The sequence below is a fragment of the Camelimonas lactis genome (assembly GCF_004342915.1).
GTDB lineage: Bacteria > Pseudomonadota > Alphaproteobacteria > Rhizobiales > Beijerinckiaceae > Camelimonas > Camelimonas lactis.
On sequence record NZ_SLWL01000016.1, the window covers coordinates 1 to 57,061 of the forward strand.

The following is a 57,061-nucleotide window of genomic DNA, read 5'->3' on the forward strand; positions in this document are numbered from 1 at the left end:
GATCGGTCCGTTCCGCCTGACTTTCGGGAAGTCTCCGGGAAGCTTCAGGGCCGCGCCCCGTCGCTGATGAGCGGCTTATAGGACCCTCCCAGCCCACATGTCAACGCCACAAATCCCAAAATGCGGAAATTCGGCGCGGTGCTGTCAGCCTGCCTTCGGGGATCCGCGATACGCGACGCCGGCTAACATTATCGCGAGACAGTATTTTTCCGCGAAAAAACGCCGGGGTCTCCCTGTGGAAAGCCCCGGCGCTGATATTCGTCATGCTGCGCCGGAGGCGCTGCGATCAGGCCGCCTTGTCGCCGGCGCTTTCGCTGTCCGGCTTGCGACCGAGCCCCATGGACTTGGCCAGCGCGGAGCGCGAGGCTGCATAGTTCGGGGCGACCATGGGATAATCTGGCGGCAGCCCCCAGCGCGCCCGATATGCTTCCGGCGTCATGTCATAGGCCGTGCGCAGATGACGCTTGAGTGATTTGAAGCGCTTTCCGTCCTCAAGGCAGATGATGTAATCCGGCGTCACCGACCGCTTGACGGGTACGGCCGGCTGCGGGGCTTCCCCAGCGTCTGGCGCGCCGCCCTGCCCGAGTTTTTGCAGGGACGCGTGGACGGAGGCGATCAGTGCTGGCAACTGATCCAGCTCAACCCGGTTATTGGCGACAAATGAAGCGACGATATCGGCGGTAATCGCCACCATCTGCCCGCTTCCCTCAGCTTTCTCCATAACGCACTCTCCTTCGGGAAGTCGCAACTTACGCAATAACAGGGAAAGTAGAAGTTCAAATTTCCGACATACTGCCAACCCCGGTCAGTTTTTGATGGATAGTTCGCTTAAATTGTTCAAAAACATGAATCTCACAATTCGGTGATAGCACGCTTCAGCGCCGGGACTGGCGGTGAAGGCGCAAATCTTGTCCATCAGCATGGGAATGACCGAATCCTGGATGCGTATCCGTTCGCGCCCGGCCGGGGACGTGGGCGACCGCAATATCTTCGCCTGATTTGTGTTCTGATAATCATATGGCGATAACGGTTTGACGGGTCGCAGAATGTCGGGAGACGAGGAGCGATGCGCGGGACACTCCGGGCTGGGTATGCAGGCGCGACGCTGCTGGCGCTTTTGGCGGCGGAGCCGGCGCTTGCCTCGAAAGCCGATGCGCCCGTGCCCGGGCGCACGGCCGCGTTGATGCGCGAGAAGGGCATGGCGCCTGGCGCCGGCGTGCTCGTGCGCGTCTTCAAGAAGGAAGCCGAACTGGAAATCTGGAAGCAGCGCGCCGATGGCCGGTACGCGCTGCTGAAGACGTTTCCCGTGTGCCGCTGGTCCGGGCGGCTGGGCCCCAAGCGGAAAACCGGGGACCGCCAGGCGCCGGAGGGATTTTACGACATCACGCCCAGGCTGATGAACCCGAACTCCGCCTACCACCTGTCGTTCGACACCGGTTTCCCCAACGCCTACGACCGGGCGAATGGCTATACCGGCTCCTATTTGATGGTTCATGGCGTATGCTCGTCCATGGGGTGCTACGCCATGACGAACGCCGGCATCGAAGAGGTTTACGCCCTGTTGCGGGACGCGTTCAAAGGTGGGCAGAAATCCGTTCAGTTCCAGGCGTTTCCTTTCCGCATGACCGCCAGGAACATGGCGCGGATGCGGGACGATCCGGATATTGATTTCTGGCGCCAACTCAAGGCGGGCAATGATCGCTTCGAGGCCACGGGCCTGCCGCCGCGCGTCACGGTCGCCGGCAAACGCTACGCTTTCACGCCATATCGGGAACGGGCCCTGGAGGCCCAGGCCACGGCGCGCCTCCATGCGGAACAGGAAGCGATCGCCAGGCAGATTGACGACGGCGCGCCATCCATCCGCATCACCTACGCCGACGGCGGCATGCACCCTCACTTCGCCCGGATGCGCAACCATCCCTCGCTCGGCATTATCAGCCGCCCCGAGGCGCTGGCTTTCGCCGGCCGGGACGTCGTCATCCGGCCAGGCGTGCGCAAGGCGCCGCCGGTGATGGTGGCGCAGGGCGCCGTCAGCCTGACATTCGCGCGTCTCGCATCCGGGCCAGGCGCCGGGCCAGCAGCCCTGCGCCTGCCGGCGACGGACGTCCAGGCATCCCAGCCCTCCTCGCCATCGGCGCGCATCGCCCTGGCGCATGATGGCGCGCGCGCCGCCATGGCTTCGGCGGCTTCGGCGAGCGGGACGCCGACGCCTGTCGCGGGCGCCTACGCCGCCGGCCTCACCTCCGCCGTTTCATCCTGGCCGCATGGCATGATCGCCATGGGGCCATCGGCGCCGTAGCCCGGCGGGCGCCGTCGCCGCCCAGCCCGGCGCCTTCGGCAACCGGGCCTTCCACGACACGCGCCGCCATCCTGGCGAACGTGCTCAGGCGGCGCCAAGCTCGCGCGCGATGTGCTTGCAATTGGCGATCCATGCGACGGAATAAGGAATATCGGCGGCGTCCGGCTGGGAACTGAACGCCGCGATCACCACCTCGCTGGTCGGGCAGACATACAGCCACTGGCCGTGGATACCGGCGCCGCCGAAAGCCCCCGTCTCCTCATCGAACAGGTACCATTTGCTGCGATAGCGGCTGGCCGGAAACCCCATGGCCGCGAAATTGCCGCGCTCCCAGGCGCGACGGTCGCCGTTGGAGCGGATATCGTCCACCCACCAGGCTGGCGCGATCTGGCGGCCATTGGCCACGCCGCCCCGCCGCATCATCTCGCCGAACCGGGCCAGATCACGCGTCGTCATGCAGACGCCGCCGGCCGTGCGCGGCGCGCCAAAGGAGTCGAGCGTGACCCATGCCTCGCGCTCCGCGCCCATGGGGCGCCAGATCAGGTCCGACAGCATCTGGGCGAACGGCGCCCCACCGGCCCGCTCCAGCACCCAGCCAAGCGTATCGGTATCCGGCGACACATAGTGGAAGACCTCGCCATGGGCGGTTTCGCCCGGCGTTTTGAGGCTGGCGAGGAAGCCGCGCAGATCGGCGCCGCCGACGGGGCCGCCCGGGTCCCAGCCCACGGCGCGGCGGTAGGCCGGCATGTCGCCGTTGGGATCAGCGTAATCCTCGCTGAAGCCGATGGACACCGTCATGTCCAGCAGATGGCGCACAGTGGCCCCGGCATAGACCGAGCTTTTCAGTTCAGGCGCGTAATCGGCGGCGGGGCGGTCCGGGTCGAGCAGGCCGCGATCCGCCAGCACGCCGGCGAGCACGCCGGTCACCGACTTGCTGACCGAGAACAGGATGTGCTGCCGGCTTGCCTCTAGACCGTTGTCGTAAAGTTCATACGCCAGTTCGCCACGACGCAGGACAACGAGCCCGTCGACATTGATGGCGCGCAGATACCGGTGCGCCGGGAGGCGCGCGCCCGCCGCGTCGACCAGGTCAAGCTCGCCGAGGTCGCGCCATGCCTCCCGCAACGGCGTAACCTCGCTACCGGTCGCCCCGGCGATGGCCGCCGTGGGGACGAGGTTGCGCAGGTTGCGGAATCCCCATTTGCTGAACGGCGACTGCCGCCAGTTCGCCAGCGTCACCTGCCCGTCTGGCCCCGGCGGGGCGCCTTGCATCAACTGTTGCTCCATGGCGTTCCTCCATCGCGGCTTCGCCCGCAGCGAAACCGCCAAGCGCTTTTGTTGTCCGGCTTCCCGCCCTGGCGGCGGACCAGCGCCATATTCTGGCCGCGCCAGTCTGGCATGAGGAATTCAGTCCCGCCATGCGCCTGACATCGGCTGGCGGCAGCGCACCGCGCAATGCTTGCGACAGGGGCCGGCGCCGCCCACCTTGCAAAGATGCATGCAATATGGTTCCCAGCAACGTCACACCGTGCAGTTCACGCTTGGGGCGGACGACGCTTTCGTGGATTTCCTCCACGAGAACGCGGAACCTCCAGATGGCGCAAGCCCGCTCGCCCGTGAGGGGCGTGGGCGCGCAATCTTCAGGAAGCACGCGCGGACCTTTGCAGCGGCAACCGGGTTACCCGGAAGCCACGCATTCCGGATTGACGCATTTTCCGGCGAAAATGCTCCAACAAGAGGCTTCACCGGCGCCCCGCGCCACATGAAGTGCGAAACATTGTCATCATCTGATTTGCGCAAACACGCCGTCGCCTGCATTCAGGCGGCGTTTCTCCTTGTTCCCGGCCTGTGCGCAGCCGCCAACGCCACGGCGCCTGTCGCCACCGCCGACGCCCGTCTGACCCGCTCGCTGATGCGCCTCGATCCGGCGCAACGCTTCCAGCAGATATGCGATGTCGCCGCCATGAAGGTCATCGCCAGGGAGAGCGGCGCCATACGGCCGGACCGCGCCATGCTTGATGCGCTCTCCCCCGCGAAGGAAAAGGACGACACGCTTTCGGGGTCGGGCGGCGCGGTGCGCAGCAAGGGCCACTGGCGCCAGATGTCGTTCAGTTGCGAGGCGACGCCGGACCGCCTGTCGGTGCTGCGCTTCACCTACCAGCTCGGCGACGAAATCCCTGGCAGCCAGTGGGAGCGTTACGGCCTGTGGCGATAGCGCCGGCCACGCCCGGCCGGACGGCCAGGCAGACCTGGCGTTCAGTCACGGGCGTCCTTGCGGGCCTGGGCGTCCTTCACGAACTGGGACACCCGGCCGGCCTCCATGGGGCTGCCAATCCGTTCAGCTTTTTTTGACGGGTTGGGAAGCATGCCCTCATTGGCGGTCCGCCCGCCCTTGGGGACCGCGGGTTTCCTGGCCGCGTTCTTCAGTTTCAGGGCGCGACGGGAATTGCTGACCAGCTCCTGCCGCGCCGCGACAGCCTGCCGGCGCGACAACTCCCTGTTGGCGCGCTGGATCGCGCCGGACAGCACCCGCGCTTTCATCTTTGAACCACTGTTGTCACTGGCCGGCGTCGAGGCATGGGCCTTGCCGCGCATCTCGCGGCGCTGCTGGCGGGCAATGGCCCGCGCCCGGTCCCGCCGCTCCCGCAGCAACGACACCGTCTTGCGCAAATCCGCGTCCGCGACGGCAGTAATCTCGCTTCGTCGCGTCAACACAACGAGCTCAAGCTCATCACGCGACAATAACCGGCGTTCGGCCCTGGTTTCGATGGCCATTGGCAAATCCTCCCTCACAAGCGCGAATGAGGGAGCGTCGCACGACTCGCCTGGCGAACCAACCCGGCGGCTTCCCCGGCCGGCCGCGCGCGGGTGGAGCCTTGCGAGCGCCGCCCTGATGCGATCCGGACTTGGCTCCCCACACCGGCCGCGCGGGTGAAGCCGGCAAGGCGCTTCAGCAGGGCGCGCGATCGTGAGCGGAATGGGGGCAGGAAGCAGGGGCGGAAAAACCAGCCATTTTGCGCCGGTCGCCCGCATCGCGCGTCCATGACGCGGGCACAAAAAAACCCGCCGAAGCGGGTTGTTTTTTGTGAAGATGGTGGGCGCACTAGGGCTCGAACCTAGGACCCGCTGATTAAGAGTCAGCTGCTCTACCAACTGAGCTATGCGCCCATCTTCAGTCCGGCGGGGCGTTTGTGGCCGCCGCCGTTTGGTGAGCGGTGGATACCAATCCCCTCCCCGGTTGTCCAGCGCCCACAAGCGCCAGACCAAACTTTTTTATGACGCTGGGGAAAATCGGCGCATCTGTGCATAACGCCGGAACCTTCCCCGGCAGACGCGAGCCCCGGAGGCGGCGACGGGGCCATCGCCCGCCTTCCCCCGACCGACGGGGAAACGTCGCCTTTCACGCAGCGGATCTGCTGCAAGCGCCTTGCTGGAAGCACACGGCGCACGGGTCCGCGACAAATCCGGCGCCGGCGGGTCTGCCCGGCGCGGCGGCAGGCGCACGTCGGGGTCAGGCCCGGGCTGCGTCCTGCGCGAACGCGGCGGCAAGCCAGGCGACCATGAAGGGCGGCATGCGGGCTGGGTCGATATCGGCCGGGCTGTGAAACAGGCGCACGTCGGCGAGCTCCGGCGCGGGGTCTGCCGCGATGAAATCGCGAATCCGCCTTGCCAGCGCATCGGCCGGCAAGGCCGAGCGCGCCTCGCGCATCAGGGCGACGCGGCCGCCGTCCAGCACCGCGCGCCAGCCATCGGCGAAGGTCAGTTCACTGGCGTCGAGACCGGTTTCCTCCGCCAGCTCACGCACGATATTGCCCTGCAAATCCAGCGTCCCGTCCGGGCGGACGTCCGACAGGTCGGGCGTGCCGGCGGCGAAATAGATCTGGCCTGAATTGGCGGTATGCCCGCCCTGGACGCCCGCGAGCCATGGCCCGTCAGCGGCGCGCAGGGCCGCCATGGAAAAACCGTTCACCACCGTGTCGTCGGGCCAGCCGAGGTCCCGCCAGGTCAGGAAGGCGGCAAAGTCCACCGGCAGACAGGTGGCCTCATAGCGTCCATCAACAATCGCCGGGCGGCGGGACAGCAGCACGCGCCCGTTGAACATTTGTGGTTTGCGCTCCAGCGCCCCCCGCCAGTGGCGATCAATGACGTCGCGATTGGCCTCGGCCCAGGGCCAGGGCTCCTGCGCCACGCGCACCGAAACCTCGCGCACGGGAACGATGGCGGGGGCGCCGCGCCAGGGAAAGGCGCCGCCGGCGCAGGCAGGCGCGCCGCCGCTCACAGCTGGATCGCCTCAAACCTGCGCGACGGCGCCACGAATTCCTCCTGGGCCTGGACCAGTTGCAGTTCGCTCTGGCCGGACGCGGCGGTGGCGGCCAGCAGGCCGTGCACCGACGAGGCGGCGGCGCTGACGGCGCTGGCGACGGAGCGTTCGCGCAGATAATGGCTGAAAAACAGCGCGGCGGTCACATCGCCAGCGCCGGTGAAATAGCGATCGATGCGCGGCGTGCGCACGCCCCAGATCCCCTCGGGCCCCGAGGCCACCATGTCGATGCAATCGTCTGGCGTTTCCGCCGTATGGAGCGAGGTGATGAGCAGGACGGCGGGGCCAAGCCCGTGGGCGATGCGGATGGCGTCGCGGGCTTCCGCCATGGAGGTAACCTGACAGCCGGACAGCAGCTCCAGCTCGAACTGGTTCGGCGTGGCCACATCGGCGGCGGGCATGGCCTGGCGGCGCATGAACTCCGGCACGTCCGGCCGCACGAATACGCCGCGCCCCACGTCGCCGATCACCGGATCGCAGCAATACAGCGCCTCCGGGTTGGCGGCCCGCACCCGCGCCGCCACATCGAGAATGGCCTCGCCGATCGCCGCCGAACCAGCGTAGCCAGAAAGCACGCCGTCGCACTGCGGAAACACGCCGCGCGCCTCAACGCCGCGCGCGATTTCGGCGATCATCGCGCCTTCGAACACCGGCCCCGTCCAGGCGCCATAGCCCGTGTGGTTGGAAAACTGCACGGTGAGAATCGGCCAGACCTCAACGCCCATGCGCTGCATCGGAAACACCGCCGCCGCATTGCCGACATGGCCGTAAGCAACATGGGACTGGATGGACAGGATGTTCATGGGTTCTCCCGGTGCGGAGCTGAACAGGCTGGCGGCGGCCAGCAAACATGGCGCGCGCTGGCCAGAAGGGAGCGCGCCGGAAAACGGCGTGCGTCACAGGCGAATCCGGCCAGAAGCCGCCGTTGGCAAATTAACTGCTTTGCGCCATCACGCCAGCCCCGCCTGGGCGACAGGACGGCCTGCCTGCCCGCAACCGGGCAGGCCCCCGGGCCGGCGTGGGGTCCAGGCGGAGGACGGCGCGGAGAGCGGCGCAGCGGGCGGCGGGCGGCGGAGATGGGCGGCGACAGGCTGCCCCCAAATGGGACTGGCCGGGGACAACGCCGGCGTCCAGATGGACCCGCTGGCGCGGCCGCCGCGTGGCGCAACCGGCGCTCCGCCCCCGACGGCGGATCCGTCGCGCGCCCCCGGACGCCGGCGGTTTCCGGTCCGTCGACGGCGCCCCATACTTGACCGGCGCGTGCTTGCCCCCCGACATGGGGGCTTGCCGACATGGTTGGCCCCATGCCTGACCCTGGCTGACCCTGACCGGCCGGCGTCGCCCCTCGCCAGCAATGGCGCCGCTAACGGAAACCAGATGAACTTTGCCGACATTTCGCAGACCGTCATCAGCTTCATCCAGCAGCACCAGGCCTGGGCGCCGTTCATTGTCGGCGGGCTGGCCTTCGCTGAGTCCATGGCGATCATTTCGTTCATTGTGCCGGCCACCGGCATCCTGCTGGCGATCGGCGCATTGCTGGCGGCCAGCGGCATCCCGTTCTGGCCGGTATGGGCGGGCGCGATGATCGGGGCGGTTCTCGGCGACTGGCTCTCTTACGCCGTCGGTTACTGGCTGAAGGACAGCATCCGCGACTACTGGCCGTTCTCGCGCGCGCCGCATTTCATGGACAAGGCCGAAGCGTTCACCCGCAAATGGGGCGTGCCCGGCGTCTTCATCGGCCGCTTTTCCGGCCCGCTGCGGGCGTTCGTTCCGCTGGCCGCCGGCGTGTTTCACCTGCCGCACATTCCGTTCCAGATCGCCAATATTTCGTCCGCCGCCGTGTGGAGTTTTGGCATATTACTTCCTGGAGAAGCACTGGACTGGTTCAGGCACTTACAATAACACAAAATCGTGATAGTATAAATTCATCGCATGTCTTCTCTTCATCTTTTGACGACTGGGAGATTGACGGATGGATCAACTGATTTCTCTGGCCATGAACCTGATCGGCGGCGCCGCCGGCGGCGGCATGGCCGGTCGCGCCTCGCCGTCCATTGACATGGGCGGCGTCGTCAACGCAGTGGCCGGCGCCGTTGGCGGCGGCGTTCTGGGGCAGGTGCTGCAGGCGGCGTTGCCGGTGCTTCAGGGCGGCTCGGCTACGGATCTCACCGCGCTGGCCGGCAATCTGGTGGGCGGCGGGGCCAGCGGCGCCATCGTGACGGCCCTCGTCGGCCTGGTGCTGAACCGGCTGCGCCCGTCGAACTGAGACAGATAGACCGACAGGGCCAGGGCTGTCCGGGCGGAACCCGGGTTGGCCGCGTGGTTCGCGGGCGGGGAGCCGCGCCGGGGATCATCGCGCGGCGGTTCCACGCTGCCCGCGCCTTGATGTCCGCGTTTGACGCGAACAGCTGGGGGCCGCGTGACCCTGACGGTTGTCCTGGCCTTTGCCCCACGAAAATATCGATGCCCGTGACGCCTCGCCTGGCGCGGTGGGCCGCGGGGCGACGGCAAACAAAAAACGCGAACGGGCGGACCCGTTCGCGTCGCAGCGTTCAGCCCTTCGGGAGGCGGCGATCTGGCGCGGCCTCCAGGAAAGAGGCGCGGCTCAGTTCTTCGACTTGTCGACCAGGGCCTTTTCCTTGATCCACGGCATCATGTCGCGGAGCTTGGCGCCAACTTCCTCGATCGGATGAGCGTTGTTGCGGGCGCGGGTGGCCTTGAACGACGCCTGGTTGACCTTGTTCTCCAGCATCCAGTCGCGGGTGAACTTGCCCGACTGGATGTCCTCCAGCACGCGCTTCATCTCGGCCTTCGTCTCGGCGGTGATGATGCGCGGGCCGGTGACGTACTCGCCGTATTCGGCGGTGTTGGAGATCGAGTAGTTCATGTTGGCGATGCCGCCCTCATAGATGAGGTCGACGATCAGCTTCAGCTCGTGCAGACACTCGAAATAGGCCATCTCCGGGGCGTAACCCGCCTCGACGAGGGTTTCGAAGCCGGCGCGGATCAGCTCGACAGCGCCGCCGCACAGCACGGCCTGCTCGCCGAACAGGTCCGTCTCGCACTCTTCCTTGAAGGACGTCTCGATGATGCCGGCGCGACCGCCGCCATTGGCGGAGGCGTAGGACAGGCCGATGTCATGGGCGTTGCCGGTGGCGTCCTGGTGGATGGCGATCAGGGTCGGCACGCCGCCGCCACGCAGGTATTCGGAACGGACGGTATGGCCCGGGCCCTTCGGGGCGACCATCAGCACGTCCAGGTCCTTGCGCGGCTCGATCAGGTTGAAGTGCACGTTCAGACCGTGGGCGAACATCAGCGCCGCGCCGTTCTTCATGTTGTCGTGCAGATGGTCGCGATAGATGTCGGCCTGCAGCTCGTCCGGCGTCAGCATCATGACGACGTCGGCCCATTTGGCGGCCTCGGCCGGGCTCATCACCTTGAAGCCGGCGCCTTCGGCCTTCTTCACCGTGGCGCTGTCTGGGCGCAGGGCGATGGCGACGTCCTTGACGCCCGAATCGCGCAGGTTCTGGGCATGGGCGTGGCCCTGGCTGCCGTAGCCGACGATCGCGACCTTCTTGCCCTTGATCAGGTTCAGATCCGCATCGCGGTCATAGTAAACACGCATCACATACATCCTCTGGCGAAGGTCGCGGGCCAAGTGCCGACGATCAGATCAGAACCGGCCTGGCCGCCGTCGCCCCACGACAGCCAGACCCCCGGTCCGCCCGCAGCGCGCGAACCGCGCCAGGAACGTTCCGGCAATGAAACAGACGGTGGCGGTAAAACCCGCCACGGCCAGTTGGTCAAGTCATTCCTTGCCCATGGCGGCCGCATACGGCGAGGGTCCCGCGTCCGGTCGCATGCTTCGGGCTCGCGGCGCGAAAAACCGCCAGTCCGCCGCCGGCGCGACATCCGGCGAATTTCTCAAAATGCAGCCCCGCCACCGGCGGCGCATGCACGTAGTCCGCTCCCTGGTCCGGCGCGGCGCGCCGGGGATATTCCCACCCGGGTGAATCCAGGCGATGCTGCCCGGCATGATGACCCGAAACGCCCCCTTCACGCCCGTCGCCGCCAACACCAATGCGGCGCTGCCGGAGCCGGCTGACCTGGTCGCGGCCTGGCGGGACGCCGGCTACGAAAAATGGTTCAGCCGCGACGACGCCTTCGACGCCATGCTGCGCGACCGCTTCGGCGCGGCCCAGGCCGCCGCGGCGCGCGGCGAACTGGACGGCTGGCAGGCGACGCCGGAAGGCGCCCTCGCCCTCGTGCTGCTGCTCGACCAGATACCGCGCAATATTTACCGCAGCACGCCGGCGGCTTTCGCCACCGACCCGGCGGCGCGCCGCATCGCCGCCGCCAGCCTGGAGCGCGGTTATGACGCCCGGGTTGCGCCGGAGTTGCGCAGCTTTTTCTACCTGCCGTTCATGCACTCCGAAGAGCTGGCGGACCAGGTGCGGTGCGTCGCCCTGTACCAGGCGCTCGGCAATGCCGATGGCCTGCGCTACGCCGAGGAGCATCGCGACATCATCGCCCGCTTCGGCCGCTTTCCGCATCGCAACCACATTCTGGGCCGCGAAATGACGGCGGATGAGCTGGCCTACCTGGAAGCCGGCGGCTTCACCGGCGGGCAGTAATTCCAGGTCGCGACAATGCCGCGACAATGCCGGCGCATCCGCGCTGGAAGCTCAGGCGCCGCCCTGGTCCCGCCAGGCGCGGCGCCCCCCGCAACGTCTTGCCCCGGCGTCAGTCCGCCGCGATCCGCCGGGTGGTTCAGCCCCGGGCGGAGCCGCGCGACAGGGCGGCGACGCCGGTGCGGGCCACTTCCACCACGCCGGTTTCCGTCATGACGCGGATGAAGCGGTCAACCTCTTCGATGGCGCCGGTGAACTCGAAGATGAACGAGTTCAGCGTGGCGTCGAGGGTGCGGGCGCCGAAGGCCTGGGCAAGGCGCAGGGCTTCCACGCGGTGCTCGCCGCGACCGGCCACCTTCACCAGCGCCAGTTCACGCTCAACCGCCTCGCCCGTGGCGGTGAGATCGTCGACGCGGTGCACCGGCACCAGCCGGTCGAGCTGCGCCATGATCTGGGCGATCGCCGCATCGTCGCCGGAGGTGACGATGGTGATGCGCGACAGGTGCTCCTCGTGCTCGGTCTCCGAAACCGTGAGGCTCTCGATATTGTAGCCACGTCCCGAAAACAGGCCAGCGATGCGGGCAAGAACCCCTGGTTCGTTGTCGACGATCACCGCCAGGGTGTGGCGGGCGATCTTCTGGGCGGCCGGCGCGTCGGAATAGTGCGATTTCATCAGTTGTACCCGGTCTTTGGCGATGCCTGGCGGGGCCCCTGGCCCGGCGCGGCCGCCGTTATTTCAAAACAGGAGACGCGCCTCAGAAGCGTGCGACCAGCGTCTCGTCGATATTGTCGTAATCGGCAATGCCCGGCTCCTTCAGGCCCGCCGCGCGCCACTCCTGAAAGGCCGGCAGCGCCAGCACCGCGTCCATATAGGCGCGGCAGACGTCGTCGACCGGAATGGAATAGCCATCGAGGCGGCAGACCACCGGCGCATACATGGCGTCGGCGGCGGTGAAGGCGCCGAAGAGGAACGGCCCGGACGCGGCGTGCTTTTCACGCAGCCCGCGCCAGATGGCGCAAACCCGGGCCACGGCGGCGTCCACCGCCTCGCCCCGGTCGCGGGCGGCGAAGCGCATGCCGAGATTCATCGGACAGGCCATGCGCAAAGCCTGGAAGCCTGCGTGCATCTCGGCGGAAACCGAGCGGGCCACGGCCCGCTGGCCAGCGTCCGCCGGCCACAGGCCCGCTTCCGGAAAGCGCTCGGCGACATACTCGATGATCGCCAGCGAGTCCCATACGGTGAGATCGCCATCGCGCAGCACCGGAACGACGCCGGATGGCGAATACCTGGCGATTTCCGCTTTCGTATCCGGCTGGCGCAGGATGATGACGTGCTCCTCAAACGGCGCGCCGGCGACGCGCATGGCGAGCCAGGGGCGCAGTGACCATGACGAATAACGCTTGCTGGCGACGATCAGCTTCATGTCCACATCCTCCTGGCTGCGAAAACCCTGACCGGGATATCCCCGGCAGCGGCTTCCCAGGGCTTACCTGGCGTCCGTTTCAGGCGAGGCGGCGGCCCGCCCCGCCTGAACCAGGCCGCGTCAGACGAGCATCTTGCCGGCTTCGTCGATCACCGAGCCGATGTCGGTGGCGGCGTCGCCGAGGATCATCTCGTTGTGCGCCTTGCCCGACGGAATCATCGGGAAGCAGTTCTCGGTCTTGTCGACGATGCAGTCGAAGATCACCGGACGGTCGGTGTTGATCATCTGCAGGATCGCCGCATCGAGCTCCTTCGGATCGCTGCAGCGGATGCCAACGCCGCCATAGGCCTCGGCCAGCTTGACGAAGTCCGGCAGGGCCTCCGAATAGCTCTCCGAATACCGCCCGCCATGCAGCAGTTCCTGCCACTGGCGCACCATGCCCATGTATTCGTTGTTGAGGATGAAGATCTTCACCGGCAGCCGGTGCTGCAGCGCCGTCGACATCTCCTGCATGTTCATCAGGATCGAGGCCTCGCCCGCGACATCGATCACCAGGGCGTCCGGATGGGCCATCTGCACGCCGATGGCGGCGGGCAGGCCATAGCCCATGGTGCCAAGGCCACCGGAGGTCATCCAGCGGTTCGGCTCCTCGAACTTCAGGAACTGCGCCGCCCACATCTGGTGCTGGCCCACCTCGGTGGTGAAGTAGACGTCGCGGTCCTTCGTCAGCTCCTGCAGGCGCTGCAGGGCGTACTGCGGCTTAATGGTGATATCCGAATTGTGGTAGGCGAAGCCGTTGCGGGCGCGCCAGGCGTCGATCTGCTTCCACCAGGCGTCCAGGGCCCCCTTGTCGGGGCGGGCGCCGGAGGCGCGGTACAGCCGCACCATGTCCTCCAGCACGTGGGCGCAATCGCCAATGACCGGCACGTCGACCTTGACGTTCTTGTTGATCGACGAAGGGTCGATGTCGATGTGGATCTTCTTTGACCCGGGCGAGAAGGCGTCCAGACGGCCAGTGATGCGGTCGTCGAAACGGGCGCCGACGCAGATCATCAGATCGCAGTCATGCATGGCCATGTTGGCCTCATAGGCGCCGTGCATGCCCAGCATGCCCAGGAACTGGTTGTCCGAGGCCGGGTATGCGCCAAGGCCCATCAGCGTCGAGGTGATGGGGAAGCCGGTCAGACGCACCAGCTCGCGCAGCAGCGCGGAGGCCTCGCGGCCGGAATTGATGACGCCGCCGCCGGTGTAGAAAATCGGCTTTTTCGCCTCGCCCATCATTTTCACGGCGACGCGGATCGCCTCCAGATCACCCTTGACCTTCGGACGGTAGGTCTTGTGCTGGTTGTCGCGCGGCCGCTCATAGCTGCCGGAGGCGAACTGGATGTCCTTCGGGATGTCGACGACCACCGGGCCGGGACGCCCGTTCGAGGCCACGTAAAACGCCTCGTGCAGAATGCGCGGCAGGTCCTCAATGCGCTTCACCAGGTAATTGTGCTTGGCGCAGTGGCGGGTGATGCCGACCGTGTCGCACTCCTGAAAGGCATCGGAGCCGATCAGATGCGTCGGCACCTGGCCGGTGATGCAGACCAGCGGGATCGAATCCAGCAAAGCGTCGGCGAGGCCGGTCACGGCGTTGGTGGCGCCGGGGCCGGAGGTGACGAGCACGCAGCCGACCTTGCCGGTGGAACGGGCATATCCCTCGGCGGCGTGCACGGCGCCCTGCTCATGGCGGACAAGAACGTGACGCACCTTCTCCTGATGGAACATGGCGTCATAGATCGGCAGCACCGCGCCGCCTGGATAACCGAAAATGTGCTCCACGCCCTGGTCCTGCAGGGCGCGAATGACCATCTCGGCGCCGGTCATTGTCTCGCTCATGGCTCTTCTCCCGTCTCCGCCTGCTGTGTGCATCCGGCGCCCGGCTGGATCAACAGCGTTATTCCGTCTTGCTGGCGCATCGCCAGCTGGAGCCCTGTTCCGCCGCATGGCGGCGCCATGACATATCTGCGGTCTGCTCCAGGCAACAAAAAAGGGCCCCGAGGGACCCTGCACGCGCCATCACCGGACCTGCGGTTTTCACCGCTCCGTCGATGGCGCCTCACATACGATAAGAATAGCGCGCATTGCGCCTCACTCCTGTTTCGATCTGGCGGAACGCTAATGGAAGTGACGGAGGGCGTCAACGGCAAATTGCGACGCCGAACGTGCGATGGCGATTCACGCGCCCTGGCGGCGGTGCAGCCCTGCACTCATTTGCGCATCGCCGCAAAGCGACCGCTCTGCGGCTTTACTGGCGCCAGGCGCCAGCGCCGCCATACTTCCCGCAAGGCGCGATCTCGCGCAGGTCGGATGATGGAGCGGAGCTTAAGGACATGCCAGCCGAACTTTTCCCCCTCAATCATGCCCCTCTGTACAGCGCCATCCAGAGAGAAGACTATGCGAGCGCCTACACTTTCATGCAACAGCACTACTATCGCCCGATGCTCTATGGAAACCCGTTCCGGACGATCCCGATCTTCCAGGGCATAACATCTGCGCAGTGGGACGCGGTCCGGGCGGCAGGGAATAGCGGAGGGGCAGCGGCGGCGCGCCCGGAACGGCGCGCGCCAGTCGGTCTTGACCGCCCTGCCCCTCTCGCAGCTTTCCCGGCAAGACCCAACGCGTTGGCGAGACAACCAATGATGAGGCGCGACCGCGCCCCCCCGGAACTGGGCCATCGACCGCGCGCAGCAAGAAACGATATCGCGGAAGTCGATATACTCAACGATGATTTAATCAATTCTTCAACAGAAACATCGGCATGCAGCTCAACAACATCAATATTAAATAATTTGTCTCGCGCAGCGAACTATGACACTACAGAAACAGTTGGCGCAAATATCTACAACTCCGTCGTCCACGTCATGATTGAAAACGGCAGGATGGTAGGTCAGCCCCAGATTAATTATTATCCCGCAGCTCAACGAATGAACCCGATAGGCGCCAACCGCAGCCAGCCGTTGCGCGGCCTTGCAGGCGTGGATCTCCCCGCTGGCGCCAGACACGGCGGCCGGCTACGGACTGCACGCGAAGCCGAAGCAGATTATCGCCAGCAACGTATATGGGGATGGCTCGAAGCTATACCGGGTTTTTAAGATTTTTATTCTGAACAACAATTTAAAATTATTATTATATACATCTAATTTGATGCAACATACTAATGTTAATATCCTGATGGAATGCAGGGCAACAGGCCGCCCGGTCTCCATCCCGGAGCGCGCGCCCCACGGAGGCACACAACATGGGACTGAATTCGTGGATCAATGGACAATACATTGCCTGGCATCGCGGTTCTCCGCCTCCTGATCAAAGGGTCAGGCGCGTTGCGAGCCTGTCGCCTGACTCTGCTCGCGGCCCGGAAGGCTCCCTGCCCATAACGCCCTGGCAAGGCCACGTCAGAAACCGCCATCCAGCCTTGCTCGGACCCCGGCTCGATAATGAACCAACGCCCATGCGGGCTCCCTCGCCAGGTGAACTGACTGCCTCATCACGACTTCGGAGTGAGCCATGGGCGATAGAGCAGCTTCCCCCGCCACCGGATTACGCGGATCTCCCCCAGCAGACACCACCGCCTCCCTATACGGTCAGTGCGCCGCAGATTGAACCGCTCCGGGTCGAGATGCCGGCCGGGGCATTGGAGACTGTCGACTCGATGCCGGCTGCGGCGATGGGCGGTGGCCGGCTCCGGGTCAGGATGCCGGACGGCGCATCGGAGGCTGTCGGCTCGATGCCGGCTGCGGCAGCGGGCGGGAGCCGCGTTGCCCCCTCAGCCGCGAGCGCGTCGCGGCATGCCAACGAAGCGGCGACCGAAGAGCGCGCGGCCTCTCCGTCGATCGAGGAGGTCATTGAGACGGGTGTCGAGGTTGTTATACGGTTCTGAGGGGATCACATGAAGCAGCCCGATCGCACCTCAGGGCGATGAAAGCCGGCGCTTTCGCCCAGCAGCCGCGCCAAGCTGCAAACTTTCGCTGCATTGATGAAGCGCTGCCTGAATGAATCGCATTCGAAACAATCGCCCGGCCAGACCCCGTCGCCCATGCGCCTCCAGCCGCCGCGCCGGGACCGCCGATTGACGCTTTGTCGTGATCGACGGCGCGGGCCTGACCTTGCGAACTCCCCGACGGATGAGCTGATCCATGAATTTGCCGGCCTGGCGCTTCCACGCCCGCCCGTCGCCAGCCTCAGGCCAACGGAACGTCAACCCAGGTCCAGCCCGTCATCTGGTGGCGGAACCAGGTGAACTGGCGCTTGGCGTAGTGGCGGGTGTCGGCCTTGCCGCGCGTCACCGCCGCCTCGCGACCGCCCTCGCCACGCAGCCAGGCCATCAGGCCGGGAACGCCGTGGGCGCGCATCACCGGCAGCGCCGGATCGAGGCCGCGGGCCGCAAGGCGCTCCACCTCCTCCACCGCCCCCTGCCGCATCATCTGGTCGAAGCGCGCGTCGATGCGCGCATACAGCGCCGCCCGCTCCGGCGCGAGGAACAGCCGCCGTGTCCGCGCCGAAGCCAGCGGTCCCTGAACGCGCTGCTGCTGAAAGCTCGCCAGCGAGCGCCCCGTCGCCTCGATCACCTCCAGCGCCCGCAGGATGCGCTGGCGATCGCCCGGCCGGAGACGGTCGGCCATCAGCGGATCGCGCGCGGCGAGGCGCGCGTGCAGGGCGTCGCCAGCCAGCAGGTCCGCCTCGGCGCGCAGGGCGGCGCGCAACTGCGGCGGCACGGGCGGAATATCGGAGAGCCCTTCCAGCAGCGCCCGGAAATACAGGCCGGTGCCGCCAACGAAGATGGGCGTCAGGCCAAGCGCATTGGCCCGTTGCAGTTCCCGCTCCGCCTCACCCAGCCAGCGCGCCACGGAGAAATTTTCCGCCCCATCGACGACGCCATAGAGCCTGTGGGGCGCGGCCCGTTCGTCGGCGGCGGACGGGCGGGCGGTGAGCACGTGCAGGTCGCGATAGATCTGCATGGAGTCGGCGTTGATGACGACCCCGCCCATGCGCCGCGCCATGTCGATGGCCAATGCGGACTTGCCGGATGCGGTCGGGCCTGCGATGAGAACCGCGTCCACGGGTTCACCGGGCAAGATCACGTCCGCGAGGGCCTTCCGTTCCGGTTCTTCCACGATAGCAGCCACGCGCCATGTCCCTTGCAACTCACCAGACCGAAGCTTCTGTCGCGACCCTGGTCGCAAGTCCAGCCCTCGCCGGCTCCGGGCTGCTCGCGGCGCACGGCCCCGGCAGTCTCGTTCCCCGGCTCAAGATGCTGGCGGCGTCGCTGGCCAGCGGGCCGGTGCTGACCAGTGAACTGGCGGAAAACCGGGCAGTCGACCTGGTGTTCCCGTCGCCGGCGCCAGTCGATCTGATCGAGGCGCAACTGCGCGCCCTCATCGATGAAGCCGGCGCGCCGGTGGACATCATCGTCCAGCCGGCCGCCCATCGCCGCAAGCAGTTGTTTCTCGCCGACATGGATTCGACCATGATCGGTCAGGAATGCATCGACGAGTTGGCGGATTTCGTCGGCCTGAAGCCACAGGTGTCGGAGATCACCGAACGGGCCATGCGCGGCGAACTGGCGTTCGAGCCGGCGCTGCGCGAGCGCGTCGCCCTGCTGGAGGGGCTTGATCTCGCGGTGGTCGACGCCATCGTCGCCGACCGGCTGATCCTGACCCCGGGCGGCCGTGAACTGGTCATGACCATGCGCGCCAACGGCGCCTATACCTGCCTGGTCTCCGGTGGCTTCACGGTGTTTACCGGCCCGATCAGCCAGAAAATCGGCTTTCACGAGCACCATTCCAATACGCTCGCGCACGCCGACGGCAAGCTGACGGGCTTGGTGATTGACCCGGTTCTCGGCCGCGAGGCCAAGAAGGCGACATTGCTGCGCCTGCGCGCGGAACTGAAGCTGCCGCCCGAAGCGGTGATGGCGGTGGGCGACGGCGCCAATGATCTCGACATGCTGCAGGAGGCCGGGCTCGGCGTGGCCTATTACGCCAAGCCCGCCGTGGCCGCCGCCGCCAGCGCCCGCATCAACCACACGGACCTCGCCACCCTGCTGTTCGCGCAGGGCTATCGCGAGGATGAGTTCGTGCGCTGAATGCGGGGGCAATGACGGCCGACGTACGCCGGGTTTTCAGACGCCCCTGACCGAAAATGGAAAAAGCCGGACCCGCGCGGGTCCGGCTTCTTTGTGCGCAATGCCGCCGCTGGCCAGGCTGGAGAAGGGACCCGGCCGCCCAGGCCCCTTCAGCGACCCGCGGGCGCGTCGCCGCCGCTTACTCGATCGGCAGCGCCACGAAGCGGACGTCGCCGCGCGGATTGGCGACCAGCAGCAGGGCGGACTTCTTGCCGTCCTTCTTCAGGGCGTCGATGTGCTTCGTCACGTCGGCCGGCGAGGCCACCTGCTCCTGGTTCACCTCGACAATGGTGTCGCCAGGCTGCAAGCGCTTCTCCGCGGCGCGTGAATCGGGATCGACGCGGACGATCAGCGCGCCCTTGACGTCATCCTTGATGTTGAAGCGGCTGCGGCCTTCCGAAGTCAGCGGCGCGAGATCAAGACCAAGGGTCTTGCGCACGGTCGGCTTCGACATGCCGGGCACGTTCTCACCGCGCGCCATCATTTCCTTTTCGCCATCCTCAAGGCGGCCAAGCTTGATCTTCAGCGTGATCTCCTTGCCCTTGCGGACGACAACGACGTCGGTCTCCTTGCCAACGGGCGAGAACGAAACGATGCGCGGCAGTTCGCGGCTGTCCTTCACGTCCTGACCATCGAAGCGGATGATCACGTCGCCCACCTGCATGCCGGCCGGCTTGGCGGGCCCCTTGTCGTCAATGCCGGCGACCAGGGCGCCGCGCGCCTTGCCAAGGCCCAGCGCCTCGGCCGTGGCGTCATCAACATTCTGGATACGCACGCCGAGCCAGCCGCGACGGGTTTCACCGTATTTCTGCAATTGCTCGATCACCGGAGCGGCGAGCGACGAGGGCACCGAGAAGCCAATGCCGACCGAGCCGCCGCTGGGCGACAGGATGGCGGTGTTGATGCCGACCACCTCGCCAGCCATGTTGAACAGCGGACCGCCGGAATTGCCCTTGTTGATGGCCGCGTCGGTCTGGATGTAGCTGTCGTACGGACCCTGATCGATATTGCGGTTGATGGCGGAGACGATGCCGGCTGAAACCGAGCCGCCAAGGCCGAACGGGTTGCCGATGGCCAGCACCCACTCGCCGATGCGCAACTTGCTGGAATCGCCGAATTTCACGGCGGTGAGCTTCGTGGCGCCGGGCTTGACGCGCAGCACGGCGAGATCGAGCTTGGAATCCTTGCCGACGATCTCGGCTTTCATCTTGGTGCCGTCGTTGAGGATTACCTCCACGTCATTGGCGTCGCCAATAACGTGATTGTTGGTGACCACCACGCCGGCGGCGTCGATGATGAAGCCGGAGCCGAGCGAGCTGGACTTGCGCTGGCGGCGCGGTCCTTCGTCGGGGCCGCCGGGGCCGCCGCGACGGTTGAAGAACTCCTCGAACAGGTCCTCAAACGGCGTGCCGCGCGGAATCTGCGGCAGCATGCGGTCCTTGCCCTGCTCTACCGTGGTCGTCGCCGAGATATTCACCACGGCGTTGGTGACCTGGTCGGCAAGGTCCTCGAACCCGGCGGGACCGCGAGCCTCAGCCGGGGCGGCGCCAAACGCCAGCCCGAGCGCCAACGCGGCGGCCGCCATGATGTTCAATCCAGCAAACTTCATAAATCCTCCTTGCCCGCGCGCGCGCTGCAACAGGCCGGTTGGGGAGGCGCAGAGCCATTGTCCTGCGCCAGAGCCGGATCCAGCTCCCCGGGGTGCGCCTGAGCGCCTCCAGTTGAACTGGCGGATCCGTCTCCATCCAGTTTGTCACGCCAGTTTGTCATGGAGCGGTTTTCCCAACCTGCGCCGCCGCCCGGCGGCGCCATGGGGTCAGGATCGCCCTGGCGTGACCACACATCAGAATCAGATACGAGAATCAGACACGTCCGGCAGCACAATCTACCCCAGACAAAGCCAAATGATGGCGACGCCAACAACCGCAGCTACAACGCCGGTCAGGCGCAGACGTTCCCCGGGCGCGGCGAGAATTTCGGCGGCCATGCGGCGGGAGAATTCCGGCGCGCAGGCCAGCAGCAGACCTTCGATGGCCAGCAACAGGCCAAGGGCGACAACAAGATCAGTCACGGCGCGGCCTCTCCGGCGCATCTGCAACGTGGCGGGCGCGCACAAGGGAGATGCCCTCCCCCTTGTGTTTTCCCTTGCTCAGGCAACGCCAGACGGCGGCGCTCAGGGACGCGCCGGGGCGCCCGCCTGCGGCTGCGCCGGCGCCGCCGCGGCCGGATTGTTGAAGTACCGGAAGAACTCCGAATCCGGCGACAGCACCATGCGCGTGTCCACGCCCTTCAACGCGCCTTCATACGCCTGCATGGAGCGGAAGAAGGCGAAGAACGACGGGTCCTTGCTGTAGGCGGCCGCCAAAATGCGGTTGCGATCGGCGTCGCCCTGGCCGCGCAGCTCCTCGCTCTTGCGGTTGGCCTCGGCCAGCAGCACGGTGACCTCACGTTCGGCATTGGCGCGGATGCCCTGGGCGATCTGCGACCCCTGGGCGCGGATATCCGCCGCCTCGCGCTCACGCTCGGTCTTCATGCGCTGGAACACCGCCTCGCTGTTCTGGTCGGGCAGGTCCACCCGGCGCAGGCGCACGTCCACCACCTCGATGCCGAGGCTGGCGGCCTGGCGGTTCACATCCGTGCGGATGCGCTTCATCAGGCGGTCACGCTCATCCTTGACGATGGCGGTGAAGGTCGCCTCGGCCAGCACCGAACGGGTCGTCGAATTAACCATCGGCGTCAGGCGCTGGTTCGCCCCCGGAATGGTGCCGACGGTCTGATAGAACAGCAGCGGATTGACGACGCGATAGCGGGTGAACGTATCCACCACCAGACGCTTCTGGTCGGCGGCGATGACCTCCTGCACCGGCAGGTCAAGGTCCAGCACCCGCCGGTCGACATAGACGACGTTCTCGATGAACGGAATCTTGAAATAGAGGCCCGGCTGCTTGAGCACCGCGCGAACGCGGCCAAGTTGCAGCACCAGGGCTTCCTGGGTCTGGCCGACGGTGAACGCGCCCGCATAAAGCGCGATAGCGGCGATGACGACGATAATGACGCCGATTGTTTTGAGCGTGTTGTTCATCGCGCGGCCTCCCCATCAGCGGCCGCGCCGGAACGCCGTTGCAACTGGTCGAGCGGCAGATATGGCACGACCCCCTGGCCGCCCTTCTGGTCGATGATGACCTTGTCGGAGTCCTTCAGCACGTTCTCCATGGTTTCCAGATACATGCGCTCGCGAATGATCGCCGGCGCCTTGCGATATTGCTCATAGACCGAATTGAAGCGGGCGGCCTGGCCTTCCGCGTCATTCACCGAACGCTCGCGGTAACCCTCGGCCTGCTGCACGACGCCGATGGCCTTGCCGCGCGCTTCGGGCACGATGCGGCTGGCGTAGGTCTCGGCCTCGTTGCGCATGCGGTCCTGATCCTGGCGGGCGGCCTGCACGTCGCGGAAGGCGTCGATGACCTGCTGCGGCGGGTCGACGCGAATGAGGTTGACCTGAACGACGATCACGCCGGCGCCGTAGCTGTTCAGCGTGTTCTGCATCAACTGCCGGACATCCTCCTGAATGGCGGCGCGATCCGAGGTCAGGATGGCCTGGATATTGCGCCGGCCCACGACCTCGCGCATGGCGCTTTCAGCGACCACGCGGATCGTGCCGTCGGGGTTCTGGAGGTTGAAGACGTAATCCTGCGCCTGGGCCTTGTTCACGACCCACTGCACCTCGAAGCTGATATCGACGATATTCTCATCGCCCGTCAGCATCAGCCCCTCTTCCGTCACCGGCCGCTGCTGCATGCGGGTGCGCGAAATGTCCGTGGTCCGCATGCCGATCTCGATGGTCCGGCGGCCCGTCACGTCCGGGCGCAGCACCTGGCCGATCGGCCACGGGAAGTTGTAGCGCAGACCCTCGCCGGTCTGCCCGACGTATTTACCGAACACCAGGTTGATGCCGACCTGGGTGGGGCCAACCTGGTAAAAGCCGGTGAGCAGCCACAGGGCGATGGCGCCCAGGGCCGCCAGCAGAATGGTGCGAACGCCCGGGCCGCCATTCTGGCCGCCGGGGAAAATGCCTTTCAGCCGGTCCTGGCCGCGCCGCAGCAGGTCCTCAAGGTCGGGAGGACCGCCCGGGTTCCGTTGCGGGCCCTGTCCCCAGGGACCCTGGTTGCGCGGTCCCCAGGGACCACCGCCATTGCCGCCGCTACCGCCGCCGCCACTCTGATTGCTCCAAGGCATCGATCTGTCATTCCCCTTTCAAAGCGCGCCGGTTCCGCATGCTCCCTGTCCCGCCAGACGGCGGCCAGGGCGACAGAGCGGTTTCATATGTCTGGAGCAGGTTCGCATCGGCCGGATACCCTGGTGCGGAGATCCTGCCGGAACATGCTTCTGGCGCCGGGCGCAGACCCCTTTGCCGCCATGCTTTTTCACGTCTGCTTTTGTTGGTTGCCCACGCGCGCCTGTCAACCACGGCAGATAGTCATTGAACCCTTGCGGCACAATGCGCGGCGCGGTTTTTTGGCGCCGGAGACGTATCCGCTGGCGCGGGATCGCAGAAACGTCCCCTTTCGGGAACATGAATCCGGCCATCCCGACACCCTGGGGCCGCCGGCGTGGGACGGCGCGGCAGTGGCTCCCGCGCCGTCAGCCGCGGCGGACCAGATCGATGAAAACGAACGGGCGTTCATCCTCCGGCCCCGCCGGATGCGCCTGGCGCCACGTCTCGACGAAGGCGTCGCGCCAGGCGCCGGCCGCCCCGCCCGGGAAAAAGGCGTCCGCCTCCGGCCTGTCCTGCACCAGCGTAAGATGAACCCTGGCGGCGATGGGCAGGGTTTCCGCATAAATCTGCGCCCCGCCGACCACCATGGCGCTGTCGACCCCACGCCGCGCCGCGCAGGCGCCGGCCCTGGCGAGCGCATCGGCAAGATCATGGGCGACCTGCACGCCCTGGGGCGCAAACGCCCCGTTGCGGCTCAGCACGATTGTATCGCGTCCCGGAAGGGGGCGGCCGATCGAATCCCAGGTCTTGCGCCCCATGATCAGGGGATGACCGGTGGTGAGGGCACGGAACCGGCGCATGTCGGTGCGCAGCTTCCAGAGCAGCGCATTATTGCGGCCGATTGCGCCGTTTTCGCCCATGGCCACCACCAGGGCCAGTTGCAACGGTGCGCTCATGGACACGGCTCCCCTTCAATGACCTGCGCGCAATCCGGCCTGCCGGACAGCAGGTCCGCCAGGCGCGACGGCATGCAGAAGGGTCTTAACCTTCAGGAGCTTTCCTGTCCGTTACATTTACGGAAATGCGCGCGGCAGGTCGCCGCCGCCCTGCGGCAGCGGCGAAAGCTGGCTGGCCCGCCGGGCTGGCGTAACCCGGCAGGTTCAGGGGCGCGTCAGTGCCCGTGATCGCCGTGGTGCTGCCCGCCATGGCCGTCAGGGCTGGCCGCGCCGGCCGGAGCCTTGCCGGGACCGGGCGAACCGGCGGGCTCCACCGGCAGCGTCACCGCCACATCGCCGGCGTCGCGGAAGGTCAGCACGCCCTTGATGGCGTCGCCCGGCAGGAGCGGCTTCTTCAGCCCCATCAGCATCAGGTGCAGGCCGCCGGGGCGCAACTCGACAGAACCGCCGGCGGGAACCTCCAGCCCCTGCTCCAGATGGCGCATGCGCATGACGCCGTCCGTCATGGTCATGTCGTGCACCTCGGCCCGGTCGGCCACGTCGAACCTGCCGCCCAGCAGCACATCGTCCTTCGAACCGCCGTTGGCGATGGTGACATAGGCGCCAGCCACCTTGGCGCCCTTGGGCGTGGCGCGGGCCCAGCCGCCGGAAACGACAACCTGACGGGTGTTCGCGATGTGCGCGTGCGCCGCGCCGGCGCCGGCGATGACGCCCGGCCCGGAGCCCTGGCCCGCCGCCAAAACCAGCGCCGGCGCCGGCGCCTTCAGATCATGCGCATCCTGGCCCACGGCCGGGATCTGTGACCAGTCGAACGACCCCTTCTCGCATTCCTGGTAGACCGGAAAATACAGCTTGCCGCCCTGAAGCGCCACGTCCGGCTGGATGCGGGCCATGAACTCGAAATCGTCGAACATGTGATCCGGCAGGGCCGCGCCCTTCCAGGTGATGGTCTTGACCCCCTCCATCACCTTCTTGCCGTGGATGTCGACGGGTTTGAGGTAGGGCGCCCAGGTGGTCTCGATCAGCCAGCCATACTTGGCCTTCGGCCGCACCGCGACGACGCCGTCGGGAATGGTGACGCGCACCAGCCGGGTCGGCGTGCCCTCGCAGCCGTGGCTGATGCGGACGGCGCCGCGCCAGGTGGCTCCGGGGCTCGCCTCGGGGGGCGTCAGCACCGCATGGGCCGAGGCGGCGCCGGCGAAGCCAGCCGCCAGGAGGCCGCCGGCCAGCAGCCGCGCCAAAGAGGAAGAAACCGTCCGGCGCGCCGGCGCGGACATGGCAATCGCAAGGTTCATCATAAGAATTGACCTGTCATCCGGGGAAGAACTGGCGCGGGCAACAGCCTCACGCCGCCTGTGCGATGTCCGGATGGGCAGGCGGCGCCCGTGGGCGGGCGGAGGGATGCGCGGTGGCCGCCCCGCCGCCGCGCCCGTTGGCGATGGCGGGCGCGGTGAGGCGCACGAAGGGCGGCGCGCCAGGCAGCGCCAGCGGCGGCGCCGGCGCGGCGGCCGGGCCGCCAATGGCGGCGAGGCAACAGCACGACGCGGCGGCGGAGCCGGCGGGATGGCCGTCGTCACCGGACCTTGCGCCGCCGGAGCCGCCACTGTCGGGGGAACACAGTATCTGGAAACCGGCCGGGGCGCCGTGGGCGACGGCGCCGCCCATCAGCAGCGGCTGCAAGGCCAGCGCATAGGCCAGAAGCAGCGCGACGAGGGCCCGCAGCCGGCGATGGCCGGCAACTTCGGCGGCGTTTTCCAGAACTGGCCTGCGGGACCTCATGGCGATGAGCCTCACACCGCGACGGGGGCGCGGATCAGCGGATGCGGGTCGTAACCCTCCAGCCGCACGTCATCATGGCGGAAGGCGAATATGTCGCGCACCTGCGGGTTGAGCCACAACCCGGGCAGCGGCCGCGGCGCGCGCGCCAGCTGCTCCTTCGCCTGCTCCACGTGGTTCAGATAAAGATGAACGTCGCCAAAACTGTGAACGAAGTCGCCAGGCTGCAGATCGCAGACCTGGGCGATCAGGTGCGTCAGCAGGGCGTAACTGGCGATATTGAACGGCACGCCCAGGAACACGTCGGCCGAGCGCTGGTAAAGCTGGCAGGACAGACGGCCATTGGCGACGTAGAACTGGAACAGGGTGTGGCACGGCGGCAGGGCGACACGGTCCTGCTGCTTCGGGTCCCAGCCGGTGACGATGAGCCGGCGACTATCAGGGTTGCGGCGGATTTCGTTAATCAGCCACGTGATCTGGTCGACGCCGTCCTGGGCGAAAGAACCATCCGGCAGTTCGGTCGCGCCGAAATTGCGCCAGGCGTGGCCATAAACCGGACCAAGATCGCCAGGCTGGCGGCCGAACCGGGCGCACTGTTCGGGTGTCGCCCATTCGTCCCAGATGCTGACGCCATTTTTCTGCAGGTAACCCACATGGGTGTCGCCGGAGAGAAACCAGATCAACTCATGCACGATGGAGCGAAAATGCACCCGCTTGGTGGTGAGCAGGGGGAAGCCATCGGCCAGATTGAAGCGCATCTGGTGGCCAAACACCGACAGCACGCCAGTGCCGGTGCGATCGCCCTTGCGCACGCCTTCGGTGAAAATCCGGTTGAGCAGGTCAAGATAGGTTTGCATCGCGCTGTCCGTCGGGCCGGAACGGACTCACCGGGCCACAACGGCCTTCCTCCGGGCGGCGCAGCATAGGCGCCGCCCCGCCTGGCGGCAAGTCGGCCCCAGGCCGGCGCCCCAGATCCTCGCCCCAAAGCCATTACGCCTTCATCGCGCAACGGTTTCGGGCCACGCGGGGCATGGCGGAAAGGCCACACAGGGGTGGGTTTCTCACCGCTGCCCACAGCATCCCCCACCCTGGAGGCGCCTGTATTGCGCTTGCCCCTTTTCGCCCGGGGCGCCACGCCCTATATTCATCTCGCCGTCGCAAGACGGATATGGCGATAAATGGTCATCGGAATAAGCCTTTCGGACCCGGGGGCGGTACCCGGCGCCTCCACCAAAACCCGGCTCTGGTCGGGCTTTGGCGGGGGCGAAACAGGATCGACGAGGGTGTAAAGGGTGTGCTTTTGCCCGGCATGGTTCCGCCGTTATCGGGCCGTTGCAATAGTTGCCAACGACAACTTTGCTGAGGTCCGCGCGGCCGCGTAAGCGGTCGAGCATCCTCGACTCAAGCCCTTGCGGTTAGCCCCGTAAGGCGGGGCCCGGAGGCGCCTGGCAACAGAAGCCTCCACCTGATTTGCGGCGCGCGGGGCTCCATGTCGAAAGATCACATCCGCTACGATCTTCTTGTTCAGAACGCGCTGAAGGGCGTCGTTCGCAAGGTGCTGACCGACGCCAGCCGGGACGGCCTGCCGCCAGAACACCACTTCTACGTGTCGTTTCGCACCAATGTCTCCGGCGTGAAGATTTCCAGCCGCCTGCGGGAGAAATACCCGGAGGAAATGACCATCGTCCTGCAGCACCAGTTCTGGGACCTGACGGTCAACGACAATCTGTTTGAAGTGGGGCTGTCGTTCTCCGGCATCCCGGAGCGGTTGACCGTGCCGTTCGACGCCATCAGCGGCTTCTACGATCCCTCAGTGGAATTTGGCCTCAAGTTCGAAGTGAAGGACGACGAGGTCGCCGACGGGGCGGAGAAAAACGACGCGGGCAAGGGCGGCGTGGCGGCTGGCGAGCCAGCCCCGGCGCCGCGCCAGTTCACGCCGCGATCGGTGCGTGAGCGCGCCGCGGCGGAAGCTCAGGACGACGCGGCCCCGACGGGGACCGCCAAGGCGGGCGGTGACGCCGAAGGCAGGAACGGAAACAAGGCCGACGACGCAGGCAACGGGGCCTCCGCGAAAGAAGCGCCCGCAAAGGACGTATCGACCGGAGACGCGGTGGACGCCGACCAGGCCGCCGCGACGGAGGACAAGGAACTGGAGCCTGCGGGCGCGCCAGCCTCCGGCGGCGCCCAGGTTGTCAGCCTCGACGCCTTTCGCAAGAAGCACTGACCCGGGCGGCGCGGTTAACGTCTGCGCCAGAAAACCTTCCCACTGACGCATCCGTCTCTCATGCCCGCGCCTGTCGCGGGCATTTGCGTCTGCGGCGCGCGCCGCCGGACGGGCAGATCTCCCGGGGATGACGGGGTGAACCCCGGCTATGACCGCAGCGAGGTGTGAATTTACCCTATCGCCCTGACACGACAGGGTTTCTGAACAGGGAGCCACGTTGGCTACCCTGGCGAACGCCGCAGCGGGCGCTGTCCGGGACAAACTCCTCTTTGCCAGGGCCGGCTTTTATCGCAAAACAGCGTCCACTCCCGCGCTGGCGTTCGCTGGCGCTCCGTCTAAGGTGAGCGACATGAAGCTGTTTTATGCCCCCGGCGCCTGCTCCATCGGCATTCACGCCCTGCTTGAAGAAACTGGCAAGCCTTACGAGGCCATTCGCCTGAACCTCTCCGAAGGCGACCAGCGCAAACCGGAATATGCGGCCGTCAATCCCAAGGGCAAGGTGCCGGCGCTGGTGCGCGACGACGGCCGACTGCTGACCGAATTCGCCGCCATCGCCTGGTGGATCGGCCTCGCCAATCCGGAACTGAAGCTGATCCCGCAGGGCATCGACGCGCAGGCCCAGGCGCTGTCGACGCTCAGCTACATCACCGGCACGGTGCATCCGCAGGGCTTCACCCGCATGTTCCGCCCCAACTATTTCACGCCGCATGAGGCGGAGTATGACGCCATTCGCGCCCTTGGCGCCGAAAACGCCAACAAGGGCCTCGCCATTCTTTCCCAGGAGCTGGGCGAGAAGTCCTACGTGGCCGGCGATCTCTCCGTCGCCGATTACGCCCTGTTTTATGTGACCTGGTGGAAGGCCTTCCGCCTGAAGGAAGAATTGCCGGCCAATCTCGCCGCCCACTACGCCCGCATGCTGGCGCGCCCGGCGGTGCAGCGGGCGCTGGCGGCGGAAGGCTTCGGCGGCTGACGTCCAGGGAGGCGGCCGGGAACCACGCGCCGGCGCCTGTTATCGCCAGGGCAAAATTCGTCTGGGCAAAATTCGCCTGGGAGGAGGCATTGCGCCATCCTTTCATTTGACGCAATTGCCCTGGCAAAATGCACCCTGCCGGCGCCGGCGGCGAAACGTTCTCCGGCGACGGTAATCTTCCTGCTCCGTCAGGAAGCGCGTCGATCAGAGAAATGGGCAAAACTCCACTTCGACATGGGCGGGTTTTGCTCTCCATGACAGGAGGCGGGCGATGGGCGACGTCATCAATCTTCGGCAGGCGCGCAAGCAGCGGGCGCGCCAGGACAGGGACGCGGAAGCGGCGCGCAACCGGACGGCGTTCGGCCGCAGCAAGGCGGACAGGCAGCGCGACGAGAGCGTGACCAACCTGGCCGAACGGCGGCTGGACGGCCACCGGCTGACGCCCTTCACGCCCGACGACGACGGGAAAACGCCCGCTTGAACGCCCACCCCGCCGGCGTAATCAAACGCTCCATCGTCATCGCCGGGCACAGCACCAGCATCTCGCTCGAAGAGGCGTTCTGGCGGGCGCTGCGCGATATCGCCGCCGCGCGCGGCTGCCCCGTGGCGCGGCTCGTCGTTGAGATCGACCGGAGCCGCGCCGGTGAGAACCTGTCGTCGGCCATCCGGGTTTTCGTACTGAATGAAGCGCTGAAGCGCGGGCAGGCGCCGTCGCCATAATTCCATTACCGGAAGCGCTGGAACAGCGCGGCCTGCAACGCGATTTGCAAGACCCGGCGCCCTGCCCTCAGGATTTCACTGGAAACGCGGCGTCGGCGTTGGCGTGAACGGCAGCGCGGCGGGGGGCGCCGGCTGGCTGGCCCCGCGCCCAGACCCGAGATTGGGGCGCGGCGGCGGCAGCGGCGCCGAGGGCAAAGGCGCGACTGGCGAACCCGCGTCCGGGATGCTCCGTCCGCCGTGCCCGGCGCCATCCTCGGTCCGGGCGCGCTCTTCCTGCTGACGCGCCCGTTCCCGCTGACGCGCCTCTTCTGCCTGACGCGCCTCTTCCGCCTGACGGAGCTCCTCCTGGCGAGCCTGGCGCCGCTTGCGCTCGGCCTCCTCCAGCCGGCGGGCTTCCGCCTTCCAGGCTTCGACCTGGCGCAATTCATCATCGAGGCGGATGGCGGCGAGGCCGGTTTGCAACTCCGCCGCATCAATCGTGCGCGCTGGCTCCTCCAGGCGCCCGCGCCAGTTCAGGACAAGCGCCGGCGGCGCGCCCTTCCAGCGGGGCGGCGCAGTCAACGCGGCCAGCCGCGCAACGGCGTCGAGGCGCAAGGCGCGCAGATCAACGGTCACCCCGGCGTTGAGGCTGCCGGGGCCATCAAAAAGCTGGGGCGGGTCAATCCGGATGACGCCGCCCGCCACCACCACCGGAGCCTTCGCCTCCGCGACCGTGAACGGAGCGGCGGCCAGCTGGCGCTGCGCCGTCTGCAACAGTCGCGCCGCGTCGAGCCCGGCGGGATCACCCGCCATGCTGGCGACCACCGCGCCCGGCGCCGCTGGCGACGCCTGGAGCAGCCGGCTGTCGTGCAGGCGGATTTCGCCATTGCCGGCGAGACTGGCGACCAGCCCGGCCAGGCTCTCGCCGGAGGCGCCCAGACGCAGATCAATGTCGGCGACGCCCTGGAGCTGGCCAACGCCCCAACCGGCCAGCGGCGCGCCGGTGAGACGCAGATCCGCCGCCATGGCGGCGGCCCCGCCCTGGCGGCGCAACAGCAGGGTTCCGGCCAGCCTGCCAGCGGCGGAGGCTGACAGGGGCGTCGAGAGCGCCGCCGGCTGCAAGGCCATGCGCACCCCGTCGGCCACGGATGCGACGCCGAGACTGGCGTCGGCGACGGCGAAACCGGCGCCAAGATCGAGGCGCCGCGCCTTCAGCGACAATTCGAAAGGACGCGGCGCGCCGGTAACCGGATCAGCGAGCGCCAGCGGCGCCGGAGCGAAGCGGCGCGACGACCAGGCGCCCGTCGCCTGGGACGCGTCAGGCGTCGCCTCGCCCAGCGCCAGGGCGCCGGCGAGCGCCGGCAGGGACAGGGCCTCCAGATTGACCTGCGCTGCAAGGCCATTGTCGCCGCCGCCGGCGCCCCCGTCGCTCAGGGGGCTGATGAGGCCGGAAAGCGGCGCGTCGCCGCTGCGCCCCTGGAAGGCAAGGCTCCAGGCAGGCCCGTTGTCCTGGGTTTCCCCCGCCGCCCGCCAGTTCAGGCGGCCGTCCAGTTTCAGAGGGGCCGCGGCGGGGCGCGGCCATCCCATCGCCCGGGCGAGGCTGGCGGCGTCATCCGTTGTCAGGGCAAGGCGCGCGCCGCCCGCCGCCGGCGTCGCGGTCAGTCGCGCGCCGGCGGCCTGCGCGTCGATGGCGACGGCAACGCCCGCCGCCGCCGGACGGAGATTGACGACCGCCCGCCATGGCCCCTGCCCCGCTGGCGGATCCGACAGGGCAAAACCCGCCGGAACCAGCAAACGCAGCGGCGTCGCCGCATCACCGCCGGACAGGGTGACCTGGCCGCCAGCAAAGCTGACGGCGCGCGCGCGCCCGGGCGGCGCCAGCGCAAGGCGGCCAACGGCGACGCCGGCCGAGGTGACATCGGCGGTAAACCGCAAAATCGCGCCGCCGCCCGGCTGCGGTTCGGCGCCGAAGCTGATGCGCACCGGGCGGGCCAGGGCGGGATTGCGCAACGCCTGCTGCAACCAGGCGGGGCCGCCGAGGCCCAGCCGCCCGGCCAGGGTCGCCAGCGCCTCCATGGCCGGCGCGCGAATCTCGCCGGCCAGCGGCTTGCCGCCCCCGCCCAGGTTGCCAGCGGCGCTCATATCGACGCCGCCGAGGTTTTTGATGTCAAGCAACGCGACGTCCACGTCCGCGCCGGCGCGGGTGGCGCTGAGGCGCACGGCGCCGACCGGACCGGTGGCGCCCAGGCGCAGGCGCTCGCCCGTGAACGCCAGGGAGCCTTCCAGCTGGCCGGCCGCGCCGCCGGGCGCCCATGCCGCCAGCAGGGTCGATGGCGCCGGCAGATCCGCCAGATCGAGGCCGCGCGCGGCGAATTGCGCATCGAAACGCGGCGATGCGCGCAAGTCCCCCGCCCGGCTGGCGAACAGGCCGGAAAGTTCGCCATCGTCCGTGGTCAATTGCAACCCGTGCACCGACAGGCTCTCGCGCGATACGCCGGCCTGCCCCGCGAGGACGAGGCGCTTCTGCCTGGCGATCCAGCCGGTCAGATCAGCCGGCGCGCCCAGGCGGCGCAGCCAGGCCGCCAGCAGGGCCGGCTGCGGGGCTTGCAGGCGCGGCGACAGGGTGATGAAGGGGCGCGGCGTCGCGCGGGCGTCGCCGGTCAGCTCAAGCGCGGCGCCCGGCAGGGCGACGCGGGCGGCGTCAAGCGTCAACACGCCGCCGGCAAAACGCGCCTGCAATTGCGCCGGCCCGGTTTCCTCTTCGCCCCAGGCCAGGGCGTCGATGGCGAGGCGCGCCGACAGCGCCGGCGCGGGCGCAAGCCGGGCCAGCTCGTGAACCATGGCCATGACGGCGGCGAAAGCGTCGTCGCCGTCCCCGACGCCCCAGCCGGCAAGATCAAGCCGGCGCCCCTTCAGGTCGAGCGTCAGGGGGCCGCCCAGCGCGCCGACGCCGCTTCCCTCAAAGCGCAACGGCGCCGCCGGGTCGCCCACATCAATGCGAATTTGCCGCGCTTCCAGCTTATCCCCGTTGAGATTCATATCCGCCGTCAGGCTGGCGCGGGGCGCATCCTCCGGTTTGGCGGACGCCGCGTCGCGCCGTGACAGCGGGCGGGTCAATGACAGGCGGCCGGCAATGCCCCAGTCCCGGCCCGACGCGGCGTCGGGCCACAATGCCTGACCATCGAATTCGGCGCGGCCGTCTGCGGCGTCGCCAAGCGAAGCGCGCAGGCGCAAGGCGCCGTCCGGCTCCAGCTCGCCAGTCGCCAGGCTGAAGGGGACGGCGTCGACGACGCCGTTGATGCGCCAGGGACCGGTCAGCGCCGCCGCCCGCACCTCGGCGTCAATTCCCCCGCGCTCGAACAGCGGCGCGCCCTGGCGATCGGTGACGATGAGCGCGCCGTCGCGGATGCGCAGGGCGTCGAGGGCCGGGGCGATCGCCGGGCCGCGCCGGCGCGCGCCTGCCGCAGGCGGCCAGGCAAGGCGCAGCACCGGCCGGTCAACAGCGGCGTCGGCGATCTGCCACTTGCCGCCCAACAGCGGCGCGAGGGCCAGTTCAACCCGCAGGCTGCCGGTGGTGAGCAACGGCGGCGTCTCGCGGTAAGAAGCGCCAGCCTTGCCCGCGTCAGCCGGGGGCGGCGCATCCCGGACTTCGGCGCCTTCCAGTTGCAGCATCGGCGACGGCAACAGACGCAGGCTGACGGCGCCGCGGGTCCGCACCTCAAACCCGAGCGCTTCCCCCAGCGCCGCGTCGATGCGGTCGCGCTGGCTGGTCCAGTCAATGAAGCGCGGCCCGGCGAGCGCGACAACCAGGATCGCGATCAACGCCACGGCCAGCACTGTCAGGAAGTCGCGCAACGCCGCTCCCATCGTGAACATGGAGCCGGCCGGGCCCGCTCCCACCAACGCGTCTTGCGCCGAGCCGGCGTCAGCGCATGTTTCCCGCCCGTTGCGGCAGGATCTTGCCGGGATTCATCAGATTTTCCGGGTCGATGGCCTGCTTGATGGCGCGCATCACGCCGAGCGCGTCCTCGCCGTGCTCGGCGGCCATGAATTTCATCTTGCCCTGGCCAATGCCGTGCTCACCGGTGCAGGTGCCGCCGTAAGCCAGGGCCCGCGCCGCCAGCCGCTCCAGAAAACCCTCGATGGCGACGCGCTGGGCGGCGTCGTTCACATCGAAAAACGGCTGGGTGTGGAAATTGCCGTCGCCCACGTGGCCGACCGTGGCGCCGGCAATGCCGATGCTTTCCAGATCGCGCGTGGTTTCCTCCACGCAATCGGCCAAGCGGGAAATCGGCACGCACACATCCGTGGCGAAGGTCAGCATGCCGGGATTGGCGGCGCGCCCGGCCCAATAGGCGTCGTGCCGGGCCTGCCACAGGCGGGTGCGATCCTCCGCCCGGGTCGCCCATTCAAACGGCCCGCCGCCGAGCCCCTCAGCGATCTCGCCAAAGCGGGCCGCCTGCTCCTGCACCGAAGCGTCCGTGCCGTGGAACTCCACCAGCAGCATCGGCGTCTCGGGCAGGCCAATCTTCGAATAGGCGTTGACCGAGCGCACCGAGGCGGCGTCGAGCAGTTCGATGCGCGCCACCGGAATGCCGGACTGGATGGTCTGGATGGTGGCGTCGCAGGCGGCGTGAACGCTGGGGAACGGGCAGCAGCCGGCGGAGATTGCCTCGGGAATGCCATGCAGCCGCAGGGTGATTTTGGTAATGACGCCGAGCGTGCCTTCCGAGCCGATGAACAAATGGGTGAGATCGTAGCCGGCGGCGCTCTTTTTCGCGCGCGAGCCGGTGTGGATGACGCGGCCGTCCGGCAGCACCACCTCCAGGGCCAGCACGTTCTCGCGCATGGTTCCGTACCGCACGGCGTTGGTGCCGGAGCAGCGCGTCGCCGCCATGCCGCCGATGGAAGCGTCGGCGCCGGGATCGATCGGGAAGAACAGACCGGCGTCGCGCAGATATTCGTTGAGTTCCTTGCGGGTGACGCCAGGCTCCACCACCACGTCGAGGTCTTCCGCATGCACGGCGATCACCGCCTTCATGCGGCTGGTGTCAATGCAGACGCCGCCGAAGGGGGCGTTGACGTGCCCCTCCAGCGAGGTGCCGGTTCCATAGGGGATCATTGGCGTATGATGGGCGGCGCACAGGCGCACAATCTCCACCACCTCCTCCGTCGTCTCCGGAAAAACCACGGCGTCCGGCGGCTGGTTGCCCTGCCAGGTGAGGGTGTTGGCGTGCTGCTCGCGGATCGTCTCATTGACGGTGAAGCGCGCGCCAAAGCGCGCCTGCAAGGCGGCGAGGCAGGCGGCGCGGCCGGGAGAAGCGTCCGCATCCTCGACAGGTGCTGGCTGGATCGTCGCGGCCATGTTTGCTTTCCCTCGCCTGACGGATGGGCCCGACCGGCCGGCGCGCCGGGGAGGCCTGAATGGGTGCAGTCTAAGCCGTTTTCCCGCAAAGTCGCTACCGCCCTGCGCGGGAAAAGGCGCAGGATCAGGCGGGCTGGCCGGAAGGCGAATTTACCCGCCGCGCCGCAACCCGCCGTTGGCGCGCCTCAGGGCGCCTTGCCGATCACGACCACCGGCTTGCCGATATTCTCGCGGTTCAGCATACGCGTCAGCAGGGCCGGCGTTTCTTCGAGCGCGAAGGTGGCGGCGGGCTGCGGATTGATGCGGCCCTCGTTCACCAGATCGATCATGCGCTGGAAAATGACAGCGGCGGCGCCGGCCGCGGCCCGCACATGGCCGCCCCAATCAACGCCGACGATGCTGGCGCGCTTCAGCAAAGGCAGGTTCAGCGGAATCTTCGGGATTTCACCGCCAGCGAAACCGACCACCAGATGGCGGCCGCCAGGGGCAAGGCAACGGAACGCCGTCTCGGACCACTGGCCGCCAACCGGGTCGTAAATCACTGTGAGCTTGCGACCGTCGAGCACGCCCTCCAGGGTCTTGCGCCAGTCCGGCGCGCTATAATTCACGACAAGATCGGCGCCCGCCTTCACGCAGGCGGCAAGGCGCCCGTCGGATGAGGCGGCGGCGACCACCGTCGCGCCCATGCCCTTGGCCACGTCGATCGCCGCCATGCCGACGCCGCCGGAGGCGCCGAGCACCAGAACGGTCTCGCCGGGCTGAAGATGGCCGCAGGTTTCAAAACCATAAATGGCGGTGGAATAGTTCACCAGGGCGGCGGCTGCGGCGACGGAGCTGAATTTTTCCGGCAGCGGCGTGCATTGCGCGGCGAACACCACCGCCTTCTCACACAGGGCGCCGCGTTCGGCCAGGGCCATCACCCGCTTGCCGACGAGATCCTGGGGGACTTCGGAACCAACCGCGATCACCGTGCCGGCGAGTTCGCTGCCGGGAATGAACGGCAGCGGCCGCTTGACCTGGTAGGCGCCGCGCACGTTGAGGCCATCGACATAGCCCAGGCCCACCGCCTCGACCGCGATGATGGCGTCGCGCGGGCCAGGCGCCGGATCGGGCAGATCGTTCACCACCAGGTTTTTGGGATCGCCGTATTCAAGACACTGCACAGCCTTCATCGTCATCCTCACGCGTTCGCTCCCGCCCGGAGTTGGCGCCCAAAGCGGATCACGCCGCGAGCGGAAACACCAGGCCCATTTGTCTGAGGCTTTGAACCGAAGCGGCCGGTCGCGCAAGGGGCGGCAGTGGGCAAGGGGCAGCAGGCGGGCAAGCGGCGCGGAAGGGGGCGTCAGACGCACATGCTGCCCCGCCTCTTCCTGATCGGGCGACCCGGCCATTGCTCACGCCCCATGCGCCACATCCCATGCACCACCCGCACTGTCATGCCCCGGCCTGATCCGGACATCCACACAGGCAGCGTTGACGCAGCGGAAAGAGCCCGGACAGGGCGGCAAGACGCGGATGCCCGGATCGGGTCCGGGCATGAGGCAATGAGGCGGGGCAAAGACGGGATTGCAACGGAAGCGCAGCAGCGCCGCGCCAGGCTCACCCCATGCCCTGCCTGACCAGAACGCTCAGCAAAGGCCCGTGGCGCAGGGACGCAGCATGCCCGGCTGGTTCTGGTTTTGCAGTTGCTGGATCTGCTGTTGCTGCTGCATCTGGCGCAGCTGGTTCTGCTGCTGGTACTGCTGGTTTTCCAGACGCTGCTGCATGGAGCGGTTCGACCGCAACACCGATTGTCCCGAACGGACGCCGGTCACCGGATCATAACCCTGGGCGTGCAGCGGACCGCCAGAGGCAGCCCACAAGGCTGCGGCGGCGGCCAGCGCGGCGGCGGCCGCGCCCAGCGCCACCCGGCGACGCATGCGCGCCGCTTCCTGGGCGGTGATCGCCCTGGCGCGGGCCGTGGCCTTTCCACCCCGGCCGTTGCGGCGCGCGGCGTGATCGCGCGCGACAGCCCATGCATGCTGCATATCTGGATCGTGGCGCATGGCGGCTCCTTACACGGGTCGGCGCGCTGCCCGGAAAGTGAAGATAACCGGCGCGCCAGAAGGCTGCGGAAACCTTCCATTTACCAATATAGAAACCCATATGGCATTTGAAAGGCCTTTCTGCTGGAAACGAACGCTCGACTTTCGTTCCCCTTATGGTCCAATGTGGTGACGTTACGGCGCGTCATCGAATCGAAGCTTTTTGGGGCTTGAGCGGCTGGCGGGTTGCCCGATCCCGCGCAGGGGCGGACAGGGCGCGACCGGGCGGGCGTGGCCAGCTGGCGAACGTGACCAGCTGGCGGGGCCGGAAACGGCCAATCCACTGCCAGAAACGCCGGCGGCCCCTCCCCGGGAAAGTGAAAACTGAACAGGTCAATGCAAGGTTCTGACGATCATTCCGGCAATATGGCCGCGCCCGCTTATGCGCCGAAAGCCGGCGGCATCGCCGCCCGCGCCCGCCAGGGCGCCATGGCGGCGCACACGCCGCCGTCCTGGCTGGACGGGCTGAACCCGGAGCAGCGCCTCGCCGTCGAAACCACGGAGGGCCCGCTGCTGGTGCTGGCCGGGGCCGGCACGGGCAAGACCCGGGTGCTGACCACCCGCATCGCCCACATCCTCGCCAGCGGCCTCGCCATGCCGTCGCAGATCCTCGCCGTCACCTTCACCAACAAGGCGGCGCGCGAGATGAAGGAGCGCATTGGCCATCTGGTCGGCCCCGCCGCCGAGGGCATGCCATGGCTCGGCACCTTCCACGCCATCAGCACCAAACTGCTGCGCCGCCACGCCGAACTGGTCAGCCTGAAGCCGACCTTCACCATTCTGGACACTGACGACCAGATCCGGCTGATGAAGCAGGTGCTGCAGGCCGAGGGCGTGGACGAAAAACGCTGGCCGGCGCGCCAGCTGGCCAATCTGATCGACGGCTGGAAAAACCGGGCGCTGTCGCCGGCGCAGGTTCCGGCGGGCGAAGGCGCGGCCTTCGCCAACGGGCGCGGCGGCAAGCTCTACGCCATGTATCAGGAGCGGCTGAAAACCCTGAACGCCGCCGATTTCGGCGATCTGCTGCTGGAAAGCATCCGCCTGTTTCGCGAACAGCCGGACGTGCTGGCCATGTACCAGCAGCGTTTCCGCTACATGCTGGTGGATGAGTATCAGGACACCAACGTCGCCCAGTACCTGTGGCTGCGCCTGCTGGCCCAGGGGCGCGATCCGGCCCACCGCAACCTGTGCTGCGTCGGCGACGACGACCAGTCGATCTATGGCTGGCGCGGCGCCGAGGTCGACAACATCCTGCGTTTCGAGCACGATTTTCCAGGCGCCCAGGTGGTGCGGCTGGAGCGCAATTACCGCTCGACCGGGCACATCCTCACCGCCGCCTCCGAGTTGATCGCCCGCAACGAGGGCCGCCTTGGCAAGCGGTTGCGCACGGAGGATGAGGACGGCGAGAAGGTCGCCATCACCGGCGCCTGGGACTCCGAGGAAGAAGCCCGCCTCGTCGGCGAGGAAATCGAAGCCTTGCAGGCGAAAGGCCATTCGCTCGGCGACATGGCGATCCTCGTGCGCATCTCGGCGCAGATGCGCGAGATGGAGGACCGCCTGGTGCAGCTCGGCGTGCCCTACCGGGTAATCGGCGGCCCGCGCTTCTATGAGCGCATGGAAATCCGCGACGCCATGGCCTATCTGCGCTGCGTCGTCTCGCCCGCCGACGATCTGGCCTTCGAGCGCATCGTCAACACGCCGAAGCGCGGCCTTGGCGACGCCACCTTGCAGGTGCTGCACGCCCACGCCCGGGCGGCGCGGATTCCGTTGATGGAGGCGGCGCGCTATCTGGTGGAGACGGAAGAGCTCAAGCCCAAGCCGCGCAAGACCATCCGCGACCTGCTGGCCGACTTCGGCCGCTGGAGCGCCGCCGCGACGCGGATGCGCCAGGGCGAGCTGGCGGAGCTGGTGCTGGAGGAATCCGGCTACACGGAGATGTGGCGGCGCGACCGCTCGGCCGAGGCAAGCGGCCGCCTCGACAACCTCAAGGAGCTGGTGCGTTCGCTGGAGGAGTTCCCCGACCTGCAGAGCTTCCTGGAGCATGTCTCGCTGGTAATGGAAGCGGCCGACGGCGACACCGGCGAGCGCGTCTCGCTGATGACCCTGCACGCCGCCAAGGGGCTGGAGTTCGACACGGTGTTCCTGCCTGGCTGGGAGGAAGGACTGTTCCCCAACCAGCGCGCCCTCGACGAAAGCGGCCGCGCCGGGCTGGAGGAGGAGCGCCGCCTCGCCCACGTCGGCATCACCCGCGCCCGCAAGCGCGCCCGCATTTATTTCGCCAGCAACCGGCGCATTCACGGCCTGTGGAACGCCACCATTCCCTCGCGTTTCATCGATGAACTGCCGGAAAGCGCCGTGGAGGTGCTGGACGCGCCCGCCTCTTACTCCTACGGCGGCTACGGCCAGAACAACGGCTATGGCCAGAGCCGGTTCGACCGCGCCGCCGGCGGCTACGCCGGGGCGGCGGAAACCGCCCCCTCCAGCTACGCCACGCCCGGCTGGCAGCGGGCGCAGGCGCGTGGCTTCGGCCAGGGCGGCTTTGGCCGCGACGGTTATGGCGCCGGCGGTTCGCAATTCGCCGCCGGGCGCGGCGGCGCGCGCGGCAAGGGCAAGGGCGGACCGGTGATCGAAGGCGAACTGGTGGCGCGCTCCACCGGCGCCTCCTCCTTCAGCGTCGGCGACCGGATTTTTCACCAGAAATTCGGCCCCGGCTCGGTGGCGCTGGTCGACGGCAACAAGCTGACGGTGGATTTCGACAAGGCCGGCCGCAAGACGGTGCTCGACAGTTTCGTCGAGGCGACCTGACGGCCCTGAAGGCCATATGGCCACGCACAGGATTTCAAACGCCGGGCCAGCGGGCCTGGGGATCCACATCGTGATCGTGATCGCCGCCGCATCTGGCCAAGACGCCTGGAAGAACAGGCGCCCTGTTCACCATTGCGCGAAACTTGACGGGCATAGCCGCGCATACGGGATTGCGCCCGACAGGCCAACCACGGCAGGATGCGATAAACCCTGTGTTTACCGTTTTCTGAAGCCCGTGCGGGCCGACGCCGGCCGGGCCTCATAATCGCCACAACAGAGCGCCACCGCTCAACGCTGTTACCAAGGAGATCCCAGATGGCGAACATCCCCCAGGCTTCCGACTCAGGCGACGCCAGCACCCTTCCGGCACTCGGCCTGCGTTGGGCCGCGTTGCGCGGCATGCTGGGCTCGCCGTTGATCGACGCCGAGGACCAGCGCGAACTGCGCCGTGAACTGCTGCAGGAGCTGAAGAGCGTCGAGCAGTCCATGTCGCGCGTGTCGGCGCGCAGCGGTCTCGAACTGTCGACCAAGATCGACGTGCTGGCCCAGGCGCTGCGTGAGCTGACCTTCCCCGATGGCCGCAACGCCCTGGACCTGCTGGAAAGCATCCGCGGCGACGTCACCAGCCTGGTGCCGCGCAACGCCGAGAAGAGCACCCACCTGAGCCGCGGCCCGGTGCTGCAGCGTCCCGCCGAGGGGGGCCCCGCCTCCGGCCCGGCGCCGTCGACCGGTTCGGGCGCCTGAAAGCAACCGGCGCGGGTTCAGACGCGATTTTAATGGAAGCCGCCGCGAACGCCCTGTTCGCGGCGGCTGTTTTTTTGGGGGGGCGCCCACCCGGAACGCCAGGCCGGGGCATGCGCCGCCGGGCCTGAAAACACCTCAGGCCACGATGGCCTGCGTCGCCTCCGCCAGCCACGCGCGCTCCCCGTCGCTGACGAGGGCCGGGGTCAGCTCCTCGCGCACCCGGGCGTGATAGGCGTTGAGCCAGGCCTGTTCGGCGTCGCTAAGCAGCGAGGGCTCGACGAGGCGCAGATCGATGGGCGCGAGGGTGAGGGTTTCGAAGCCCAGCATGGGCCTTTCGGCGCCGGGAATGTCCCGCTCCTCCACCACCAGCAGGTTTTCAATACGGATGCCCCAGCAGCCCGCTTTATAGTAGCCAGGCTCGTTGGACAGGATCATGCCCGGCTCCAGCGCCACATTGCCAAGGCGCGAGAGGCGTTGCGGCCCCTCGTGCACGGACAGGAAGCTGCCGACGCCGTGCCCCGTGCCGTGGTCAAAGTCGAGGCCAGCCTCCCACAGCGGGCGCCGGGCGAAGCTGTCGATCTGCGCGCCCCACGTGCCCCTGGGGAACACCGCCGTCGCCACGGCGATGTGGCCCTTGAGCACGCGGGTGAAGCGGTCGCGCATCTCTGCGTCCGGCTCACCGACAGCGATGGTGCGGGTGATGTCGGTGGTGCCGTCGGCGTATTGCGCGCCTGAATCGATCAGGAACATCCCGTCGCTCACCGGGGCGTTGGTGGCTGTGGTGACCCGGTAGTGGACGATGGCGCCGTTGGGGCCGGCGCCAGAAATGGTCGGGAACGACACGTCTTCCAGCACATTGGTTTCCCGCCGGAAGGTTTCGAGAGCGCTGACCGCGTCGATCTCGGTGACGCCGCCGGCCGCCGCCGCCCCGTCAAACCAGCGCAGAAAGCGGGAGACAGCGGCGCCGTCGCGCAAATGGGCGGCGCGGGAGCCGGCGATCTCCACGGGATTCTTGCGCGCTTTCATCAGTGTCAGCGGGTCCTCGCCCACATCGGCCACGCCGCCAGCTTCAGTGATGATGGCGGACAGGGCGGCCGCGCCAGTGGCCTGGTCGATGCGGACGCGGGCGCCGTTCGCCGCCGCCTGTTGCAGGCGCTCTTCCAGCGCCGCCGGCGGGGCGACGTCCGCCACCGCTGCGAGCGCCGCGCCCGCCCCGGCCGTCAGCTTGCGGCCATCCAGAAACAGCGCCGGCCGGCCATCGCGCGGAACCAGGGCGTATCCCAGGGCCAGCGGCGTGTGCGGCACGTCGGCGCCGCGAATATTGAACAGCCAGGCCATGTTGTGCGGATCGCTGATCAGCAGCGCATCCAGCTTCTCGTCATTGAGGCCGTCGCGCAGCCGCGCCAGCCGGGTGGCGGCGCTTTCTCCCGCCAAACTTTCCGGTTGTACGCGGATGCGCCCGGCCGGCGGCTGCGGCCGGTCGCTCCACACGGCGTCGAGGGGGTTGTGGCCGACCGGCTCCAGCCGGCCGCCGGCCGCCTCGGCGGCCCTGGCGAAGCGGCTGACAGAGGCTGTGGTGTGCAGCCACGGATCGTAGCCCAGCCGCGCCCCGGCGGGCAGATGCGCCCGCAGCCAGGCCTCGGGCGTCGCCTCCGCCAGCGGAACCACGGTGAACGCGGTTTCATCGACCTGCCGCGGCGCCTGGAGCACATAGCGCCCGTCGACGAACAGGGCGGCGCGATCCTCCAGCACGAGAGCCAGGCCCGCCGACCCGGTGAAGCCGGTGAGCCAGGCCAGCCGTTCGGCGTTCGCGGGGACATATTCGCCCTGATGCTCATCGGCGCGCGGAATAATGAAGCCATTGAAGCCATGGCGGCGCAGTTCCGCGCGCAGGGCGGCGAGGCGGCCCGGCCCGGCGGCGCCGTTCGCCGCGTCGTCAAAACTCTGGAACACCGCCCTGAACATGAGGTTCTCCCGCATCCGCCCCCGCCGGCTCCGATATGGCCGCATTCACGCCGCCGGCGCAAGACGCACGGGCCCGTGAACATCGGGACGGATCAGGCAGGTTTGCGTACGCCAGCGTACCGTTTGCAGAAAGTAATGTATGTGACGATTATTTGAACTGCTCAAGAATTCATGACGCCTGTTCCCGCAACCAACTGTCATGCATTTGCGTGATGGGCGCCATGCGCTGCGACATCTACTGTTCGCGCGCCAACGGGCCTAGATAGGGGACACACAAGAACAAGAGGAACGCTGGGGCTGTCTTTCAGATTTGGAGATAGACCAATGGCAACTGCTACTTTCGGTAACCTTTCGGCCAACAACAACGCCCGCTCCGGCAAGCACGCCGGTTTTGGCGCGACGCTTCGCTCGCTCTTCTCTGGCTTCCGTTACGATGTATCGGGCAATGTGCTGCATACCGCTGCCCAGCTCGGCCCCGAACAGCTGAAGGAAGTCGGCGGCGTCCAAGACACCGAGACGGGCCTGGTTTACGCGACCCGCTAATACGGCGACGCCAGCGCGGCCTTCTGGTCGGCGTGCGCGTCAACCCGTTCACCCATGACCGCGAACGTTTTCCGCGCTCGCGGCGGCGCCCGCCGGAACGGTTATCTGTTCCCAGGGCGGTCTGACAAAGAAAAAAGCCGGCCTTAATGGCCGGCTTTTCTTGTTTGGGCGCGCGGGCTCCAGTCCCGGCAATATTTTTTGCCCGGTTTTTTGTCAGATGCGCCTGAGCGCGCCAGAAAAGACGCGCGGCGCCCCGGACCCAATCCTCACCGCCCCTGGCGGCATGACTTCGCGGAGCGTGGTTTCACCGGACGCGGCGCGGCGCCGCCGCGACGCAGCACCAGCGCGGCCCAGCCTTCGCGGTCGCGCCGCTCCGCCAGCGCGAAACCCTGGGCGCGGTACGCGGCGAGCACGCCAGGCACATCCCGCGCCAGCAGGCCGGACAGCACCAGGTTTCCGCCCGGCGCCACGGCGCGCGCCAGGGACACCGCCATCAACCGCAGCGGGCGCGCCAGGATATTGGCGAACACCAGCTCGAACGTCCGCCCGCGCGCGTGGGCGTTCTCGACGCCGGGCGCGATGTAATACGTCAGCAGGCTGGCGACGCCATTGGCTTTGGCGTTGGCGGCCGCCACCGCGATGGCGGTGGGATCAAGATCGCCGGCGATGACCGGGACGCGCAGCCATTTCGCCGCGGCGATGGCCAGAATGCCGGTGCCGGTGCCCACGTCGAGAATGGACTGGGGGCGGCGGCGGTTGGCGAGGCGCACCAGCGCATCGAGACAGCCGGAGGTGGTGCCGTGGTGGCCGGTGCCGAAGGCCAGGGCCGCCTCGATTTCCAGCGGCACGTCATTGGCCTTCACCACGGCGCGATCGTGGCTGCCGTAGACCAGGATGCGCCCGGAGCGCACCGGCTTCAGCCCGTCCAGCGAGGCTTTCACCCAATCCTGCTCGCGAATGTCGTCGAACACCGCGTCGTCGGCGGCGTCGCCCACCACGGGGCGGATGATGTCGCGGATCATCGCCTCATCCGGCGGATGGGCGAAATAGGCCTCCAGCAGCCAGCCCTGGTCCGTCTCGAAGGCGGACACGGCGGTTTCGACGGGATCGAAGATCTCGCCGAGAATTTCGGTGGTCATGCGGGCGCTGCCCTCGTCGGTGACGAGGCGCATGATGCGCGTGGCCTTGTGGGGTTGCAGTCCTTCGATCATGGCGACGCCGTTAGCACAGGCCAGCGTGCGCGGCGAGGCGAAAACGCTGCGCCAGAACAGCGCCCGCCCCGGCCTGCGGGCTGGCGGCGCCCCGGCGAACCAGATTTCCTCCGCCATGGCGCAATCCTCCAGCAAGAGCGAACGCTATTTTTGCCTGTCGCCGGATGGTCCTGCACAGGCCATTTGCCCGGGCCCTCCGCAGGAAACGTCAGCCCGCCAGCCACTCCCGCAAGGCGGCGTTCACCGCGTCGGGCCGCTCCAGGGTTGAGATATGGCCGCACTCCGGCACAACGACCAGGTGTGAGCCGGTAATTCCGGCGTGGATTTCCTGCGCCCGTTCCGGCGGCGTCAGGCGGTCGCCGTCGCCGACCAGCACCAGCGTCGGGCAGCGGATGGCGGCGAGGCCTGACCGTGAATCGGGACGACCCATGATGGCGCGCTGCTGGCGGGCGTAGGCTGGCAACCCCACCTCTGCGTACATGGTCCGGTAAACCGCCTTCAGCGCCGCGTCGCCGACGCGATCGGCGTGCACGGCCTGCGGCCAGCTTCCGTTGACGACGCCATCCAGATCGCCCGCTTCGGCCAGGGCGATGGCGGCGAGACGACGTTCCGTGGCGTCTGGCGTATCCGCCGTGGCGGCGGTGTCGAGCAGCGCCAGCCGCGTCACCCGCTCCGGCGCCAGGCGCATGATGGCGAAGGCGAGGTAGCCGCCCATGGACAGGCCGGCCAGGGCGAAGCGCGGCGGCGCATCGGCGAGGATGGCGCCGGCGATCTCATCCATGGTCGCGCCGCGCGTGTGACTGGCGACCTGCACCGCCGCCAGCGGCCACAAGGCCGGAATCTGCGCCCTGTACAGCAGCGCCGAGCATCCGAGGCCCGGAACCAGCACCAGCGGTTCGCGCATTGCGGCAGACATGGACGTTCCTCCTTCTCGCCTGAACCATTGACTGGCAGGCCCGCGCAAGCTTCAGGCCCGCGCAACCTTGCCCTGGAAACCGGCTGGGGCCAATCTGCCGGCAAGCAACAGAACGAACCGGAGAAAACGCCCATGCTGACCCAGATCGACCGCATGGTCCTCGCCACGCCGGATGCGGCCGAAACAGCGCGCAACTGGATCGCCCTGCTGGACGCGGAGCCGGACGGCGGCGACCGCATCGCCGCGCTGGGGGCCCGGCGCACCCGGCTGCGCCTTGCCCAGGGCTTTGTCGAGCTGCTGGAGCCGGACGGCGCCGGGCCGGTCGCCGATGCGCTGGCGGCGCGCGGGCGGGCGCACATGTTCGCGGCGGGCGTGTCCACGACAGACATGGCGGGCCTGAAGCGCCGCCTCGCCGATCAGGGCGTGGCGGTGGTGGAAGAGCATGGCCAGTTGCACCCGGACCCGGCCGCCATGGGCGTGCGCGGGCTGCGGGTGGTTGTTTCACCGCATGAAGCGCGTCCGTCCGTGGGGCTGCCCGACTTCTTTTATGAGGCCACCCTGCTCGATCCGGCGCCGGAGCCGGCCATCGCCCGTCTTGCGGCGCTGTTCGGACTTGATCGCGCCATTGAATGCCCGATCGCCTCGGAAACCTTCGGCTATGAGGGAACCCTCACCCTGTTCCAGCCGCGCCAGTTGCACCGTTTCGAGGTCATCAATCCATCGAAGCCCGGCACGACCATGGCCCGGCAACTGCAGAAGCTGGGTCCGGTGATGTATATGGGCTTCGCCGAGGCGGCGCGGATCGGTGAAATCGAAGCCAGGGCCCGGGCGGCCGGCGCCGGCCTGACGGTGGATCGCCCGGCGACGCGGCCGGCGGATCGCATGGCCGACCAGCTGTGGCTGCACCCGGATGCCCTCGGCGGCATGATGCTCGGCGTCTCGCGCCCCGGCATGGCGTGGACCTGGTCTGGCGATCCGGCGCGGGTTCCGGTGATCGACTGAAACGACGGCTGGCGGCGCCAGTGAAACCCGCCGCCGTTCAGGTTACGCTTTTCGTAACAAGCTGGTTGCCGGCCCGGCTTGCCCAAGGTATGCGATCGCCATGTCAGAGAACGATCAGACCCGCAGCGACGCCGGCATGGCCGCAGCGTCGCAAGAGCAGCCGAAAGACAAGGCCCCGCAGCGCCCCAAGGCCCGGCTGGCGCGCGGTTTTGTTGATCGCGGCCCCGCAGAACTGGCGGCCAGCGCCCGCATGCTCGAAAAAATCCGCGAGACTTATGAGTTCTACGGGTTTGACGCGGTGGAGACGCCGTTCATCGAGTACACCGACGCGCTCGGCAAGTTTTTGCCCGATCAGGACCGGCCCAATGAGGGCGTGTTCTCGTTCCAGGACGATGATGAGCAGTGGCTGTCGCTGCGCTATGACCTGACCGCGCCGCTGGCCCGTTTTGTCGCCGAGCATTTCGACAGCCTGCCGAAGCCATACAAGAGCTATCGCGCCGGCTGGGTGTTCCGCAACGAGAAGCCGGGGCCAGGCCGCTTCCGCCAGTTCATGCAGTTCGACGCCGACATCGTCGGCGCCGCCTCGGTCACCGCCGACGCCGAAGTCTGCATGATGGCGGCGGACACGCTGGACGCGCTCGGCCTTGCCGGCAAATACGTCATCAAGATCAATAACCGCAAGGTGCTCGACGGCGTCATGGAGGCCATCGGCATCGGCGGCGAGGACAACGCCGGCCGCCGTCTGACGGTGCTCCGGGCCATGGACAAGCTGGACAAGGTCGGCGTCGACGGCGTGCGCGATCTGCTCGGCAAGGGGCGGATGGACCCATCGGGCGACTTTACCAGAGGCGCGGAGCTGACGCCGGAAGCGGCGGACCAGGTTCTGGCAGTTTTGGGCGCCCGCGAAGACAGCAACGCCGCCACCGTCGCCAATATGGCGCGGGCCTTCGCCGGCACCGCCACGGGCCGGGAAGGCTGCGCGGAACTGGCCGAGATCGCTGGCCTGCTCAGCGCCGCTGGCTATGACGACGGACGGGTCATCATCGATCCCTCCGTCGTGCGTGGCCTGGAATATTACACCGGCCCGGTGTTCGAGGCCGAGTTGACCTTCGAGGTGAAGGACGAAAAGGGCCGTCCGGTGCGGTTCGGATCGGTGGGCGGCGGCGGTCGTTACGACGGCCTGGTCGGCCGTTTCCGGGGCGAGGACGTGCCGGCCACGGGCTTCTCCATCGGCGTGTCGCGGCTGATGGCCGCCCTGCTGGCGGTGAAAAGCCCCGTCGTGGCGGTGGAGCCGCCCATGGGGCCGGTGGTGGTGCTGGTGCTGGACCGGGACCGCCTCGGCGACTACCAGGCCATGGTCGGGCGCCTGCGCGCAGCCGGCGTTCGCGCCGAACTGTACATGGGCCAGGCCGGCATGCAGGCGCAGGTCAAATACGCCGACAAACGCGGCAGCGTCTGCGTGGTCATCCAGGGCAGCAATGAGAAGGAAAAGGGCGAGGTCACCATCAAGGACCTGCGCCTCGGCGCCAGCATCCGCCAGATCAAGGACCGCGAAACCTATCTGGCGAAGCAGGCGGAAGCCCAGTTCGCCGCGCCGGAAGCCGATCTGGTCGCGGCGGTGAACCGGGTGCGGGACCGCTATCGCTGATTGCATCCGGTTGCAGTGGCTGGCCGGCCAGCGCTCAAAAGCCCCGCCAGCCCTTCCGCATGCCGCCATCATGGGTCACCTGTGTGGCCAGACCCATGATGACCTGGCCATCCGCTGGCCCGGAGCCGTCTCCCGGCGGCGGCTCCCCAGTCGCGGGCAACTCAGTTTTCTGATATGGAACCGCGCGATGGCTCGCCAGGGCGGTTTGCCCCGACGGTTCATCCTTGCCAGCCTCGTCATCCCGGACAATCGCCGGACCACCCTCACCCGTCCGGCTCCCTACAGGTAGATCAGATGTCGCCCCTGCTGACCGACGAACCAGCCACGCAACAGGCCTGCGCCGACCTTCTGGCGCTGTTTGGGCGTGAGGGCTACCACCGGGTCGAACCGCCCGTATTGCAGCCAGCGAGCGTGTTTCTCGACCTGTCCGGCGAGGACATCCGCCGCCGCCTGTTCATCACCGCCAGCGGCGACGGCGCCGAGCTTTGCCTGCGGCCGGAATACACCATTCCGGTGACCCGCCAGTTTCTCGAGGCGCGGGCCCGGGGCGCGCAGCCGCAAACCGCGGTGAGCTATCTCGGTCCCGTCTTCCGCCTGCGCGCCGGCGAAACCGGCGAATTCCCCCAGGCGGGCGTGGAATCGTTCGGCCGCGACGATCGCAGCGCCGCCGACGCGGAGATCCTTGGCCTCGCCGTTGAGGCGACCACGACGCTCGGCCTGCGCAACGCCGCCGTGCGGCTCGGCGACATGGGCCTGCTCACCGCCGTGGTTGACGCGCTTGGCGTCGACGCGCCGACCCGCCGCCGCCTGCTGCGCGGCGTCGCCGCCGGCCAGCCGCTGGCCGCACTCACCGGGGAGGGCAATGCGGACGGCGATTACGCCGGCCTGCTTGGCGCCCTGGAGGGGCAGGACCCGCGCGCCGCACGCGCCTTTGTCGAGGACGTGCTGACCATCGCCGGCATCACCACGGTAGGCGGGCGCAGCGCCAGCGACATCGCCCGCCGTTTCCTCGCCCGGGCCGAGCGGCGCGCCGCCGCGCTGGGCGGCGAGAAGCGCGAGGTGCTGGAAAGCTATCTCGCCATCGCCGGCAACCCGGACGACGCGGTGGTCGCCCTGCGCAAGCTGGCTGGCGACGCCAGCCTCGACATCGGCGCGGCCATCGACCAGTTCGAGGAGCGGCTGGGCTTTTTCGCCGCCCGCGACGTAGACGTGGAGCACATCAGCTTCTCGGCCCGTTTCGCCCGCAATCTTGATTACTACTCAGGCTTCATTTTTGAAATCGACGATCCGGTCCGCGCCGACCGCCGGCCAGTGGCGGCGGGCGGCCGTTATGACGGGCTGGCCGAGCGGCTGGGGGCCAGCGCGCCCCTGCCCGCCGTCGGCTGCGCCGTCTGGCTCGACCGTTTCGACAGCCTCGCCGTCACCGCCTGATCCGGGGAAGAACATGGCAACCGATACCCCGCTCGTCATCGCCGTGCCCTCCAAGGGGCGTTTGCAGGAAAACGCCGCGGCGTTCTTCGCCCGCGCCGGCCTCGAACTGCACAGGCCAGGCGGCGCCCGCGACTATCGCGGCGCCATCAGGGGACTGCCCGGCGTGGAAGTGCTGTTCCTCTCCGCTTCGGAGATCGTCACCCAGCTCGCCAGCGGCGCGGCCCATCTCGGCATCACCGGCGAGGACCTGGTGCGCGAACAGGTGCTGGACGCCGACGCCGCCGTGGAGATGCTGACGCCGCTCGGCTTCGGCAACGCCAATGTGGTGGTGGCCGTGCCCCAGGCGTGGATCGACGTGCGCACCATGGCCGATCTCGACGACGTCGCCTCCGACATGCGCGCCCGCCACGGCGAACGCATGCGCGTCGCCACCAAATACATCAATCTGACGCGGGGGTTCTTCGCCGCGCACGGCCTCGCCGACTACCGCATCGTCGAAAGCCTTGGCGCGACTGAGGGGGCTCCGGCCTCCGGCTCGGCCGAGATCGTCGTCGACATCACCACCACCGGCGCGACGCTGGCCGCCAATGCGCTGAAAATCCTCGATGACGGCGTCATGCTGCGCTCGTGGGCCAATCTGGTGGCCGCCATGCGCGCCGACTGGGGGCCGACGGCGCGCGCCGCCGTGCGCACGATCCTGACGCGGATCGCCGCCGAGGAAGCAGCGCGGACGACGCGCGAAGTCTCCGCGCTGGTTCCGGCGCTGGACCGCGAAGCCCTGGAGAATCTCGCCAGCCGCTTCAGCGCCCGCCTGCCATTCGGCCCGCCGGCCGCCGGCGCGCCAGCGACGCTGACGTGCCCCACCGGGCAGGTGTTCGCGCTGGTGGACGCGTTGTCCGCCGCAGGCGCCGATCATGTGGGCGTGCGCAAGCTGGAATATGCCTTCCGCCGGGAAAACACTTTGGCTGAGCGGCTGTTCCGCAGGCTGGGCTGAAGCGCGGGCGGGGCCGCTCCCGGACCTCCCTGCCCGGCCCTGTATCCGGTCAGTGCTTGCAAAGAAGCCCCTGTTACTGGCAAAAAGCCGCAAACGGCGACGCGTCCCGCGGGACGAGGCCGTTGCGGCTGCCGACCGGATCGGGGCAACCGTGCGCCGGGCCCGCGGCTAAGTTGATGGAGTGGATGCACGTGAAAACTGTTCGCCTTGCACTGACGGCTGTCACCGCGCTTGCGGCGGCGAGCGTTCTCACCCTGACGACGGCGGACGCCCAGCAGCGGGGCCATGGTCCGCAGGCCGCGCCGCAGCCCAAGAAAGTCGAAAAGAACTTTCCGCTTGGCAAAAACTGGATCGCCATCAGCCTGAACGGCAAGCGCTATGGCGGCGCCGAGCGCCCCTCCTTCGTGCTCGACTCGCAGTTCCGCGCCCGTGGCTTCGGCGGCTGCAACACCTTCTCGGCGGTGGCCTTCCCGCTGCGCGACATGGGCATCGCCGTTGGCCCGCTGGCCCTGACGCGCCGCGCCTGCGACAAGGCGACCCAGAGCGCCGAGACCGCTTATCTCTCGGCCCTGCGCTACGCCCAGAAGTGGGACATCATCAACGGCCAGCTGGTGATGAAGGGCCCGGCCGGCGAACTGCGTTTCGACCGCACCTTCTGAGGCCGCCGGGAACGCCAGGCGTCTTGCAGGGCCAAGAGGCGCTTACAAAGGCCTGGAGGCGTTTGCAAGGCCAGGAGACGTTTGCAGGGCGAGGCGTTTTGCTGGCTTGATGCCGCATGCACATGAAAAACCCCGCTGCGATGCAGCGGGGTTTTGTTTGTCCGACCTCGCGGGGGCGCCAAGGGGCTGTTCAGGCTGCCTGGTCGCGCGGCTCGAACAGGCGATTGCTCGTGCTGACCATATCGATGACGCGACCGTGCAGGGCGTGCAGGGTTGAGCGATGGCCGATCGACACCAGGGTCGTTTGCGGCAGCTCGCGCGCCAGCAGTCCATATATGGATGCCTCAAGCCCCTCATCCATGGCCGAGGTCGCCTCATCAAGGAACAGCCAGTCCGGCCGCGCCAGCAGGGCCCGGGCAATGGCGAGGCGCTGCTGTTCGCCAAGCGACAGGGCCTGGGACCAGTGGCCGTCCTCGTCGAGCCGGTTGGCCAGATGCCCCAGTTGCGCCGCCTCCAGCGCCCGGCGCAAATCCGCATCGCTCCACGTGTCGGCGGCGGAGGGATAGGACACCGCCTCGCGCAGGGGCCCGATAGGCAGATAGGGCCGCTGCGGCAGCAGCAGCAGGCTGGCGGGGCCGCCCTTTTCATCCTGCGGCAGGGCGATGGCCCCGTGGCCGAAGGGCCAGATGCCGGCGATGGCGCGGAACAGGGTGGATTTGCCCGAGCCCGAGGGGCCAGTGAGCAGCGCCGTCTCGCCTGGCCGGAACGTCAGGTCCTGCACGCGCACAATCTGGGTTCCATCGGGAAGGTTCAGGGCGAGGCCGGCGATATGCAATGACGTGTCCGCGCCTTCGGCGCGGGCGATGCGGGCGGCGCGGCCATGGTTCTGGCCCTCGTCCTCCAGGGCCCGCGCGGCCTCCACCGAGCCGGTGAAGGTGGTGAGACGGTCAACGACGGCCTTGTAGTCGGCGATGGTCGAATAGGCGCTGATGAAGAACGACAGGGAATCGCTGACCCGGCCGAAGGCGCTGGCGGTCTGCTGCATGCCGCCAAGGGTGATCTTGTCGGCGAAATAATATGGCGCCACCAGCACGTAGGGAATGACGTTGGCGATCTGGCCGTAAGCGGCCGTCACCGCCGTTAGCTTCTTGGTGCGGCTGACGATGGCGAGGAAATTGCCAATGACCGCGCCGAAGCGGCCGGCCAGATGCTGCTTCTCCGCCGGGGCGCCGCCAATCAGCGCCACCTGCTCGCCGTATTCACGCAGGCGGGCCAGCGAGAAGCGGAAATCGGCCTCATATTTCTCCTGCTCGAAGTTCAGCCGGATCAGCGGCCTGCCGACCTTGTGGGTGATCCAGGTGGCGAGCACGGCGAAGATGAGCGCGCCCCACAGCAGGAAGCCCGGCACCTGCACGCTGGTCCCCGGGAAGGTGAAGGCGGCCGAGAGCTGCCACAGCACCACGGCGAAGGAGGCCAGGGTCGTCACCGATGACAGCAGGCCGAGGAACAGCGTCATGGTGCGCAGGATGAAGGAATCGATGTCCTGCTGGATGCGCTGGTCAGGGTTGTCGGCGCCATGGCCCAGCAGCTGCATGTGATAGTGGGCGTTGTGGTCCAGCCACTGGCCGACATAACGCTCCGTCAGGTAGGAGCGCCAGCGGATGCGCATGTAGGATTTGAGCGCATACTGGTAGATGGCGGCGACGATGTAGATCACGGCCCAGAACAGGAACACCGTGAACAGCAGGCTCCAGAAGCTGGCCGCGTCCTTGTTCTGGATGGCGTTGAACCAGTCGCGCGAGAAATAGGACAGGCGCACGTTGATCGCCACGAGCGCGAATTCGATGGCGATGATGACCGCGGCGAAAATGAACGCCAGCACGCGCTGCTGCACGGAAAAAGCCGGCAGTGGCCAGATGCGGGCTGTCGTCAGTTCGCGGGAGGTGAAATAGGGCAGCGTCAGACGCCAGATATCGGCAAGGGCCTGTTTCAGTCCATGCATGGGTTCCGCCGGATCGCATTGTTGGGCGCACGCGGACAAGGGGCGGCGCCGCGCCGCCACATGTCGCATCCGCAGGACGCCTGCTGGCCTCTTGGCCGGCACGGCGCGGGAAACATCGGGAGGCGCAGCCCGCGCGAACCGCGCGCGCATCGCCATGAGGGATACGGAGCAGCCGCGCGCCTGATAGCCAGAGCGCGCGATCTCGCCCGGGCCCCCTGCGGGGCCATCACAGCAACCTATGCGATGTCGCCGTCAATCCTCCGTTAAATTTTGGTCATTGTGAGCCGCAAGCGCCTCCACGAGGCGCCACGGGCGCGCGTCAGGAAAAAGCCCGCCCGCGACAGGACGTGGCAATAAAAAAAGCCGCGCGCCCCGGAAACGGAGCGCGCGGCCGTAATCACGGTTCAAGGCCGGGTCGCGCCCGGGCGGCTTCAACCAAAATTGTGCCAGAAAATGGCGACGCAGGCGACGATGGCCAGCGCCAGCGACCAGAAAACACCCGCGACCGGGCTGTCGACTTCATCATTATTGCTCATGGCTTCACCCCTGAGGATTTCCTGACTTCCTGACGGAGCGGAGCCCGTGAGGAAAATGCGTCACAACAACTCGACGGAGCGTTTCCGCGCCACGCGACGCCCAAACGCTCCAGGCTCCCGCGCAATCCCCACCCGGCGGCGACGCCCTGGCGGAATTGCGACCCGTAAACGGACAGGCGCGCCAGCCGCAGCCGGAACGCTCCCATGGGTTCAGTCCTAGAACATCATTGGCAAAAGGGAAACCGCTTTTGCCAAAACATCCCCGCGCGCGATGGCGCTGTCAGGGGCGACCGGGAACCGCCGCGGGTCACGGGGCGCGGAGCGCATGAAAAAGGGCCCCGGAAAACTCCGGGGCCCCCAATTTCGCCAGTTCGGCGCAGGCTGGATCAGAAGTCCATGCCGCCCATGCCGCCCATGCCGCCGGCCGGCATCGCCGGAGCCGCATCCTTCTTCGGAGCGTCGGCGACCATGGCCTCGGTGGTGATCAGCAGGCCGGCCACCGAAGCGGCGTCCTGCAGGGCGGTGCGCACGACCTTCGCCGGGTCGACGATGCCGGCCTGCAGCATGTCGACGTACTCTTCCGACTGGGCGTTGAAGCCGAAGGTGGCGCTGTCCTTGTTGTCGGTGATCTTGCCGACGACGATCGAGCCTTCCACACCGGCGTTCTCGGCGATCTGGCGGATCGGAGCCTCAAGGGCGCGGGCGACGATGGCGATGCCAGCGCGGATGTCGGCGTTGTCCGAGGTCAGGGCCTGCACGGCGGCGCGGGCGCGCAGCAGGGCGGTGCCGCCGCCAGGAACGATGCCTTCTTCCACCGCGGCGCGGGTGGCGTTCAGGGCGTCGTCAACGCGGTCCTTCTTTTCCTTGACTTCGACTTCGGTCGAGCCGCCGACGCGGATGACCGCGACGCCGCCAGCCAGCTTGGCCAGACGCTCCTGCAGCTTCTCACGGTCGTAGTCCGACGAAGTCTCTTCGATCTGGGCCTTGATCTGGGCGACGCGGGCCTCGATCTCCTCGCGGGCGCCCGCGCCGTCGATGATCGTGGTGTTTTCCTTCTCGATGCGGATGCGCTTGGCGCGGCCCAGCATCTCGAGGGTGACGTTCTCGAGCTTGATGCCGAGGTCTTCCGAGATGGTCTGGCCAGCGGTCAGGATCGCGATATCCTCGAGCATGGCCTTGCGGCGATCGCCGAAGCCCGGAGCCTTGACGGCAGCAACCTTCAGGCCGCCGCGCAGCTTGTTGACCACCAGGGTGGCCAGGGCCTCGCCCTCGACGTCCTCAGCGATGATGACCAGCGGCTTGCCGGTCTGGACGACGGCCTCGAGCACCGGCAGCAGCGACTGCAGCGACGACAGCTTCTTCTCGTGGATCAGGATGTACGGATCTTCAAGGTCCGCGACCATCTTCTCGGCGTTGGTGATGAAGTACGGCGACAGGTAGCCGCGATCGAACTGCATGCCCTCGACGATCTCGACCTCGGTTTCAGCCGTCTTGGCCTCTTCAACCGTGATCACGCCCTCGTTGCCGACCTTCTGCATCGCGTTGGCGATTTCCTCGCCAATGAAGCGGTCGCCGTTGGCGGAGATGGTGCCGACCTGGGCGATCTCGGACGAATCCTTGACCTTCTTGGCGCGGGCGGCGATGTCCTTGATGGCGGCGGCGGTGGCCAGATCAATGCCGCGCTTCAGGTCCATCGGGTTCATGCCGGCGGCGACAGCCTTGGCGCCTTCCTTGACGATGGCCTGGGCCAGAACGGTGGCGGTGGTGGTGCCGTCGCCAGCCTTGTCGTTGGTCTTCGAGGCCACTTCGCGCACCATCTGGGCGCCCATGTTCTCGAACTTGTCGGAGAGTTCGATCTCCTTGGCGACCGAGACGCCGTCCTTGGTGATGCGCGGCGCGCCGAAGGACTTCTCGATCACGACGTTGCGGCCCTTCGGACCCAGCGTCACCTTGACGGCGTTGGCGAGGATATCAACGCCGCGCAGCATCTTGTCGCGCGCTTCCCCGCCGAATTTTACTTCCTTGGCAGCCATTTGCTTGCTCCTGGTTCATGAGGCCCGGCCGGCGCGGCCGGCGGATGATCCGCCGTATCGCGGGCGCCTTGCTGGCCCTTGTGTATTCACATGCTGGACAACCGGCCGCTGCCCATGGCGACGGCCCGGGACGGCGGCTGGATCAGCCGATCACGCCGAGGATGTCCGACTCCTTCATGATCAGCAGGTCTTCGCCATCGATCTTGACCTCGGTGCCCGACCACTTGCCGAACAGCACGCGATCGCCAGCCTTGACGTCGAGGGCGACCAGCTTGCCCTGCTCATCACGCGCGCCGGCGCCAGCGGCCACGACCTCGCCCTCCTGGGGCTTTTCCTTGGCGGTGTCGGGGATGATGATGCCGCCCTTCGTCTTCTCTTCGCTCTCGATGCGACGGACGACGACGCGGTCATGCAGCGGACGGAACTTCATGGACCATTCCTCTTGATAGGAGCGCGATGCGCGCACGGTTCGAATGGGGAGCATTAGCACTACATGGACGCGAGTGCTAACGCTGGCCGGGAAATAGGCGCGCGCCCCCGGGGAGTCAAGAAGCCCGCAACGGGCCCTGGCGCAATTTTTTTCCAGGCGGACGACCACCCGCCCGCCGGGCTTTGGGCCGCCCAAGGACAGACGCCCGAAGACAGGAGCCCGAAGACAGGAGCCCCAAGACAGGCCCCTGAAGACAGGCGCCCAAAGACAGACGCCTCGGGACAAGGCCGAAACCGGGCCCGAAAAGCCACCCGCTCCCGGCGGTTTACCAAACGCCGGCAATACGCCATGTTTCGCCGACCGCTCCCGCATGGATGCGCATGTGGGGAGACAGCGCAGGGGAAGACATGACCGCCAGCCAGACCGGCAATCCTTCCACCAGCCACAGGGACGCGCACAGCCACAGGGACGCGCATTCCGGCCCCGGAGTCATATGCGCCTGTCTTCAATCCCGTATGACAGCCCGGGCGCTGACCCGCATGTATGACGAAGCGCTGCGCCCTGTCGGCCTCAAGGTGACGCAACTGTCCCTGCTGGCGGCGATCGACCGGGGCCTCACCGGTTCGATCAGCGCCCTGGCCGACATGCTGGCGCTGGAGCGCACCACCCTCACCCGCAATCTGCGCCTGCTGGGCGAGGCCGGGCTGATCGCCCCCCGCGCCAGCGGCGGCCGCGCCGTCGCCCACGAGCTCACCGACGCGGGTCGCGAAGCGCTCGCCCGGGCGACGCCGCTGTGGCGCAAGGCCCAGGACGCGGTCGAGACGGAACTGGGATCGCGGGCCTGGCTGGAGGCGCGCGACGCCCTGCGCGCCCTGCGCCGCGTCGCGCGCGCCCAGTCCACATCGCCCGAAGCAGCCGATTTCACAACCGACCATACAGCCCATGAGGCGCGGACGCGGGGCCACGGCCGGGGCGCCCGGTCAAAATCAACCAGGACGGGATAAACCCCGG

At 67.7% G+C, this 57,061-nt stretch carries 48 protein-coding genes, 1 tRNA gene and 1 other RNA gene; 21 read left to right on the forward strand and 29 right to left on the reverse strand.

Annotated features, from left to right (window positions below):
- Window positions 1–286 precede the first annotated feature (286 nt).
- Window positions 287–721: a Ros/MucR family transcriptional regulator gene (locus tag EV666_RS15095; RefSeq protein WP_132009964.1), complete on the reverse strand. Its 435-nt coding sequence runs from the start codon at window positions 719–721 to the stop codon at window positions 287–289.
- A gap of 345 nt (window positions 722–1,066) precedes the next feature.
- Between EV666_RS15095 and EV666_RS15100 the strand changes: the two genes are divergently transcribed.
- On the forward strand, window positions 1,067–2,299 hold the full coding sequence (locus EV666_RS15100) for a L,D-transpeptidase family protein (protein ID WP_132009967.1): 1,233 nt from the start codon (window positions 1,067–1,069) through the stop codon (window positions 2,297–2,299).
- A gap of 84 nt (window positions 2,300–2,383) precedes the next feature.
- On the opposite strand, the gene EV666_RS15105 is transcribed toward EV666_RS15100, so the two are convergent.
- Entirely contained in the window at window positions 2,384–3,586 is a 1,203-nt protein-coding gene (locus tag EV666_RS15105) for a serine hydrolase domain-containing protein (protein WP_132009970.1), read from the reverse strand.
- Window positions 3,587–4,076: 490 nt separating this feature from the next.
- Between EV666_RS15105 and EV666_RS18300 the strand changes: the two genes are divergently transcribed.
- Window positions 4,077–4,514, forward strand: coding sequence for a DUF930 domain-containing protein (locus tag EV666_RS18300; protein ID WP_165910036.1), 438 nt, complete (start codon window positions 4,077–4,079; stop codon window positions 4,512–4,514).
- 41 nt (window positions 4,515–4,555) lie between these two features.
- Here EV666_RS18300 and EV666_RS15115 read toward each other — a convergent pair whose 3' ends face one another.
- The 4 genes from EV666_RS15115 to pdxY all read right to left on the reverse strand — a co-directional run bounded on the left by EV666_RS15115 (window position 4,556) and on the right by pdxY (window position 7,423).
- On the reverse strand, window positions 4,556–5,074 hold the full coding sequence (locus EV666_RS15115) for a hypothetical protein (RefSeq protein ID WP_132009976.1): 519 nt from the start codon (window positions 5,072–5,074) through the stop codon (window positions 4,556–4,558).
- Between the two features lie 317 nt (window positions 5,075–5,391).
- Window positions 5,392–5,467: transfer RNA gene (locus tag EV666_RS15120), tRNA-Lys, on the reverse strand.
- A gap of 343 nt (window positions 5,468–5,810) precedes the next feature.
- Entirely contained in the window at window positions 5,811–6,578 is a 768-nt protein-coding gene (locus EV666_RS15125; protein ID WP_132009979.1) for an NUDIX hydrolase, read from the reverse strand.
- Window positions 6,575–7,423 (reverse strand): pyridoxal kinase PdxY, encoded by an 849-nt coding sequence (gene pdxY, locus EV666_RS15130; RefSeq protein WP_132009982.1) that lies wholly within the window; start codon window positions 7,421–7,423, stop codon window positions 6,575–6,577. Before pdxY ends, EV666_RS15125 begins: the two co-directional genes overlap by 4 nt.
- A 574-nt stretch (window positions 7,424–7,997) precedes the next feature.
- On the opposite strand from pdxY, the gene EV666_RS15135 reads away from it, so the two are divergent.
- Window positions 7,998–8,522 (forward strand): DedA family protein, encoded by a 525-nt coding sequence (locus EV666_RS15135; protein WP_132009985.1) that lies wholly within the window; start codon window positions 7,998–8,000, stop codon window positions 8,520–8,522.
- Between the two features lie 70 nt (window positions 8,523–8,592).
- Window positions 8,593–8,886 carry a hypothetical protein gene (locus EV666_RS15140; RefSeq protein WP_132009988.1) on the forward strand — a complete coding sequence of 98 codons (294 nt, stop codon included), beginning with the start codon at window positions 8,593–8,595 and terminating at the stop codon, window positions 8,884–8,886.
- A gap of 339 nt (window positions 8,887–9,225) precedes the next feature.
- Here the strand turns inward: EV666_RS15140 and ilvC are convergent, their stop codons facing one another.
- Complete coding sequence (ilvC, locus tag EV666_RS15145; protein ID WP_132009991.1) at window positions 9,226–10,245, reverse strand: ketol-acid reductoisomerase; 1,020 nt, start codon at window positions 10,243–10,245, stop codon at window positions 9,226–9,228.
- Between the two features lie 412 nt (window positions 10,246–10,657).
- Between ilvC and EV666_RS15150 the strand changes: the two genes are divergently transcribed.
- Window positions 10,658–11,254: a DUF924 family protein gene (locus tag EV666_RS15150; RefSeq protein WP_132010130.1), complete on the forward strand. Its 597-nt coding sequence runs from the start codon at window positions 10,658–10,660 to the stop codon at window positions 11,252–11,254.
- A 136-nt stretch (window positions 11,255–11,390) separates the two neighbouring features.
- Here EV666_RS15150 and ilvN read toward each other — a convergent pair whose 3' ends face one another.
- The 3 genes from ilvN to EV666_RS15165 all read right to left on the reverse strand — a co-directional run bounded on the left by ilvN (window position 11,391) and on the right by EV666_RS15165 (window position 14,556).
- Window positions 11,391–11,924, reverse strand: coding sequence for an acetolactate synthase small subunit (gene ilvN, locus EV666_RS15155; RefSeq protein ID WP_132009994.1), 534 nt, complete (start codon window positions 11,922–11,924; stop codon window positions 11,391–11,393).
- 82 nt (window positions 11,925–12,006) lie between these two features.
- Window positions 12,007–12,675 (reverse strand): glutathione S-transferase family protein, encoded by a 669-nt coding sequence (locus tag EV666_RS15160; protein ID WP_132009997.1) that lies wholly within the window; start codon window positions 12,673–12,675, stop codon window positions 12,007–12,009.
- A gap of 120 nt (window positions 12,676–12,795) precedes the next feature.
- On the reverse strand, window positions 12,796–14,556 hold the full coding sequence (locus EV666_RS15165) for an acetolactate synthase 3 large subunit (RefSeq protein ID WP_132010000.1): 1,761 nt from the start codon (window positions 14,554–14,556) through the stop codon (window positions 12,796–12,798).
- Between the two features lie 494 nt (window positions 14,557–15,050).
- Between EV666_RS15165 and EV666_RS15170 the strand changes: the two genes are divergently transcribed.
- Window positions 15,051–15,812: a hypothetical protein gene (locus EV666_RS15170; protein WP_132010003.1), complete on the forward strand. Its 762-nt coding sequence runs from the start codon at window positions 15,051–15,053 to the stop codon at window positions 15,810–15,812.
- A 1,086-nt stretch (window positions 15,813–16,898) separates the two neighbouring features.
- Here EV666_RS15170 and miaA read toward each other — a convergent pair.
- Complete coding sequence (miaA, locus tag EV666_RS15175) at window positions 16,899–17,798, reverse strand: tRNA (adenosine(37)-N6)-dimethylallyltransferase MiaA (RefSeq protein ID WP_132010133.1); 900 nt, start codon at window positions 17,796–17,798, stop codon at window positions 16,899–16,901.
- A gap of 50 nt (window positions 17,799–17,848) precedes the next feature.
- Between miaA and serB the strand changes: the two genes are divergently transcribed.
- Entirely contained in the window at window positions 17,849–18,802 is a 954-nt protein-coding gene (gene serB, locus EV666_RS15180; protein WP_132010006.1) for a phosphoserine phosphatase SerB, read from the forward strand.
- A 178-nt stretch (window positions 18,803–18,980) separates the two neighbouring features.
- On the opposite strand, the gene EV666_RS15185 is transcribed toward serB, so the two are convergent.
- The 8 genes from EV666_RS15185 to EV666_RS15220 all read right to left on the reverse strand — a co-directional run bounded on the left by EV666_RS15185 (window position 18,981) and on the right by EV666_RS15220 (window position 26,646).
- The gene (locus EV666_RS15185; protein WP_132010009.1) at window positions 18,981–20,450 is read right to left on the reverse strand and encodes a Do family serine endopeptidase; all 1,470 of its coding nucleotides are present in this window, start codon (window positions 20,448–20,450) and stop codon (window positions 18,981–18,983) included.
- Between the two features lie 276 nt (window positions 20,451–20,726).
- The gene (locus tag EV666_RS15190; protein ID WP_132010012.1) at window positions 20,727–20,912 is read right to left on the reverse strand and encodes a DUF2065 family protein; all 186 of its coding nucleotides are present in this window, start codon (window positions 20,910–20,912) and stop codon (window positions 20,727–20,729) included.
- A 102-nt stretch (window positions 20,913–21,014) separates the two neighbouring features.
- Window positions 21,015–21,923 carry a protease modulator HflC gene (gene hflC, locus EV666_RS15195; RefSeq protein WP_132010015.1) on the reverse strand — a complete coding sequence of 303 codons (909 nt, stop codon included), beginning with the start codon at window positions 21,921–21,923 and terminating at the stop codon, window positions 21,015–21,017.
- The gene (gene hflK, locus EV666_RS15200) at window positions 21,920–23,077 is read right to left on the reverse strand and encodes an FtsH protease activity modulator HflK (protein WP_132010018.1); all 1,158 of its coding nucleotides are present in this window, start codon (window positions 23,075–23,077) and stop codon (window positions 21,920–21,922) included. Before hflK ends, hflC begins: the two co-directional genes overlap by 4 nt.
- 405 nt (window positions 23,078–23,482) lie before the next feature.
- On the reverse strand, window positions 23,483–24,013 hold the full coding sequence (locus tag EV666_RS15205) for a dihydrofolate reductase (RefSeq protein ID WP_132010021.1): 531 nt from the start codon (window positions 24,011–24,013) through the stop codon (window positions 23,483–23,485).
- Between the two features lie 215 nt (window positions 24,014–24,228).
- Window positions 24,229–25,311: a copper chaperone PCu(A)C domain-containing protein gene (locus EV666_RS15210; protein ID WP_132010024.1), complete on the reverse strand. Its 1,083-nt coding sequence runs from the start codon at window positions 25,309–25,311 to the stop codon at window positions 24,229–24,231.
- Between the two features lie 46 nt (window positions 25,312–25,357).
- Window positions 25,358–25,792 (reverse strand): DUF2946 family protein, encoded by a 435-nt coding sequence (locus EV666_RS15215; protein ID WP_132010027.1) that lies wholly within the window; start codon window positions 25,790–25,792, stop codon window positions 25,358–25,360.
- 11 nt (window positions 25,793–25,803) lie between these two features.
- Entirely contained in the window at window positions 25,804–26,646 is an 843-nt protein-coding gene (locus EV666_RS15220) for a thymidylate synthase (RefSeq protein WP_132010030.1), read from the reverse strand.
- A 255-nt stretch (window positions 26,647–26,901) separates the two neighbouring features.
- Between EV666_RS15220 and ssrA the strand changes: the two genes are divergently transcribed.
- The 5 genes from ssrA to EV666_RS15245 all read left to right on the forward strand — a co-directional run bounded on the left by ssrA (window position 26,902) and on the right by EV666_RS15245 (window position 29,703).
- Window positions 26,902–27,255: a transfer-messenger RNA gene (ssrA, locus tag EV666_RS15225) on the forward strand.
- Window positions 27,256–27,278: 23 nt separating this feature from the next.
- Window positions 27,279–28,013: an SspB family protein gene (locus EV666_RS15230; protein ID WP_132010033.1), complete on the forward strand. Its 735-nt coding sequence runs from the start codon at window positions 27,279–27,281 to the stop codon at window positions 28,011–28,013.
- A gap of 349 nt (window positions 28,014–28,362) precedes the next feature.
- Complete coding sequence (locus EV666_RS15235; RefSeq protein WP_132010036.1) at window positions 28,363–28,983, forward strand: glutathione S-transferase family protein; 621 nt, start codon at window positions 28,363–28,365, stop codon at window positions 28,981–28,983.
- A 271-nt stretch (window positions 28,984–29,254) separates the two neighbouring features.
- Window positions 29,255–29,464, forward strand: coding sequence for a DUF4169 family protein (locus EV666_RS15240; protein WP_132010039.1), 210 nt, complete (start codon window positions 29,255–29,257; stop codon window positions 29,462–29,464).
- Window positions 29,461–29,703, forward strand: a complete 243-nt coding sequence (locus EV666_RS15245) for a ribbon-helix-helix domain-containing protein (RefSeq protein ID WP_132010042.1) — start codon at window positions 29,461–29,463, stop codon at window positions 29,701–29,703. Before EV666_RS15240 ends, EV666_RS15245 begins: the two co-directional genes overlap by 4 nt.
- Window positions 29,704–29,778: 75 nt before the next feature.
- Here the strand turns inward: EV666_RS15245 and EV666_RS15250 are convergent, their stop codons facing one another.
- From EV666_RS15250 to EV666_RS15265, 4 genes are all read right to left on the reverse strand, one after another.
- The gene (locus tag EV666_RS15250) at window positions 29,779–33,558 is read right to left on the reverse strand and encodes an AsmA-like C-terminal region-containing protein (RefSeq protein WP_132010045.1); all 3,780 of its coding nucleotides are present in this window, start codon (window positions 33,556–33,558) and stop codon (window positions 29,779–29,781) included.
- 49 nt (window positions 33,559–33,607) lie between these two features.
- Window positions 33,608–35,047, reverse strand: coding sequence for an FAD-binding oxidoreductase (locus EV666_RS15255; protein ID WP_132010048.1), 1,440 nt, complete (start codon window positions 35,045–35,047; stop codon window positions 33,608–33,610).
- A 185-nt stretch (window positions 35,048–35,232) separates the two neighbouring features.
- Window positions 35,233–36,225, reverse strand: a complete 993-nt coding sequence (locus EV666_RS15260; RefSeq protein ID WP_165910037.1) for an NADPH:quinone oxidoreductase family protein — start codon at window positions 36,223–36,225, stop codon at window positions 35,233–35,235.
- A gap of 450 nt (window positions 36,226–36,675) precedes the next feature.
- Window positions 36,676–37,092 (reverse strand): hypothetical protein, encoded by a 417-nt coding sequence (locus tag EV666_RS15265; RefSeq protein WP_132010054.1) that lies wholly within the window; start codon window positions 37,090–37,092, stop codon window positions 36,676–36,678.
- A 375-nt stretch (window positions 37,093–37,467) separates the two neighbouring features.
- Between EV666_RS15265 and EV666_RS15270 the strand changes: the two genes are divergently transcribed.
- Together EV666_RS15270 and EV666_RS15275 are read left to right on the forward strand one after the other, a co-directional pair.
- On the forward strand, window positions 37,468–39,936 hold the full coding sequence (locus EV666_RS15270) for an ATP-dependent helicase (RefSeq protein WP_376885281.1): 2,469 nt from the start codon (window positions 37,468–37,470) through the stop codon (window positions 39,934–39,936).
- Window positions 39,937–40,251: 315 nt separating this feature from the next.
- The gene (locus EV666_RS15275) at window positions 40,252–40,680 is read left to right on the forward strand and encodes a hypothetical protein (RefSeq protein ID WP_132010057.1); all 429 of its coding nucleotides are present in this window, start codon (window positions 40,252–40,254) and stop codon (window positions 40,678–40,680) included.
- A 135-nt stretch (window positions 40,681–40,815) separates the two neighbouring features.
- Here the strand turns inward: EV666_RS15275 and EV666_RS15280 are convergent, their stop codons facing one another.
- The gene (locus EV666_RS15280; protein WP_132010060.1) at window positions 40,816–42,645 is read right to left on the reverse strand and encodes an aminopeptidase P family protein; all 1,830 of its coding nucleotides are present in this window, start codon (window positions 42,643–42,645) and stop codon (window positions 40,816–40,818) included.
- Between the two features lie 324 nt (window positions 42,646–42,969).
- Here EV666_RS15280 and EV666_RS15285 point away from each other — a divergent pair, with 324 nt between their 5' ends.
- Window positions 42,970–43,188 carry a hypothetical protein gene (locus EV666_RS15285; RefSeq protein WP_132010063.1) on the forward strand — a complete coding sequence of 73 codons (219 nt, stop codon included), beginning with the start codon at window positions 42,970–42,972 and terminating at the stop codon, window positions 43,186–43,188.
- A 266-nt stretch (window positions 43,189–43,454) separates the two neighbouring features.
- On the opposite strand, the gene EV666_RS15290 is transcribed toward EV666_RS15285, so the two are convergent.
- A complete protein-coding gene (locus tag EV666_RS15290; protein WP_132010138.1) occupies window positions 43,455–44,399 on the reverse strand; it encodes a 50S ribosomal protein L11 methyltransferase in 945 nt (314 codons plus the stop codon).
- Window positions 44,400–44,607: 208 nt separating this feature from the next.
- A complete protein-coding gene (locus EV666_RS15295; protein ID WP_132010066.1) occupies window positions 44,608–45,315 on the reverse strand; it encodes an alpha/beta fold hydrolase in 708 nt (235 codons plus the stop codon).
- Between the two features lie 132 nt (window positions 45,316–45,447).
- Here EV666_RS15295 and EV666_RS15300 point away from each other — a divergent pair, with 132 nt between their 5' ends.
- The 5 genes from EV666_RS15300 to EV666_RS15320 all read left to right on the forward strand — a co-directional run bounded on the left by EV666_RS15300 (window position 45,448) and on the right by EV666_RS15320 (window position 51,049).
- A complete protein-coding gene (locus tag EV666_RS15300) occupies window positions 45,448–46,317 on the forward strand; it encodes a VOC family protein (protein ID WP_132010069.1) in 870 nt (289 codons plus the stop codon).
- 136 nt (window positions 46,318–46,453) lie between these two features.
- The gene (hisS, locus tag EV666_RS15305) at window positions 46,454–47,965 is read left to right on the forward strand and encodes a histidine--tRNA ligase (RefSeq protein ID WP_132010141.1); all 1,512 of its coding nucleotides are present in this window, start codon (window positions 46,454–46,456) and stop codon (window positions 47,963–47,965) included.
- 294 nt (window positions 47,966–48,259) lie between these two features.
- A complete protein-coding gene (locus EV666_RS15310; protein ID WP_132010072.1) occupies window positions 48,260–49,396 on the forward strand; it encodes an ATP phosphoribosyltransferase regulatory subunit in 1,137 nt (378 codons plus the stop codon).
- 13 nt (window positions 49,397–49,409) lie between these two features.
- Window positions 49,410–50,390, forward strand: a complete 981-nt coding sequence (gene hisG, locus EV666_RS15315; RefSeq protein WP_132010075.1) for an ATP phosphoribosyltransferase — start codon at window positions 49,410–49,412, stop codon at window positions 50,388–50,390.
- A 191-nt stretch (window positions 50,391–50,581) separates the two neighbouring features.
- Window positions 50,582–51,049, forward strand: a complete 468-nt coding sequence (locus EV666_RS15320) for an META domain-containing protein (RefSeq protein ID WP_245514466.1) — start codon at window positions 50,582–50,584, stop codon at window positions 51,047–51,049.
- A 190-nt stretch (window positions 51,050–51,239) separates the two neighbouring features.
- Here EV666_RS15320 and EV666_RS15325 read toward each other — a convergent pair whose 3' ends face one another.
- From EV666_RS15325 to groES, 3 genes are all read right to left on the reverse strand, one after another.
- A complete protein-coding gene (locus EV666_RS15325) occupies window positions 51,240–53,051 on the reverse strand; it encodes an ABC transporter ATP-binding protein/permease (protein ID WP_132010081.1) in 1,812 nt (603 codons plus the stop codon).
- Between the two features lie 922 nt (window positions 53,052–53,973).
- Window positions 53,974–55,620: a chaperonin GroEL gene (gene groL / locus EV666_RS15330; protein ID WP_132010084.1), complete on the reverse strand. Its 1,647-nt coding sequence runs from the start codon at window positions 55,618–55,620 to the stop codon at window positions 53,974–53,976.
- A 142-nt stretch (window positions 55,621–55,762) separates the two neighbouring features.
- Complete coding sequence (gene groES, locus EV666_RS15335) at window positions 55,763–56,050, reverse strand: co-chaperone GroES (RefSeq protein WP_132010087.1); 288 nt, start codon at window positions 56,048–56,050, stop codon at window positions 55,763–55,765.
- 515 nt (window positions 56,051–56,565) lie between these two features.
- On the opposite strand from groES, the gene EV666_RS15340 reads away from it, so the two are divergent.
- On the forward strand, window positions 56,566–57,054 hold the full coding sequence (locus EV666_RS15340) for a MarR family winged helix-turn-helix transcriptional regulator (RefSeq protein ID WP_245514467.1): 489 nt from the start codon (window positions 56,566–56,568) through the stop codon (window positions 57,052–57,054).
- Window positions 57,055–57,061 lie beyond the last annotated feature (7 nt).

Bases quoted from the DNA above. Each gene is read 5' to 3' on its own strand.
- EV666_RS15325 (WP_132010081.1), bottom strand. From the start codon at position 53,051: ATGCATGGACTGAAACAGGCCCTTGCCGATATCTGGCGTCTGACGCTG.
- EV666_RS15205 (WP_132010021.1), bottom strand. From the start codon at position 24,013: ATGAGCGCACCGTTGCAACTGGCCCTGGTGGTGGCCATGGGCGAAAAC.
- EV666_RS15135 (WP_132009985.1), top strand. From the start codon at position 7,998: ATGAACTTTGCCGACATTTCGCAGACCGTCATCAGCTTCATCCAGCAG.
- EV666_RS15260 (WP_165910037.1), bottom strand. From the start codon at position 36,225: ATGACGATGAAGGCTGTGCAGTGTCTTGAATACGGCGATCCCAAAAAC.
- EV666_RS15290 (WP_132010138.1), bottom strand. From the start codon at position 44,399: ATGATCGAAGGACTGCAACCCCACAAGGCCACGCGCATCATGCGCCTC.
- ilvN (WP_132009994.1), bottom strand. From the start codon at position 11,924: ATGAAATCGCACTATTCCGACGCGCCGGCCGCCCAGAAGATCGCCCGC.
- EV666_RS15230 (WP_132010033.1), top strand. From the start codon at position 27,279: ATGTCGAAAGATCACATCCGCTACGATCTTCTTGTTCAGAACGCGCTG.
- hflK (WP_132010018.1), bottom strand. From the start codon at position 23,077: ATGCCTTGGAGCAATCAGAGTGGCGGCGGCGGTAGCGGCGGCAATGGC.
- EV666_RS15150 (WP_132010130.1), top strand. From the start codon at position 10,658: ATGACCCGAAACGCCCCCTTCACGCCCGTCGCCGCCAACACCAATGCG.
- EV666_RS15140 (WP_132009988.1), top strand. From the start codon at position 8,593: ATGGATCAACTGATTTCTCTGGCCATGAACCTGATCGGCGGCGCCGCC.
- EV666_RS15105 (WP_132009970.1), bottom strand. From the start codon at position 3,586: ATGGAGCAACAGTTGATGCAAGGCGCCCCGCCGGGGCCAGACGGGCAG.
- EV666_RS15185 (WP_132010009.1), bottom strand. From the start codon at position 20,450: ATGAAGTTTGCTGGATTGAACATCATGGCGGCCGCCGCGTTGGCGCTC.
- EV666_RS15280 (WP_132010060.1), bottom strand. From the start codon at position 42,645: ATGTTCAGGGCGGTGTTCCAGAGTTTTGACGACGCGGCGAACGGCGCC.
- EV666_RS15100 (WP_132009967.1), top strand. From the start codon at position 1,067: ATGCGCGGGACACTCCGGGCTGGGTATGCAGGCGCGACGCTGCTGGCG.
- EV666_RS15310 (WP_132010072.1), top strand. From the start codon at position 48,260: ATGTCGCCCCTGCTGACCGACGAACCAGCCACGCAACAGGCCTGCGCC.
- groES (WP_132010087.1), bottom strand. From the start codon at position 56,050: ATGAAGTTCCGTCCGCTGCATGACCGCGTCGTCGTCCGTCGCATCGAG.
- EV666_RS15220 (WP_132010030.1), bottom strand. From the start codon at position 26,646: ATGCAAACCTATCTTGACCTGCTCAACCGGATTTTCACCGAAGGCGTG.
- ilvC (WP_132009991.1), bottom strand. From the start codon at position 10,245: ATGCGTGTTTACTATGACCGCGATGCGGATCTGAACCTGATCAAGGGC.
- EV666_RS15240 (WP_132010039.1), top strand. From the start codon at position 29,255: ATGGGCGACGTCATCAATCTTCGGCAGGCGCGCAAGCAGCGGGCGCGC.
- hisG (WP_132010075.1), top strand. From the start codon at position 49,410: ATGGCAACCGATACCCCGCTCGTCATCGCCGTGCCCTCCAAGGGGCGT.
- EV666_RS15115 (WP_132009976.1), bottom strand. From the start codon at position 5,074: ATGGCCATCGAAACCAGGGCCGAACGCCGGTTATTGTCGCGTGATGAG.
- hflC (WP_132010015.1), bottom strand. From the start codon at position 21,923: ATGAACAACACGCTCAAAACAATCGGCGTCATTATCGTCGTCATCGCC.
- EV666_RS15255 (WP_132010048.1), bottom strand. From the start codon at position 35,047: ATGGCCGCGACGATCCAGCCAGCACCTGTCGAGGATGCGGACGCTTCT.
- EV666_RS15165 (WP_132010000.1), bottom strand. From the start codon at position 14,556: ATGAGCGAGACAATGACCGGCGCCGAGATGGTCATTCGCGCCCTGCAG.
- EV666_RS15250 (WP_132010045.1), bottom strand. From the start codon at position 33,558: ATGTTCACGATGGGAGCGGCGTTGCGCGACTTCCTGACAGTGCTGGCC.
- EV666_RS15300 (WP_132010069.1), top strand. From the start codon at position 45,448: ATGCTGACCCAGATCGACCGCATGGTCCTCGCCACGCCGGATGCGGCC.
- EV666_RS15210 (WP_132010024.1), bottom strand. From the start codon at position 25,311: ATGATGAACCTTGCGATTGCCATGTCCGCGCCGGCGCGCCGGACGGTT.
- EV666_RS15235 (WP_132010036.1), top strand. From the start codon at position 28,363: ATGAAGCTGTTTTATGCCCCCGGCGCCTGCTCCATCGGCATTCACGCC.
- EV666_RS15265 (WP_132010054.1), bottom strand. From the start codon at position 37,092: ATGCGCCACGATCCAGATATGCAGCATGCATGGGCTGTCGCGCGCGAT.
- hisS (WP_132010141.1), top strand. From the start codon at position 46,454: ATGGCCGCAGCGTCGCAAGAGCAGCCGAAAGACAAGGCCCCGCAGCGC.
- groL (WP_132010084.1), bottom strand. From the start codon at position 55,620: ATGGCTGCCAAGGAAGTAAAATTCGGCGGGGAAGCGCGCGACAAGATG.
- EV666_RS15285 (WP_132010063.1), top strand. From the start codon at position 42,970: ATGGCAACTGCTACTTTCGGTAACCTTTCGGCCAACAACAACGCCCGC.
- EV666_RS15095 (WP_132009964.1), bottom strand. From the start codon at position 721: ATGGAGAAAGCTGAGGGAAGCGGGCAGATGGTGGCGATTACCGCCGAT.
- pdxY (WP_132009982.1), bottom strand. From the start codon at position 7,423: ATGAACATCCTGTCCATCCAGTCCCATGTTGCTTACGGCCATGTCGGC.
- EV666_RS15170 (WP_132010003.1), top strand. From the start codon at position 15,051: ATGCCAGCCGAACTTTTCCCCCTCAATCATGCCCCTCTGTACAGCGCC.
- EV666_RS15270 (WP_376885281.1), top strand. From the start codon at position 37,468: ATGCAAGGTTCTGACGATCATTCCGGCAATATGGCCGCGCCCGCTTAT.
- EV666_RS15295 (WP_132010066.1), bottom strand. From the start codon at position 45,315: ATGTCTGCCGCAATGCGCGAACCGCTGGTGCTGGTTCCGGGCCTCGGA.
- EV666_RS15160 (WP_132009997.1), bottom strand. From the start codon at position 12,675: ATGAAGCTGATCGTCGCCAGCAAGCGTTATTCGTCATGGTCACTGCGC.
- EV666_RS15215 (WP_132010027.1), bottom strand. From the start codon at position 25,792: ATGAGGTCCCGCAGGCCAGTTCTGGAAAACGCCGCCGAAGTTGCCGGC.
- EV666_RS15275 (WP_132010057.1), top strand. From the start codon at position 40,252: ATGGCGAACATCCCCCAGGCTTCCGACTCAGGCGACGCCAGCACCCTT.
- serB (WP_132010006.1), top strand. From the start codon at position 17,849: ATGTCCCTTGCAACTCACCAGACCGAAGCTTCTGTCGCGACCCTGGTC.
- EV666_RS15340 (WP_245514467.1), top strand. From the start codon at position 56,566: ATGACAGCCCGGGCGCTGACCCGCATGTATGACGAAGCGCTGCGCCCT.